Source organism: Vibrio sp. 10N.261.52.C2, from assembly GCF_041471425.1.
Taxonomy (GTDB): domain Bacteria; phylum Pseudomonadota; class Gammaproteobacteria; order Enterobacterales; family Vibrionaceae; genus Vibrio; species Vibrio crassostreae_C.
Genome location: NZ_JBFROH010000005.1, coordinates 1 through 56,713 on the forward strand (window position 1 = coordinate 1; position 56,713 = coordinate 56,713).

The window sequence follows — 56,713 nt, forward strand, 5'->3', positions numbered from 1 at the left end:
TTTACTTTAATTGGTATAAAGACTCGATAGATTATGGTTTATAAGTATCGTTGAAGTTATTTGGGGATAAACAACAGATATAAAAAAGCCGATGCTTGGCATCGGCTTAGTTTGAGTTGTTTTGACTTAAGCTGGCTGAACTAGAGCGAGCGCTTTACGAGAAACCTCATGAGCTGCTTTCGTCAAGTTTTGCTTCTCTAGTGCGTCGGATAGGTATCCGTAATCTGAAACATTTGAGCGAAGTGCTAGGGCTTTTTCGAAGTGGCTTTGTGCTTCCGCCCACTTCTGCTCTCTTAAGTAGAACTGAGCCAGCGCGCTGTGTGCTTCGGCATTACCACTGTCTTTACTAATTGCACGTTCTAGCATGACCACTACTGGGTGGTGATCGGATAAGTTCAGCTCTGGAAGCAACATGTAGAGTTCATTTGACCCACTCTTTGCAATGTTCTCTTTGATCACAGTGAAGGCTTCTGAGTCAGCTTTGCGAGCGATAAGTTGCTTCACAAAGCAGGATACAAGGTGCGAACTTTGTTTCTGTTTTCTTGAAAGCTTGTTCCAATGGCTGATTAAACCTTCGCTACCTTGCTGTTGTGCCACATCATGAAGTAGCCCACATTGTGCTTTCTGTTCTAATTCACGTTGCTCATCAGCTGTTAGAAGTTTGTTCTTAACTAATTTAGGAGTTAACTCTAGCAATGGCTGCCATAACTTCAGTTGCAAGTAAGTGGCTTTTAACAGGCCAAGTACAGCAGTGTTATTAGGGTATGTGCCTTTTAGGGTCGAAAGTGTATCGAATGCAGCTTCGTAGTTTGACTCGCTGATTTGCTGTTTAGCTTTAGTTAGCTCAACCGCTAGTAGAGAGTCGTCCTGTTGGCTAGCAAGCTCGATGTACTTATCTCGCTCACTTGTATTACCTTGTTCGTGTGCCGCTTGAGAAGCGACTAAATAACAAAGTAGAGGCATGTCGTGATGGTTAGCCCAACGTGTTACCTTCTTCTCAGCGCCTTTCCAGTCACCTTCAAGCAGCTTGATGATGCCTTCATTGGTATAACGACGAGAGCGTTTCAATTTACGAACACTGAACCAATTCCAAGTTGTCGAGCTCGCGTACATAAGCTTTTTAAATAGGTACTCTAAGCCGAATAGAGCCGCTAGAAGAGCGATGACGAAGATAACCAGTGTTGTCACGCTCATCTCAATGGTCTTATTCGCAATTGAGATCAGAACGTAGCCTTGTTGACCAGAGAACTGAGTACCAACAATTAACCCAGCACCTAGAACGAGAAAAAGAAAAATCCAACGAATCATTATTTTTCCTCCGTGGTCATAACGGTGACTTCACGACGTAGGCGCTCACGTATCACATCTGACAACTCATTTTGAGACTCAAGCTTTACAGGGTATTTCACAGAGATGTTCTGTTCACTTAGCTGTTTAATCGCTTTCTCAAATTCAATCACTGAGTTGTTATCTTGATTTAGATAAGCTTTCGACCACTCGCTAGCGGTATTAAGAGCTGCGCTATAGAGTTCACCTTGTTCTTTGTAGACGGCGCGAATCGCGGTTTCTAATTTACCTTTGATGTTTTCACGCAGGTAGAAGTGCTGTTCTGGTGATAGTAGAGGGATAACTTCGCCATCACGACTGCGGAATGTGATGAAGTTTTCTGAGAAGTCTTTCATCGACGTCATCAGGTTGTTCTGCCAATCATTAATATCTTGCGATACCGCTTTTTTCTCAACAACCGCAGCTTCCGGAAGAATCGCATTGGCAAGCGGCAGTGTATCGACTTGCTGTTGCAAGCTTGTGATACGCAGAACTAAGCCGTCACGGTCGATCAGAGGAATAGTGCGAAGCTTGGTAATGTCATTGGTCATTGATTGACGCAGTGACACTAAGCTCGGGTCATTCAGTGCTGCGATACGTTGATCGGCGCTTTCCATTAACTTGGTTGCGCTAACGGCATCATGCTCAAGGAACAGTTTACGTCCTGCTAGTTTCACAAGGTAATCGGCTTCGGCAAGTAACCAGTCATTCGGGCGGCGACCTTTCACGTCAGCCACTGCTAACTGCAGGCTTTGAATGCTCTTCTGCTGTTGAGATTGCACGACCTGAGTTTTCTCCACCGCGTGTGAGGCTTCTTGGATAGTCTCTTGCTTGATGGTTTGTAGGTCTTTATTTACCGCAGATTGGGTATTTTGAAGTTGTGCTTGAAGAGCGGCTATTTGAGCCGAGTATTCAGCGCTCTTTTGCTGCATTTGAAATGCGATACCGCCACTGAAGATAATTGAAATAGCGATCGCAATAGCGCCTAGTTTGACACCGCGCTTACCTTGCTTTTCTGCTTTCTCTATTTGCTCTTTATGCTCAGCTTGAGGCTGCTCATTTTTAGCGGTATTTGAAGCAGAGGCATCAAGCTTCTGTTCAGGTTGTTTTGTCTCTGTAGAGTCAGCTTTTTCGTTTTCAACAACTACTGGCTGAGTATCTTGTTTCTTTTCAGGTTCAATATGCTCATTATTTTTTTTGCTTGTCATGCTTATTTCCTGTTTCTAGCTAGGGCCGGAGAGCAGCCAGTAATATTTGGTTCGTAGCACTGTGAGTATTGGTCACATTCGAGAAGCCGAGTTGTTGTGCTCGTTCTACAATGCGCTGGCTTGGGACAAATAGATGTCTTGTTGAAAGCCAAGCCAAATACTCATCAGGGGTAATTGAGCAGAGATACTCCAATTGTTCCTGACTAGTGATGACAACTTTGGACGTTTTTTTGTTTATCCATGTTTGATAGGTATTGTGGTCGCTAATAGGAATATATTCTCTACGGTAGGTCTCACAATAAGAGACTTGTGCACCTCGATTGAGTAGAGAATCCCTAATGAGCTCACGCCCACCATTGCCACGTAGTATCAAAATGGACTTATTTTCTACGCCATTAAGTTCAGTAAGTTTAAGAAGATGTTCACTATCACTAACTTGAGGATAGTTTACTTTTTGTTTACAGACTTTGCTTAAAACGTGCGCAGTTTTTTGACCAACGCCAAGATAAAGCGGCGAAGTAGGCCAAATGGATGAGGTTTTTGAAAGGATGCTTTGGGCAGCCGACACGGCGTGGTGACTGACTGCAATAATGATATCGCTGTTATTAAGCTGGGTGCTTAAATCCGCAGAGTTGGGATTATCCACGATACGAATCAGCGGATGATGGATTGCTTGAACCCCTTCATCCGCTAGTTGTTGGCAAAGCGATTGTCCCTCTGAACCGGGACGAGTCACCAACACTGTCATGATTATTCTTGGTCAACGTAGAGCTTGGTTAAGATTTCTCTCGCGCCATCATCCAGCAATTGATTTGCCAGAGTCACGCCAAGTGCTTCTGCATCTTTGCGAGGGCCAGAGATCTCACCACGAACCATCTTAGAACCGTCCGGTTCACCAACTAATGCACGTAGCCAGATGTTTTCGCCATCTAATAATGAGTAGCTGCCGATAGGAACCTGACAGCCACCTTCTAGGGTAAGGTTCATTGCACGTTCGCACAGTACACGATCAGCCGTGTCTTTATGATTCAGTGGTTCAAGGAGTTTAATCAGACGCTCGTCATCAAGGCGACACTCAATACCAACAGCGCCTTGGCCAACAGCAGGGAGAGACTGCTCTGGTTCGATGAAGCTACGAATACGCTCTTCTAGCTCTAGACGTTTAAGACCTGCAGCAGCCAGTACGATCGCATCGTATTGACCATCATCGAGTTTACCTAGACGAGTACCAACGTTGCCGCGCAGCTCTTTGATGATCAGATCTGGGCGGTATTCTAACAGTTGGCATTGGCGACGCAGACTGCACGTACCCACGACAGCACCTTGTGGGAGTTCGTCGATGTTGTTGTAAGTGTTTGATACGAAAGCGTCACGCGGATCTTCTCGCTCACAAATTGTTACCAGACCTAGACCTTCAGGGAAGTCGACAGGTACATCTTTCATTGAGTGAACCGCTAGGTCAGCACGACCTTCTAGCATGGCTACTTCAAGTTCTTTAACGAACAGTCCTTTACCACCCACTTTAGCAAGCGGAGTGTCTAGGATGATGTCACCTTTGGTCACCATAGTTACTAGCTCAACCTCTAAACCAGGGTGAGCAGCTTGCAGTGCATCCCTTACAAAGTATGCCTGCCAAAGGGCAAGAGGGCTTTTTCTGGTCGCGATACGGATTGGTGCTGAATTTGTCATGGTGTTTCCGATATAGGTTCTGTAATAGCCTAATCCTACCATTATGAGGCGAGAATTCTTACTGTTTGATCATTCCATACTTTGATAGCTGAGAGATTTTCATGAGTTCACCAAAATAGTGTGATTAGTATCTCATTTGAAACATGGGCTATTATTAGAAATAGTCAATAAAGAGGACACTACGGCGCCGTGAGTTTAACTTTCTGTCATCAAGGAATTGACCAGTATGACGGGTTCCTTTGCTTTACCATTAAGGGTAAAAGTGTTAAATTGATCACGTTTTGTTGCTCCTTTCGTTCAGTAACTAAACAGAACTGCACTTAACCTCAAACCAAGGACTTACCTTGCAGGCTTACACTCAAACTTTGATTCAACGATTAGACAATCTAAATCAGCAGCGCATTGATCGTGCGTTGGCGTTGATGAATGTGCAAGGCCAGCGAGTATTCAACCTTATTCCCGCACTGCTTCACTTCAATCACCCGATGATGCCTGGTTATTATGACCAACAAGTTCCTTTTGGAATTCGTAGCTTCACGCTTAATGAATTCCAAAAGCAATTTGTCTCTGATACCGAATTAACGCTGGGTGGCAAACTCACCGAGACGGATGAACCAGCAATCCTTGGCTTGTACACCATGGGTAGTACTTCTTCTATTGGTCAAAGCACTTCAAGTGATCTTGATATCTGGGTGTGTGTTTCCCCGGATATGGATGGCGCCTCTCGCGATAGCCTAACCAACAAGTGTCTCTTGATTACCGATTGGGCTGAAACCTTGGGAGTAGAAGCGAACTTCTTCTTGATGGATGAACAGCGTTTCCGTTCGAACCATTCAGAAGAGATGACCGGCGATAACTGTGGTTCTTCACAGCACTTATTATTGCTTGATGAGTTTTATCGCTCTGCGGTTCGTTTGGCTGGTCAGCGTTTGTTGTGGCAAATCATTCCGCCAGAAATGGAAGAGTGTTACGACGAGTATGTTCAAGGTTTGTGTCAGGATGGCTATCTTGATTGCTCGCAGTGGATCGATTTCGGCAAGCTGAATCGCATTCCCGCTGAAGAGTACTTTGGTTCAAACCTGTGGCAGCTCTATAAGAGTATCGACTCACCGTATAAATCGGTTTTGAAGGCGATCCTGTTAGAAGCCTATTCATGGGAATACCCAAACACCCAACTGCTGAGTATTGATACCAAGCGTCGCTTCTTCGCGGATGAACCGGATCTGTATGGCATGGATAGTTACTATCTGATGCTTGAGAAGGTAACGCGCTACCTAGAGCGTATTAACGACCATACTCGATTGGACTTGGTGAGGCGCTGTTTTTATCTTAAGACCCACGAGAAGTTGTCACGAGATGCGGGCATTGGCTCCGTTGCGTGGCGTCGTGAAGCCTTAACCGAGATGACTAAATCTTGGAATTGGGGACATGAAACCATTGCTGAGCTCGATAACCGCCGTAACTGGAAGGTTGAGCAGGTTAAAGTAGTGCACCATGCACTGCTTGATGCCTTGATGCTGAGCTATCGTAATCTGATTCAATTTGCGCGTCGTAACGACATCACTTCGGCAATCAGTCCACAAGATATCAGCATCTTGGCACGTAAGCTTTACGCTGCGTTTGAGGTATTGCCAGGTAAAGTGACACTGCTGAACCCACAAATCTCTCCGGATCTGCATGAACCCGACTTGAGCTTCATCGAAGTTCGTCAGGGTCAGTCGAATAAAGCAGGTTGGTACTTGTATAAGCAGCCACTGGTTGCACACCGCATTCTTGGTCAGCCTTCTCTAGAGCACCATGAGTACTTGAGTAAGTTGGTAGCATGGTCGTTTTTTAATGGCTTGATTACCGAGTCGACACGTTTGCACTCTGTGGTACGTGACGCTCACATCGATATCGATAAGTTCTATCAAATGGTGAGCGACCTGCGTAATACGTTTTCTTTGCGTAAGCGTCGCCCAAGTATGCAAGCACTGGCGAGCCCGTGTGAGATAAGCCAGCTAGCGATGTTCATCAACTTTGAAAATGACCCGACGTCTGAATTAAGTGGTCGTGCATTAAAAGTGGACCTCAAGAACGCCGATATCTTCAGCTTTGGTGAGGAAGGTAAGAGCTTAGTCGGCAGTGTCGACTTAGTTTATCGTAACTCTTGGCATGAAGTACGTACGCTGCATTTCCAAGGTGATACGGCAATGCTGGATGCGCTGAAGACGGTGCTTGGCAAAATGCACCAAGATGCTTTACCGCCAGAATCGGTTGATGTGTTCTGTTACAGCAAAAACCTGCGTGGTGTGATGCGTAACATGGTGTATCAACTGCTTGCTGAGTGTATCGATTTACGATTGAAACCGATTGAACCCGAGAAGCGCCGCCGCTTTAAGGCTATTCGTTTAGCTAATAAGATGTTTGGTCTGTTCTTCGAACGTCGTGGTGTGTCGGTACAGATGTTGGAAAACTCGGTCGATTTCTACCGTAGCATCTCAACCAATAAGTTAAAGGGCTCACCTTTACTGATGCTCGATAAAGAGCAAGAGTATCAGCTACCAGAAGTGGTGGATGGTTTTGCGAGTGAGGGCTTGATTCAGTTCTTTTTCGAAGATACCGACAAAGGCTTCAATATTTATGTATTGGACGAGTCGAACCAAGTTGAGGTCTACCACCAGTACAGCGGTGAAAAAGATGAGATGATCGCGAGCGTGAATTCTTTCTACACATCGGTAAAAGATGAGTCGAAGATGTCGTCTAAGTTGATTAACTTTAACCTACCTCAGTACTACCAAATCGTTCATCCTGAAGAAGGCAATTCTTACGTTGTGCCTTATCGTAACGATGCAACTTTAGCTTCTCGGAGCTCAAAGATAGTTAACATCTAGTCTTACTAAGCCCGATTGATTTTAAAAAAAGGAGTGATTGATTCACTCCTTTTTAGTTTTTGCTTACAAATGATTAGACCCAATCGATCGCTTCACCTGCGTGCTTCACGCATTCTTCTTTAACCATCTCAAACAGCTCCATGCCCGTCTTTGAACATGTCCACTTGTCGTCAACTAGCTTGAAGTGAAAGCCACCAGATTTAGACGCTAACCAGATTTCTTTCATTGGTTCTTGGCGGTTAATGATGATTTGGCTGCGGTTCTCAAACTCCAGCGTCATCACGTTACCAGTCACTTCGTAATCAATATCTGCCTCTGATTCATCGATAGCTTCTTCGATGTTTTGCATCTGTATATCGACCAGCTGATGAAATTCAGTCTCGTTCATCCTTTCTATCCTATTGCTTTTCCTGAGTGTGGTGCGATTATAGGGGGCATTGAGTTAATAATCACGATATGCAAAATGAAAAAATTAATTGCTGCTCTATTTATGATGTCCGTTATTGGACTTTCTGGTTGTGGTCAAACGGGTCCTTTGTACGATCCTGATGAAGTTCAGCAAACCGAACAATCACAATAAGTGAAAACACGCAGAAATCGTTATTTATAAGGGATAAGAACTTTGGATTACTTCAACTATCAGGAAGATGGCCAGCTTTGGGCTGAGGACGTCGCACTTTCACAACTAGCAGAGCAATATGGTACACCGCTGTATGTATATTCTCGTGCAACATTAGAACGCCACTGGAATGCGTTTGATTCATCGGTTGGTGAGCATCCGCACTTGGTGTGTTATGCCGTTAAAGCTAACTCAAACCTTGGCGTGTTGAATACTTTGGCTCGTTTGGGCTCTGGCTTCGATATCGTTTCTGGCGGTGAGCTAGAGCGTGTGGTTGCTGCCGGTGGCGATCCAGCAAAAGTTGTATTCTCTGGTGTCGGTAAAACAGCCGCTGAAATGAAGCGTGCGCTTGAGTTGAACATTAAGTGTTTCAACGTAGAGTCTGAACCAGAACTAGAGCGACTGAATAAAGTAGCTGGTGAGCTTGGTGTTAAAGCGCCGATTTCACTGCGTATCAACCCAGACGTTGATGCGAACACTCACCCTTATATCTCTACTGGTCTGCGTGATAACAAGTTTGGTATCGCTTTCGACCGTGCTCCTGCTGTCTATGAGTTTGCAAAAACACTCGATAACTTGTCTATCCATGGTATTGATTGCCACATTGGTTCTCAGTTAACAGATATCGAACCTTTCATCGATGCAACCGATCGCCTGCTTGCGCTGATCGACCAGCTACGTGCTAACGGTATCAACATCAAACACCTTGATGTCGGTGGCGGTTTGGGTGTGGTTTATCGTGATGAATTACCACCACAGCCTTCTGACTACGCGAAAGCCTTATTGGCTCGCCTAGACAATCATTCTGATCTAGAGCTGATTTTCGAGCCTGGAAGAGCGATTGCTGCTAACGCTGGTGTATTATTAACGAAAGTCGAGTTCCTCAAGCCAACAGAGCACAAGAACTTTGCCATCATCGATGCAGCAATGAACGATCTAATGCGCCCAGCACTTTACCAAGCTTGGCAGGATATTGTTCCTGTGAGCCCTCGTCAGGGTGAAACTGTGACTTACGATTTGGTTGGCCCAATCTGTGAGACAGGCGATTTCCTAGGAAAAGATCGTGACCTTGTTCTTGAAGAAGGTGATCTGCTAGCGGTTCGTTCAGCGGGTGCTTATGGCTTCGCGATGTCATCTAACTACAACACTCGTTCGCGTGCGGCTGAAGTGATGGTGGATGGCGATAAAACTCACTTGGTTCGTCAGCGTGAAGAGCTTACGAGTCTGTGGGAACTTGAAAACATTCTTCCGGAGTAATTTTAAGCGTTATGCACTTCCACTTTTCTAAAATGCATGGTTTGGGCAATGATTTCATGGTCGTGGACTGCATTACTCAAAATATTTTCTTTTCTCCAGATTTGATCCGTCGCTTGGCGGATCGTCACACTGGCGTGGGCTTTGATCAGCTACTTGTGGTTGAGGCTCCCTATGATCCAGAAACTGATTTCCATTACCGCATATTCAATGCGGATGGCAGTGAAGTGGAGCAGTGTGGCAATGGTGCACGTTGTTTTGCACGATTCGTTCGCATGAAAGGCTTAACGAATAAGTACAGCATCAACGTGAGTACCAAGAAAGGTAAAATGGTTCTCAAGATTGAAGAGAATGACCTGATCACGGTGAACATGGGCATTCCTGAGTTCGAACCCGGCAAGATTCCATTCAAGGCCAAGCAGCCAGAGAAGACGTATATCCTAAGAACGGATGTACACACCTTATTCTGTGGTGCGGTAAGCATGGGTAACCCACATGTGGTTACCGTGGTTGATGACGTCGACACGGCTGATGTGGACACCTTAGGCCCACTACTTGAATCACATGAACGTTTCCCTGAGCGTGTTAATGCTGGCTTTATGCAGGTCGTTAACCGTGAAGAAGTTCGTCTACGTGTTTACGAACGCGGCGCGGGTGAAACTCAGGCATGTGGTAGCGGAGCGTGTGGCGCAGTTGCAGTGGGTATCACTCAAGGCTTACTGGCTGAGAATGTGAAGGTTCGTCTACCAGGCGGTGACTTACACATTAGCTGGCAAGGCCCGGGTAAACCTCTGTTTATGACCGGCCCTGCAACGCATGTGTTTGATGGTCAACTTTCTTGCTAATAACGACCCAAAACAAATATATTCATAAAAATAAAGGATAGGTTTTGTCTTACGTTGAAGCCGACGCACTCACCGCAGAAGTGGTCGCGGAATATTTACGTGATAACCCAGATTTTTTCCAAGACCGAAAAGATTTGGTTGATCGCCTTGCTATCAATAACGTTGAGCAGGGCGCTGTTTCTCTGGTTGAGGTTCAGCTTAAACGCCAACGTCATCGAATCGAAGAGCTTGAAGAAGAGATCACTGGCTTGATGTCGTTGGCAGCAAATAACGATAAAACCTTCTATGAGTTTATGGATCTGCAAGCGCAAGTGCTGAAATGCAGTGACTTCATGCAGGTGATAAAAGCCGTTGAACAAAAAGCGTTAGATCTTGGGCTTAAGGCTCATGTTCGTATTCTTTCGCAATCTGGCTTTTATCAGTTGAGTGCTGAGGGTTACTCTAAGTTTTCGCTTAACCATTTCAATGGCAAAGATGCTTATCTTGGACGCTTGAGAAAAGCCGACAGACACGATTTGTTTGGTGATTATCCAGTTCCAGAGCTAGGCTCTTATGTAGTACTACCGCTTGCTAAGCAGTCTCCATTGGGTTTGCTCGCCTTTTCTAGTGAAGATGGCGGACATTTCCAACCCCATATGGATACGCTCTTTTTACGCCATTTAGCACTTGTTGTCGCTCATTTGGCGGACACCTTACCTTGGCAGATAAATAATGAGCCTAGAGCCCAAAATACCTCTTCCTAACAGCCTTCAAAAGCCACTTTCTCGCTTCTATGAATATCTCCGAAGCGAGAAGGGACTCAGCCTACACACCCAACGTAATTACAAACAACAACTTGAAACCATGGCCGGTCATTTAGTCACTCTAGGGCTAAAGGATTGGGGTCAAGTCGATGCGGCGTGGGTCAGACAACTGGCCAGTAAAGGCATGCGTGAGGGAATGAAAGCGAGCAGCATTGCAACGCGCTTATCGTCACTGCGCAGCTTCTTTGATTTCCTTGTGTTGCGTGGCGAAATGACCGCCAATCCAGCCAAAGGTGTCTCTGCACCTCGCAAACAACGCCCTTTGCCTAAAAACCTCGATGTTGATGAAGTGGGTCAACTGCTTGATGTGAATGAGGACGATCCATTGTCGATTCGTGATCGAGCGATGATGGAGGTGATGTATGGTGCTGGATTACGACTGGCAGAACTGGTCGGCATCAATCTGAAAGATGTGTTGGGTCGACAAGGCGAAATCCGAGTGATTGGTAAAGGCGACAAAGAACGTAAAGCGCCTTTTTCTGGTTTAGCTAAAGAGTGGGTCGATAAATGGCTCAAAGTTCGTGGTGAATTGGCTTCACCGGGTGAAACCGCGCTGTTTGTCTCTAAGCTCGGGACTCGTATCTCTCACCGCAGCGTGCAAAAGCGCATGGAAGAGTGGGGCAAGAAGCAATCTGTCGCGAGCCACATCAGCCCGCATAAACTGCGTCACTCCTTTGCAACGCATGTGCTGGAATCGAGCCAAAATCTTCGTGCTGTGCAAGAGTTGCTTGGCCATGAAAACATCTCGACGACCCAAGTGTATACCCACTTAGATTTCCAACACTTAGCACAAGCTTATGATCAGGCTCACCCGAGAGCTCGTAAGAAGAATAAAGATTAGATTAAAGGGTTTACTATGCGAATTTATCGAGGGTTAAAGCCCATCAAAGCCATGACCTTTGACTTGGATGACACCCTGTATGACAACTGGCCTGTGATCATGAAGGTTGAGAAAGAGATGGCACAGTGGCTTTATCAAAAGCACCCAGTGTCGGCTTCTTTATCGCTTGAAGAGTGGCAGGGCATTAAGCAGCAAGTCGCATCTGAAAACCCAGCTTTGAAACATGATGTCACCGTGTGGCGTGAAACTCAGATTAAGAGTGGTTTGCTGCAATTGGGTTACTCTCTGCAGCAAGCAGAGCAAGCGGCTCGAGAGGGCATTGAGCATGCCTTGTGGTTGCGTAATCAAGTCGATGTCCCTCAAGAAACGCATCGAGTGATGACTGAACTTAGCCAACGTATTCCTCTGGTTGCGATTACCAATGGCAATGTCGATCCACACAAAATTGGCTTAGGGCTGTACTTTCAATTAATCCTTAAAGCCGGCCCTGATGGCAGAGCAAAACCCTATCCAGATATGTTTGAAAAAGCTCAGCAACACCTAGGTTGTGACGCTGAGAATATTCTTCATGTTGGCGATCACCTCAAAACGGATGTCTATGGAGCCAAGCAAAATGGCTTCCAAGCGTGCTGGTTTAATGACACTGGTTCCAATTTATACCGCTCCCCGAAGGCGAGTGTGCTCCCTGATGTTGAAATAGACCAACTTAGCGATCTTATGCGACTAATTTAATGGCTCGGTAAGCTTATTGTGTCGCATTTATGCTATTGAATTGTTACATTAGTCGCCTATAAAAGCCTGATTAGGCTAGGATAATTGGCGACTACTTTTTATCGATTCATTTCAGTCATAGCAGTGGTTGCGGGTTGTTACTTCACTCGATTTTGAACAAGGGTTGGCATGCAAACATTTACATTTCTCGCAAATACTGAGGCGTTATTTAGAGCTCAATTTGATCAGCGAGAATGGTGTGACAGCAAACAGTACCTTATTCAAATTTTCTCAGCTCAATCTTCAGATCTAGCTCGTCAAATCGCGGGTGTTGCCCTCAATCGTTTAAATAATGCGACGCTAATTGGCCAGAGTGCTCGTCATGTTATCTGTGATAATTGCCTTGAAAGTGCATGCACCTTAGTCATCATCAGTGAGTTCAACGAAACCCATCTAACCTCTGCGGTCCAGCCTTTTTCCGGCAATCCAAATCAAGACAGCCAAGACTTAGCTTTTCAGCTGCGCCTTACAGAAGAAACCAAAACGGTCATCAGCTTGTGCGATCAGGTTGAAGGGCGTGATTATCCTATTTATAGCGCTTTTGAAAATTTGCCTTACGCCTTGCCGATAGCTGGTGGACTGTGCCATGAGAATGAATTTGGCCGTTGGGTTATGTATAACGAGCAAACCTACCAGCACGCCTGTGTTGCTGTGGCTCTGACTAACCCAAGATTGAAGGTTTGGTCGGACGCGTACTCTGAGTGGAACCCGATTGGGATGAAGCTACGAGTCACACACGCAATCGGAAATCGCTTATACGCATTGAACGACAAGCCGGCTATTGAAGTATTCAAACATTACCTTGCGGATGGCAAAGACCTTCCTTTTAGTCAACTGATGAGCTTTCCACTTTATCGAGAACTTGGCAGAAAGAAGGGTATCTCGACGCCGCTACGTATTAATGATGATGGCAGTATTGAGTTTGATAGCCCTTGGCATGTCGGTGAAGAGGCGCAGTTTTGTTATAACCACCCATCGCTCACTGCAGAAAAGGTGCACCACGGTGCCGAGATGCTAGCCATGCATCAGCCTGAATCGGTGATCATTTATAACTGCGTATCTCGACTTGAATTTATCGACAGTAAACTTGAGCTCAAGCCATTTGAAGGGATAGTGAATACATGTGGTGCCTACTGCATGGGGGAGCTATACCGTAATGAAGACCGCCAAGAGATACTGCACCACAGCTTGACTTATATCGCTATGCGCGAGTCTGACGAGATTAAAGAGTTTCATTGCGAAGACTTTCAGTGTGGCTCAACCGTGTCGCCATTGCTTAACCTAGTCAGAAATGCAGTCGCTGATCTCGACAGTATGAATACTCAGATGGAAAAGAAACTCCATCAACAAGCGCGTCGCTTAACCGAAAGCTATCGCATTGACTCGCGTACTGGTTTGCCGAACCGTATCGTACTGAAAGAGCGCCTCAATACGATTCTGTTCAGTGAACATCTGCTGACCTTAAAGCTAACCAACTTCCATCAGGTTAACGAGAAGTATGGTTATCAAGTGGGGGATCAGCTGCTACTCGATCTGTCTAATCACTTTATCGAGCGATTACAGCTTCGTGTGGTTAAAGAGCCTCGCGTGAAGGTAGAGCTATTCAGTATTGGTGTTGGAGAGTGGGCGATTATCTTCAATGCTAGTGTTGGTAGTACGAAAATAAAAGAAGGTTTCGTTGAGTTCGCCGATGACATCGAACACATAAATTTTGAGCCATATGGTTTGGCTGATATTGATTACCTGTCAGTTTCTCTGTGTGGCGGCTTTGCTAGTCGTTGTGACTTCTTAACCGACAGTGGTGACCAGATCTTATTGAAAGCGATCGAAGCTCGACGCTATGGAGTACGTAACAATACCCACATCACCAATGCTAAAGACATTCAGGTGAGTGAAGAAGATCGCAAAGAGCAACTAGGCTGGCTGAGCTGTGTAAGTCGTGCGATTTTAGATCAGAACATCATCACTTATTCCCAGCCAATTGTGGAGTCGGTTACGCACGAAATGATTGGCCAAGAGTGCTTGGTCAGAATCATGGAGTCAGACGGTACCATTGTGCCACCAGGTAAGTTCTTACCTATCATTGCCGACACGCACCTTTACACTCGCCTCAGCCGACACATGATTAAGAACACCATAGGTTATATGGCGGATAAGCAAAGCCCATTTTCTATCAACCTATCCCCGCAAGATTTGTTGAGCGACAAGACGCTTGAGGTGCTCGAGACCGCCATCAGTGCTATGAACGATCCCACTCGACTTGGCCTAGAGGTTCTCGAGTCTGAGCAGATTAAAGATTATGGTCGCATGATTGAGGTGTGTGATCACTTCCGTGCTCTCGGGGCGAGAATCATTGTTGATGACTTTGGCTCTGGTTACTCCAACATCGAGGAAATCATTAAGCTTGAGCCACAGATCATTAAGCTCGACGGTAGCTTGATTCGTAATATCGACAAAGATCAAAAACAAAGAAACATAGCCTCTCAGTTGATTCGTTTGTGCCAAGTGTTCAATGCCAAAACGGTCGCTGAATTTGTCCATAACCAACAGGTTTGTGAGATAGCAGAGCAAATGGGTGTCGATTATCTGCAGGGTTACTACTTCGGTGAGCCTAAGCGACTGTTTTAGCAGTTAAAGCTTCCCGCATTGTGTAACGACTGGCTATAAAAGTACTGCGCCGCCATTAATGACTGCTTTTTGGCGGAATGAATGATGTCTAACTAAGGTCACATTATTCATAACGCGATCGCAAGTATTCCGTGCAAGCCTTATCTATAATAAGCACAATAATAAATCATTAACGTAACGATTAATGTGAATATGCAGTCGACTTCTCTCCTGATACAAGACATTGAGCAAACCCAACGTGAATTGGAAAAGATAGATTTTCATCAACATGAAAGCCTACTGATTCAGGTGTTTTCGTCTTTCGAGAAAGGTTCTGTTTTGGCTGCCTGCCAAGTGATTCAATCGACTTTTCCCAATGCCAAATTGATTGGTTGCAGTGCTAACCACTACATTAGTCAAGGTGTCATCCTGCACCAAGGTCTTTATCTGATTGTTACCCGCTTTGACGCGATGTCTTACTCTTGTGGTGTTGTCGAATATAGCGAACAACCATTGCTCGATAGCCACGCTATGTGGCAACAGCTTGAGTGCAATGATAATACTCAAAGCATCATCTGTTTCGCAGACCGCTTGCAGATAAATAACCGAGATCTATTTTCAGCGTTTGAGCAGTCGATGTATTCATTACCGATCTGTGGCGGTGCATCGACCATCACAGATAATGGGCGATGGGTGATGTTAGACGGCATTTGCTATGAAAATGCCTATGTGATGTTGGCGCTGCACAGTGTTGAGCTCTCCATCGCTAAGGGTTACTACACTGAATGGAATCCGATTGGTCGAACTTTTCGAGTGACAGGTGCTCAAGAGAACCGGTTGTTGGAACTGGATGGGATGCCTGTTCGCGAACTCTACAATCGTTACCTCGCTGATGGCCTCGAAGTGCCTTTTGAGCAACTGCATAACTTTCCCTTGATGGTCGGTGACCCGAAAGAGCAAAACATTCACTTACCGCTCAAGGTAACGGAAAGTGGAGAGATAGAATTCAGCGGCCTGTTCCAAGTGGGCGATGAGGTCCGGTTTTGTTATGACCATCCATCACTGACCTTAGAGCAGATACGACTGGGCGTGCAGCAGATCGCCTCTCATAGGCCAGAACAGTTCTTCATTTACAACTGCACCTCTCGCATCGACTTTATCGATGGCAACCAAGAGGTAGAGGTTTTCCAAAAATTGGCCGACAGCTATGGCGTTTACTGCATGGGAGAACTTTATCAAGAGAATAGCCAACAGCGAATCTTGCACCATAGCCTCACTTACCTTGCGCTTAAAGAGGGTGAGGGTAAGGGTAAGGCAGTATTGCCATTAGAGACACAACCCGCTACCAATATATCCCCTCTGTTTTCATTGATCCGAAATGCACTGCTTGATGTCGATGATATGAATAACAGTATGGCGAGTAAGATTCAGCAGCAAGCCACTGCATTGACGGCAAGCTACCGAATTGATCTCCGTACTGGTTTACCCAATCGCAGTGTGTTGCGTGAGAAGCTGTCGAAAATGAGCAGTGACAGCCACTTGTTAGCTTTGAAGGTCACGACCTTTGGTCAGATCAATGAGAAGTATGGCTATCGAGTGGGTGACAAGCTTTTACATGATTTGAGTGAGTACTTTCAAAAGGCGCTGTGGCAGTTCTTTGATGAGGGTTGTCAGCTCTACAGTATCGGTATTGGTGAGTGGGCGGTGGTGTTTGATAGCTGGGCGAGCCAAGAACATATTCATCAGCGATTCTCGGAATTTGCCGATCAAACCGAGCATGTGAATTTTGAGCCTACCGGTTTACCCGATATTGATTACTTGTCGGTGTCTATCTGTGCGGGTATCGCCAGCCGTCGAGATTTCCCGACTACCTCTATTGATGACTTATTGTTGAAGGCGATTGATGCGAGGCGCAGCGCTGTCAGCCAGAACAAGCACCTAGTGAGCGCCAAGGCACTCATTCAATTGGAGAAGCATCGCCAAGAGCAACTTGGTTGGCTGTCGTGCGTGAGTCGCGCGGTGCTTAATCAGAATATTGTGGCGTGCTCTCAGCCCATAGTTTCAGCACACAGTCATCAGGTAGAGAGCTACGAGTGTTTGGTTCGAATTGAAGAGGACGGTCAGTTAATTGCACCGGGTAAGTTCTTGCCAATCATTGAAGGAACCCATCTCTATACACGCCTCAGTCGTCAGATGATAACGCGCACCTTCGATTTTATGAGTCAGCGAACCGATTCGTTCTCAATTAATTTAGCGCCACAAGATTTCAGCAATGAGAAAACCATTCTTCACCTTGAACAAGCGATCAAGAAAATCAGTCACCCACAGCGTATTGGCTTGGAGGTGTTAGAAACGGAACAAATTCAGGATTACGGTCGCTTGATTGAGGTGTGTAATCACTTCCGCGATCTTGGTGTGAATATTATTGTTGATGACTTTGGTTCGGGCTATTCGAACATTGATGAGATATTGAAGCTAGAACCACAGGTGATCAAGCTTGATGGCAGTTTGATTCGCAATATTGATAAAGATAAAAAGCAGCGCAAGATCGCTCAGCAGTTGGTGAGCTTATGCCAGATTCTGAATGCTAAGACGGTGGCGGAGTTCGTTCATAATGAGCAGGTGTGCCGTATTGCTGAAGACATGGGGGTCGATTACTTGCAAGGGTATTACTTTGGTCAACCTCAGCGTTTGTTTTGATGGAGCGAGCGTTTCACGTGAAACACTGGTTGGCTCAATAACGAAAATACGATGTAAAAAGGGTGAGCTTATGGCTCACCCTTTTTGTTTTTAGTGTCTGTCTCGTCCCGAAATGTGTTTTTACCTTCCCGCGCGCCTGCTTGGTCTATTTGAGGGCGTGGCCACACTTGTCGGCGTGGAACACTTTTAGATAATGCTGGTAGTAGTCATCAATGAGCTTGGCAGATTCACTTTCACCTAAAGATTTGAGTAACTCAATACCCACTTCACAAGTACACAAGTGGCCACTGTCTTGGTTGCGGCGCAAGGTGTATGAAGATTCGCTGGTAATATCGAGGTGAACTTGCGGAACGGCTTGTAACCACGAGCTCTTGTTAAGCATCTTCTTCGCTTCTTGCCATGTGCCATCCAAGATGATGAATAGTGGCTTACGGCTCTGGGCTTGGGTCATTACAGCTTGCTGGCACTCGACACTTTGATCACTTGGGAATAAAAGAAACGGTTGTCGTGTTTTATCGTCAAGCAGTGCGATGAGCTCCGCTGGTGGTGTTTTCCTTTGCCATACAATGGACTGACACTGATCAAGGGATTGCTGAAGCAGCTTCCCTGTATTGGTATCGCGTGACAGTTCATTCTCATGAGTGAGCAGTACAAGATCGATTTGGCTTGCGACACTAGGTATCAGGTGACAAATACATTGGTGAGTGAAGCTACAACCATGGCAAGCTTGTTGGTTACTCATGTTTACAACTTAACTCCACTTTGTGCGGGTGAGATACCATCAGCAAACAAAACCACGTCGCTGATATCAGCATCATCTGCAACTGGAGCGACACTTGGGTTTAGCGGGTAGCTGACACCAGAGTATGAAAGTGTGTGTTTCGCCGGTGTTGCACCGCCGCCACTGACATTGAAGATCAGATCCTGCCAGCCGTGGTTTTGCGATTTACCTAAGCGTATGTCGCCCTTAACCAGTGTCACTCGGCTATTGAAGCGCCAGTTATCTTGATGGTTTTCGAAAATTAGCAGTGTACAGCCACCAGAACCACACCAATCGAGTTGGGCGAACAGCTCTTCTTTACCGTCGCCGTTGAGGTCGTAGGTTAACCAGCGGTATTTAGTGTCGTCAGGTGAGCTGTTGTTGATCTTAAAGTATTCGCGGATCGCTTGGTCGACTTTTGGATCAAGTTGATCGCTGGAGTTCACCTGCTTTGCGGTTAGATCAACGTTAGTGGTGGTGTTTACTTGTGCTTGCGCACTCTTAGCTTCGAATAGCACCAGACCGCCATTGGCAATCGGATACACCACGTTGCCCACTTTCTCTTTTTCAGCGATTAGCTTGCCATTATCGAGTGTGAAGATGCGCTCGGAGATCAAATATTGTTGCTGGTGGCGAGTCATAACCACTTGTACCTGATTTTGGTTCAGTTGCTGCCAGAAGCCTTGTTCAACAATAGAAGGGTCTCCATTGCTGTATGAATAAGTCGTGATAGCACTGTGGTCATTGTTGAGTTCAAGGTTGATAGAGAACCCTGAGTTTTGCGTTGAGCTAGCGAAGTAGAGTCCGCTCCAGTCCAGCGTTGGATCTTGGTTAGAGACCGTCGCACAGCCATTGTAGTTACTGTCATTGAGGTTAAGCTTGGCATGCCATCCATAGATAGAATCGCTCATGCCGTCGCTACAGCTCTCTTTCGTAAGGTTGAGTTTGCCTTGTGCAGCTTTACCTTCTAATTGGTAGTCACGGCTGCTCGATGTGGTGCGGCTTGATTCAATATCGAGGGTCTGTGGCTGTTCGCCCATCTTGGTGTATTTCAGCTGGTCTTTATCGAAGGTTGCTGACCAGAAGGGTTCATTACCAAATACTCGTGTTGAGCGCAGCGGTTGGACGCAGCGATCTGGGTTCTCTGCGGTTAGGATGTTCACTTGGTCAACCACGAAACGCGCTGTGAAATCTGCGTTATAACCCGTTTGGCTCGGCACGGTTAGGTGACCAATCAGCTCGCCATATAAGGCTTGGTAAGGTCTCGTTGAGAGCCCTTGTGCTTCTAACGCTAACTCTGGAGATAAGTCTAACCAGTATTGTTGTTGGCTACCGCAAGGAGTGAAGGTTCGGCTTTCATGGCCAACCACCACCTGACCACGCATGATGAAGGTTTGCGGTTGAATGCTCAGTGGCTCATCCAAGTTTGCTGGGGGCTGTTCAGGTTGTTGCGGCGTATCAGGTGCCGTAACACAGCCTTGCAGAGCGAACGCGACTAGCCATGTCACTGGGTTTTTCATTACCTTCATGTTATATCTTCCTCGGAGCAACCGTTAATTGGATTTATTATGGCATATTGGTTATTTAAAACAGAACCCGACACCTTCTCTATTCAGACTCTTAGAGTACAAAAAACCTCTTGTTGGGAGGGTGTACGCAACTATCAGGCTCGAAACATGATGCGTGATGACGTCAAGCTTGGCGATCTGGTGATGATATACCACTCATCATGTAAAAAAGTTGGCGTAGCGGGGATCGCTAAAGTAACCAGAGAAGCCTACCCAGACCACTTTCAGTTCGACCCTGAGAGTGATTACTACGATCCTAAGTCTTCACCCGATAACCCACGCTGGATCATGGTGGATGTCGAGTTTGTGCGAGTGACTGAGCGCTTGATTCCTTTGGTTACGCTTAAAGCCATGCCTGAACTCTCCGAAATGCCCTTGGTGAAACGCGGTAATCGCTTATCGATCATGCCGGTTACCGAACAAGAGTGGCAGGCAATCTTAAGCAAAGAAGTGTTAGGTTCTCGATAGCGTTAGAGAGAGCTTTTTACGTAAGGTTCAAAAAAGGCAGCCAGTTGGCTGCCTTTTTATTTATTCAGATCTGTTCAACGAGCGAGATTAGAGCAGATGCTTTTCTAGGTAGTGAGCAACGGCATCGTCTGCGTTACTGCCAATCACTTCATTGTCAGGTAGTGCTTTCATCACTTTCTCATGTGATGTACCCATGATTAGACCTTTACCCGCCATAGCCAGCATTTCAGCGTCGTTCATGCCATCACCAAAGGCAACACAGTTATCCAGAGTCAGGTTTAGTGATTTTGCAACAGCGTCTAGAGCGTGGCCTTTAGAGACTTCAGCTGCCATCACTTCCAGACACCAAGGTGTAGAGAAGGCGATGTTCAGTTTGTCGCCAAAAGCATCTCTTAGCTTTTGTTCAAACGTGACGAGATATTCGTGGTCTTGTTCTGGATGTGTGAAGAAGACTTTCGCGATGCCTTCGCTTGGTGCGTTTTCAGCTTCAAAGCGCTTGTAGCTAAAGCCAGACTCACTGTGGAATTTAGCCAACATTTCATCTTCACGGTCTAGTAACCAATCTTCATTCTGGTACATGTGAATAAAGAGGTTTGGATCTTGGCGCACAATATCAATAACCGGTTGAACGAGCTCTTGAGGTACGTTTTGGCTATACATTAGCTGATCATTCTGGTCGTGTACGCGAGCACCGTTTGATGTGATCATGTAGGCCGGAATCCCTGCGATTTGACGAATCCCAGCTACATCGACGTGATGGCGACCCGTTGCGAAGATGAAGGTATAACCTTGGTCGTGTAATTTCTTAAGCGTTAGCTTGGTAAAGTCGCTTAGCTGATGGTTGGGAGCCAAAAGCGTACCATCTAAATCAGAAGCAACAATTTTCACGGAATCTTTTAGTGCAGGAATACTCATTTAACCCTCATTGCAAAATGCTTAACCAATATTGACGCTAGCCAGCGCTAGAATCGTTTTAACTACAATATCTCTAGGTAGAAATTGTATGCCAAATTCATGCAAGAAAAGAGGGCAAAGCTCACTTACTTCTCTTCCTCTTTAGCGCTTATTTTCTTGGTAGGTTGCTTAGCCTATTAGCTCTAGGCGAAAAACTGATTGATCGCATCCAGTGTTTGATTGCGATATTCATCCTGCTCAAACAACACCTCATGCCTAGAACCCTCAATCAACTTAAACTGACAATCAGAGTTGGTTTTCTTCAGCTTAGAGATGAACTTTACTTGAGCACTGTTACTGACAATCTTTTCATCCCCAGCTTGAATCAATAGCAGAGGGATCTTGATTTGACGAGTTTGTTGAATTGCTTGCTTGGCGGCCATTAACCCTTGCCACACCCAACGCGTGCTTGGTCCACCCACCTGCAAAGATGGAGACTCGTCATATAAGCGACGGAACCACTGATAGCGAACCTTACTGTGGCTCAGTAAGTTGTTTTCAAAAGGCTTCGAATAATATGCTTGCTGGCCCGGCGCGTAAGTTGGCTTGGCATAAAAAGCGGTAAGCACTTGTCCAACGATCATCGCGATAGGTTTCAGGTACCACTCGGTATTGATACCAAACATCGGAGCGCACAGAGTCACCTTATCAAACGGGTGGTCTGGATGGGTTTGTAGGTAGCGAGTGGCTATGGTGCTGCCCATTGAGTGTGCGAGCAGGTAGCGATTGGAATACTTACTGAGATCAAAACTGGCAATGACGTCAGACATGTCAGATGCATAATCATCAAACTCATGAATGTGACCAATGTCAGAGTCTGTTACCATACGTTCAGACTGGCCTTGACCTTGGTGGTCAAATGAATAAACGTCATAGCCTTGTTGATAAAAATCATAAAAGATTTCTTGGTATTTTTGGCAGCATTCGATACGGCCATTTGAAATCACAATAGCTTTGCTGTGCTTTTCTGAGGTGAGGCTGCACCAGTACAGTTTCTTTTTACCAGACGATGTTAAAAACCCCTCTTTTCTTTGTTGCCAAAGAGCGTTGATCGGGTGTTTAATCGCATGATCGAACTGAGGTTCTTGAGTGTAAGGGAAGGTGGCTTCGCTGTGGTTTTCCATGGGAAATTACCTGAACTGATGCGTGTGAGAGCTTTATTGCTACTAATGTTGTTAGATTAAAGAACTAGTAAGGAAATGCAAATGGATACTCATGTTTGGCTTGCTTATGTTGTCACAGCGATTTTGTTTAGCTTGGCTCCGGGCTCGGGTACCGTTAACTCAATCAGTAATGGGCTTAGCTATGGCACTAAAAAGTCACTCGCATCAATTGTTGGCTTACAGCTTGGTCTTGCGTTTCACATTATGCTGGTGGGCGCGGGTATCGGTGCACTCGTTGCTAAGTCTGCGTTGGCGTTCACCATCATTAAGTGGGTCGGCGTGGTGTACTTACTTTGGTTAGGTATTCAAAAGTGGCGTGATAGCTCGAGCCTAGTAGCATCTGAAGAAAGCTCTACTCTGTCGAGTGGCAAACTGCTGAGAAACGCTGTGCTTATCAACCTAACTAACCCGAAATCAATCGTGTTTTTGGTGGCTTTGTTTCCTCAGTTTATTGACCCTACACAACCTCAAGCACCTCAGTTATTAGTGCTAGGTGTGACGACAGTATTCATTGATAGCGTTGTTATGTTGGGTTACACCTCATTAGCGTCACAAATGGGACGTTTTATTCGCTCTGATCGCATAATGGGTAAGATAAATAAAATATTTGGTGGTATGTTCATGGGCTGCGGTGCTTTGCTAGCTGCCGCGAAAGCTTAGATTAAGCGACTGAGTTATAGTTAAACCAATCAGAGTTATCAAGAAATGACCGCTACATACGTTGCTCGACAACCTATCTTAAATCGCAAGAGGAATACACTCGGCTATGAGTTGTTATTTCGCGATGGAGAAAAGAATGCGTACCCAGCGCATATTGAGTCTAATCGAGCAACGTATCGTCTGATTGTTGAGAACTTCTTGTCTGTTGGTCTTAACCCTTCTATTCCATCTTCACGCTGCTTTATCAACTTCCCTTATCAAAGTTTGATTCGTCGACTGCCCTTAAGTTTGCCGAAAGATAAGGTGGTGGTAGAGATTCTGGAAACCTGTAAACCAACAGATGAATTGTTGGAAGCGGTTAAAGACCTTTACCAAGCGGGTTACATGATTGCCCTAGATGATTTTACTTCGACCCCAGAATGGGAACGTTTCCTTAAATACACGCATATCGTAAAGCTCGATATTATGCAGATGGGTTTGGATGAAGCGTGTGATTTGGTTAGGGCGCATCAAGGGAAAAAGTTTAGCTTTTTGGCGGAGCGCGTTGAGACCGAACAAGAATTCCAGCAAGCCAAAGAGGCTGGCTTTAAGTTTTTCCAAGGTTACTTTTTCAATAAACCGGAAATCATCAAGAGTAAATACATTAGCCCTGAGCAAGTGATTGCTATGGAGCTGTTTCAAGAAGTGTGTAAGCCCGATGTGGACTTTCAACGGGTGGAGAGCATTGTCGCGAAAGATGTGGCGCTCTCATATAAGCTGCTGCGTTTTGTGAATACTATGTCGCCGCGCCTTGAAGTTACCATCTCTTCTTTTCGTCAGGCTTTGGTATATCTAGGTCAAGAGAAACTGAAAATGTTTGTCTCGTTGGCGGTGGCGTCTTATGTCTCTGATAAGAAGCCAAAAGAGCTATATGGCTTATCGCTTCAGCGAGCTCAGTTCTGCCAACGTATGTCTCGTTATCAGGCATTTGAAGGGTACAGAGAACAGGCCTTTATGATTGGCTTATTCTCCTTGTTGGATGCTCTGTTGGACTTGTCGTTAGATAACTTAGTCGAGCAGTTGCCGCTGTGTAAAAGTATCAAGGTTGCTCTATTACGTAGAGAAGGGCCATATGGTACCTTGCTCGCACTTGAAGAGAGCTTTGAGCATGCCGATTGGCAACAGATTGATGAGCACTGCGCCGATTTAGGATTAAGCGTGGATCAGGTTAAAACGGAGCTTACTGAAGCGCGCCGTTGGAGCCATACCGTGACCAACAAGCTCTGATATTTCTTCGTTAAACTTTTATGACAATTGAAACGCACGCCTTGACGTGCGTTTTTTTACAACTAATATATGCGCATATCCATATATGAGTATGTAGTTATGCTTCCTCACCAATTTTTTAAATTACTGTCCGATGAAACGCGAGTGCGTTGCTTAATGTTGATAGTTCGCAATGAGTGCTTATCGGTTGGTGAGTTGACTCAGGCATTGCAAGAAAGTCAGCCAAAGGTTTCACGCCATCTTGCGCAGCTGCGTTCAAACGGTGTTTTGATTGATGTTCGCCAGGGGCAGTGGGTGTTTTACCGCCTGTCACAAGATTTACCAGGTTGGATGCTAAAGTTAATTGACGACCTTATTGCATCGAACTGTTTGAAAACTGAATACCAGCAAGATATTGAGCGCTTAGAGTCGATGAACTCACGCCCAGTATGTTGCGTTTAAATACATTAAAACTTAATGCCGAAATAGTTGTAGTTGCAGCTAGGCGACAAGTGAACTTATCCCTATGAGCATAGTGGCTCTATGTAATTAGGGCGGCCGGCGCTCCGGTAAGTGAACGTAGTCAACAACGCTGCGGCTTCAAATATGAAGGCAATTAACTGAGAGAACAGAAAATGACATTCAAAGTAGGTATTAATGGTTTTGGTCGTATCGGCCGTCTAGCACTTCGCGCAGCATTCGATTGGGATGAGCTAGAATTTGTTCAAATTAACGATGTTGCTGGCGACACAACAACACTGGCCCACCTTCTAGAATTTGATTCAGTTCAAGGTCGCTTTCACCACGAAGTAACTGCAGAAGGCGATGAGATGATCATTAATGGCCAGCGCATCAAGACCACACAAGAGCGCGACATCGATGCGATCGATTGGTCTGGCTGCGATGTGGTTATCGAAGCGACCGGCGTTCACCGTAAGACTTCTTTCCTAAACAAATACCTAGAGCAAGGCGTGAAGCGCGTTGTGGTATCGGCGCCAGTGAAAGAAGAAGGCATTGCAAACATCGTGGTTGGTGTGAACGACAATATCTTCGACCCTGCGGTACACAAAATCGTAACGGCAGCGTCTTGTACAACGAACTGTATCGCTCCTGTGGTTAAGGTAATCAACGAGAAGCTTGGTATCGAGAACGCAGCGTTCACCACTATTCACGATCTAACTAACACGCAAACTATTCTTGATGCGCCCCATAAAGACTTACGCCGTGCACGTGCATGTGGCATGAGCCTTATCCCAACAACAACGGGTAGCGCTAAGGCGATTGTTGAGATCTTCCCAGAGCTTGAAAACCGCATCAACGGCCACGCAGTTCGCGTACCTCTAGCGAATGCTTCTCTGACTGACATCATCTTCGAAGTGAAGCAAGACACCACGGTAGAAGAAGTTAACGCGATGCTGAAAGAAGCGTCTCAGAATGAACTAAAAGGCATTCTTGGCTTTGAAGAGCGTCCACTGGTTTCTATCGATTACAAAGGCGACCAACGCTCAACAATCGTGGATGCACTATCAACGATGTTGGTCGGTAAGCGCATGGTTAAGATTTACGCTTGGTACGACAACGAGATGGGTTACGCGACACGTACCGCTGAGCTAGTTCGTACCGTTGGCCTTGCTTAATTAAGAATCTGGAGAAGATATAATGATACATCCAACATGGCAACTAGACCTAGAGCAAGGTGCGCTAGTGCTTACTCCGTGCCCAGGCACAAAAGAAGCAACGCTTGATGCATCACTGGCTCAGCTAAAAGAGCAAGGCGTTGAAGCTATCGTGACAGCACTTGATGACCATGAGCTTGCAAGCAAAGACGTGGCGGCACTTGGTGAAAAAACACGTGCGTTAGGTATGCAATGGTTCCAGATCGAAATTGAAGACGACTGTGCACCGGGTGCTGGTTTTGCTGCGAAGTGGCAAGCAGCTAGCCCTGAGCTACATAACATCGTCGATAACGGCGGCAAGGTTGCAATGCATTGTATGGGCGGCTCTGGTCGCACTGGTTTGTTCGCAGCTCACCTACTGTTAGAAAAAGGCTGGGATTTGAGCAAGGTAGTTCAAGAGGTGCAGGCACTGCGTCCAGGTGCCTTCACTAAACCTATCCAGGTTGAATACATTAATGGCGTAGCGAATAGCTAATAGTCATCAGTGTTAGACAGGGAGCTTTTGGTCTCTGGAGTGTTGAACTTATCATGATCCAAAAGCTCTTTTTGTTTAGATTGCAGAGATAGCGTTATGTTTTCAAATCTAAGTAAGAGCGTTCGCCAATATATGTTGGTGACTTTCAACTACTGGAACTTCACCATTACTGATGGTGCACTTCGCATGCTGGTGGTTCTGTATTTTTACGACCTTGGCTACAGTTCACTAGAAATCGCCTCACTGTTCCTTTTCTATGAATTCTTTGGTGTGGTGACCAACCTAATCGGTGGCTGGTTAGGGGCGCGTCTTGGCCTCAACAAGACCATGAACATCGGGTTAGGGATGCAAGTCGTCGCCTTGGGTATGCTCGCGGTGCCAACGGCAATGCTGACCATTCCTTGGGTCATGGCGGCGCAAGCCTTGTCTGGTATCGCTAAAGACCTCAATAAGATGAGTGCCAAGAGTTCGATTAAGACTCTGGTTCCTGATGAACAACAAGGCGCGCTTTATAAGTGGATTGCGATTCTGACCGGATCTAAGAATGCGCTTAAAGGGGCAGGCTTCTTTATTGGTGGTTTGCTGCTTTCAACGATTGGCTTCCAATACGCTGTGCTTGCGATGGCAGCCGTGCTGACATTGGTGTTTATCGGCAGCTTGGTGAGCTTAGAAGCGGACATGGGCAAAGCGAAAACCAAGCCTAAGTTCAAACAGATCTTCTCTAAGTCTGAATCCATCAACATCCTATCCGCAGCACGTATGTTCCTGTTTGGCGCTCGTGATGTGTGGTTTGTGATTGCTTTGCCGATTTACCTAGGCAGCGTGTTTGGGTGGGATCACTCATGGGTGGGTGGCTTTTTAGCGGCTTGGACCATCGCATACGGCTTTGTGCAGGGCATTGCACCCAAGATTACTGGTAAAGCACAAGGCAAGGTGCCTGATGGACATGCAGCGCTATTATGGGCGGGGGCGTTGGCTATCGTGACTGCAGGTATTGCCTATGCGGTGCAAATTGGCTGGCAACCCGAGTTCGTTATTATCGGTGGCTTGATGGTGTTTGGTGCCATCTTTGCGGTGAATTCATCCCTGCACTCATACCTTATTGTGAGTTATGCGAAAGGTGATGGCGTTTCTCTTGATGTCGGTTTCTACTACATGGCAAACGCGATGGGCCGTTTGATTGGCACGATATTGTCGGGCTTGGTATTCCAAATGGCCGGTTTGTCTGCGTGTCTGTGGGTTTCCTTCGCATTCTTGGCGATAACGACGGTGATCTCTCTGCGTTTACCGAAAGTGCCGCAAATTTCAGCGGCATAAGCTTCAGCCACATGAGCCTCATTTGTGAGAGCTCAAGTCGCAGAAGCTAGAGTCGTATGAGCTAAATTCGCGATAAGCCTCTCCTTTAACACTAAGCTGACTTGGTATTTATTCCAGTCAGCTTTTTTATTGCTATAGTAGAATGATTGAATATTAATCAGGCATTTACATGAAGCAGCGAATTCTCTTTTTTGATTTAGCACGATGTGTTGCGGCCATAGCAGTTATCGCGATTCATGTTTTGGCTCCTTATCGCAATGAATTGGGCACTATTCCTTTCGGTGAGTGGCTGACCGCCATTACGGTGAACGGTTTCAGTCGTTGGGCGGTGCCGGTGTTCATCTTGATTACTGGTGCACTGATGCTCAGTGATCAGCGCCCGTTTGACGCCAAATACTACCTCAAGCGTCGTCTGGGCAAGGTACTGATCCCTTTCATTGTCTGGTCGCTTTTCTATACCTATCTGTCGGGTTGGTCGGCAATGGGCTTTGATGCCGACGTCAGTTGGGATGTGCTACTCAATAGCTACCATCATTACACCTATTACCACCTTGGTTTCTTCTATTACTTCATCCCGCTCTACTTTGTGATTCCGTTCTTGCAGATCATGGTCAGAAAGTTCGGTGATAGATCTGTCTATGCCTTTACGGTGGTCTGGTTGTTCACTACGTTATTGTTCTTATTGAAAATCGATGGCCCTTGGAGTCATGAGTTGTGGTTGTACACCGGTTACTTACCATTGGGTTACTTGCTGTATAAGATTGTGCCACTTAACAAGATGACCGTTGGCGTGAGTGTGTTACTGGGTGGGCTAGCGTTACTAACCGCGGTTTACATGGTGGTTGAGGCAAGCTTGGTAGCAGAAGAGTACACAGTAGGGCGTTGGTTATCTTACAAGACGCTGAATACCGTATTAGCGGCGAGCATGGTGTTCATGGTGTGTCGTTACTATGGTGAAGGGTTGTCTGAGAAGAGTAATCAAGTGGTTGGCTTTATCAGTAAGCACAGCTTAGGTATTTATCTGCTGCACCCAATTTTCTTATGGCCAATGAAAGAATTCGGTTGGTACCAAGGACACCCTGCTTGGGTTATTCCATTATGGATCGTGATCAGCGGAGCTGGCGCGTTATGGATGAGTTGGTTGGTGTCTAAGTCAGAGAAGACACGTTGGCTCTTGCCTTAGCGATACGCTAAGGCATTTCGATATTGGTTTGTTGCTGATTATCGATGAGGAAGGGATGAAGCGCTAAGGTTAGCGCTTCAACGCAAAGTGTAAGAATTTATCGCCTTGGTAGGTTAAAGTCCCTTTGTCACCAGGGTTAAGAGCGTGGAAGTAGTGAATGCCGACTTGGAATTCACGTTTCGGACCAACTACACCGCGTTGAACATAAATCCAATACTCTTGGTCTTCTTGACCTGGTTCTGCATCAGGAAGGTCGATGGATTGTTTATCTAATACCGTGACGTTCACTTTCTTTTCTGGTGCGTTCTCGCCTTGCATGTGTTTTCGATAAAAAACAAGAAATACCCAGGCCGCAAGACCTGCGAGTGCAAAGATGGCAAAAAAGAGTGAGTTAGGCATATAACCTCCATGTAGTCGTGATGGTTATTCTAGTCTTTCGGGCAATAGGGATATGTGTTTAAAGCCGCTATTCGTGAACTGCTGTAAGCAAAGCTGATTATTTTTCGGCTGATATCACATTTAATGGCCAGTTTGGGATAAAGCATTGTTATTTATTGTCTCTTTCTCACGTAAATAGCGATGATTTTGTATAAGAATAAGGAAATGCTCGACTAGAATTATAGTGTGGAGTGGGAGGCCAAGATGACCGACATTGAAAAAGTGGTGACAAGAACTCGCAATATAGAAAAATTATTGAGACTTCAATATCACGCTGAAGGCGAAGGATTGCACGAGCTTGTGACAAGCTGTGAAGAAAGGCTACCGCACGATATGGTAAGTAAGCTGCGTTATATCGCAACGTGTCGTAACAAGGTAGTCAATGAGCATGACGCTCAGTTGGAAGACCAACATAAGTTCATCATGATGTGTAACGACTGTGAGAAGGAGCTGACTCCACGTAGTGGTCGTTTTATCTGGCGAGTTGCGATCTTACTGATGATGGCAATGACTTTAGCTGCCGCAGGTTTCTATTATGCGAACTGGGATGTGCTAACACTGCATCTGTTTTCGAAGTGAAAAAATTGAACAAAAAAAGGGACGCTCATGGCGTCCCTTTTTTTATCTGTAACTTGCTTAGTACATCATCGGTAGTGTCATTAGACCTACAACTACCGCGATCATTACAAGTCCTTGTCTTTGCGAAGATGAAATCATAACACTACTCCTAAATTTGGTTGTCTCTCGCTATGTTTTAAAGAATAGCACTACTTATGGCCTTAGATCAAGAATTACTTTCGAAAGCTTTAAAAGTAGTAGAAAACTATGAGTTTTTGGCTTGTTTGGCAGTGTTTAACTGTGTTTTATGGTGTGTTCTTAATTTGTTCGTTGTGATTTATGTTTGTTCTAATTTGATTTAACTTGTTGTTTTGTAATGGTTGTTTTGTGTAATTTATATTGTTAAAGGTTGTTAAACTGTATTAATAGAGGTTGGTGGTGGCTAGGTTGGTTTTGGTTGATTTTTTAAGTTTTCGGCTTGGTTTTTGTGGCGGTTTTTACCTGGGGCTTGAAATAACCTGACAAAACTGGGCTTCAAAAAAGAAAACTGGCTACTTTACAAGTCTAGGCTTGGTTGGCGTTTTTATTTTCCTATTAATCTTAATTTTACTTGTTTAAGTTATTGTTATTATTCGATTTAAATGTATTTATTTTAATTTTTTAAGTGTGGTATTTGCCGGGATTAGGCCGGTTTTGGTGGGGCCGATAGGTTAGAATTGGCCAAAATTCAAGTATGGCGACTCTAATGCCAGTTTGAATGGGTTTTATGATGATTCGTTCTAGTTTTAAACGAATGGCCATTGTCATGGTGGTAATTGTTACGACTTCAATCTAAAGAGACTCTTTTTAGTGGAAGCGTAATCAAGATCCAATTTTGAGGGGCTGAGGCTTTACATCAACACTCGTGTGCCTAGACTGGCGACGATTTAAAGCAATAGGGCAAATGGTATGTGGAGTTGGTTGGCGGTTTCCTTGTCTGGTATCGGAGCAATAGCAGGAACGAAACATGGACATCTCGGTCAGGCCTTATCGTATAAGGTTTTTACCTATGTATTATTAGCGACCATTGCTTTAACTCAATCTGTCGTTGCTGATTTTACCTATTGGGTCGTTGCTGGGTTGGCGGTCTCTGCGATCGCAGATGTCTTGCATACTGTTACTCAAAAACGTCCACTGCATTTTGTTTGCTTCTTGTTAGCTCAGCTCTGTTACAGCAAAGCATTTTGGTTACAGCTATCAGGAGAAATGGTCTGGTGGTTGTTCGCGCTGCTGTTGGCGGCTTGTGTCGTTGCTTTCTTCTTGCTTCTGCCTCGTTTAGACAAACTCGTCTTTCCTGTGGTTATCATGGGTATCGTGCTTATTCAGCTTGCATGGGCTTCTGGTGAGCTCTGGTTGCTTGATCCTCAACTGTCGCATGCGGTGGGTTTTGCGGGTTGTGTCGTGTTGCTGCTTTCAGCATTGGCGTACGCGCTAAATTTTTATCGTAGCCCAATTAAGGGTGCCTACTTTTGGGTGACGGGCAGCTACTTTCTGGCGCACGCTCTCATTGTTGCTTCCCTTACAATTTAGGGTAGAGCTCGCTTAACTCTGAGCTACATCAAGGCAGCTCAGATGAAAGAAGGTACTCTACGTCTACTTCATTAAACATGAGATAGAGTTATGACTACCGAAATTCATGCACACAACGTTTTAAACCTACTGAGTGAAAAACCACTGACTCGTGAAGAGTTGACGCAAGAACTCGCTCAAACTTATGGCGCAGAAGCGCGTTTTCATACGTGTAAGCTGAACGGTCTGGATTTAGATGGATTGCTGAAGTTTTTCCTGAAAATGGAAAAGGTCGTGGTTATTGATGACAAGCTTTGCACTAATCGCGAACGTGTGTGTAACCACTGATTCCCAGATATTTGGTTTTTAGAGCCTTTTGGCTTTTATAGATAAGAAGGGTGGATGCGACGTTTCGGCTTCACTCTTTAAATTATCTTTTTACTTTTCTCCTCTCTACCTTTCTATTTGCTCTCGCAAAATTCCCTTCTAATTACATAAGTTAATCCTTTTATTACTGCGTTCGAAAATCAATGTTGAGGCTGCTATACTCCGCGCACTTACGCTTTTCGAGACAAACTTATGGAAATTTTATCTGCAGCAACCATGCTGTTTCTTATTATGGACCCGCTTGGCAATCTACCAATCGTGCTCTCTATCCTTAAGCATATTGATCCGAAGCGTCGCCGTATTGTTCTTGTTCGTGAACTGATGTTTGCGCTGGTTATCCTGCTGTTGTTCTTGTTTGCTGGTCAAAGCATCATGAACTTCCTGCACGTGCAGCCTGAAACCTTGAGTATTTCTGGCGGTATTATTCTATTCATCATCGCGATTAAGATGATTTTCCCAAGTGCGGGTAGTATTACTGGCCTCGCGGCGGGTGAAGAACCGTTTATTGTGCCGATGGCGATCCCAATGATTGCTGGCCCTTCAGTGATTGCGGCATTGATTCTGTTGTCGACACAGCACCCTGACAACATGTTAGAGCTTTCAGGCGCAGTGATGCTGGCTTGGGGCGCTACCTTCTTTATTTTGATGTTTAATGGCTTCTTCCTGCGAGTGCTAGGTGAGAGAGGTCTTAAAGCCATCGAACGTTTGATGGGCTTGTTGTTGGTTATGCTGTCGACGCAAATGTTCCTCGATGGTGTGAAAGGCTACATGGGCTAACATCAATATCATTGCTGAATAAAAAAACGCCGCTCAAATGAGCGGCGTTTTTGTCTCTACTGTTTCTGTCATGATGTTTTCTGTAGCTAAGCGTTTTATATCTGGGCTTAAGCTCGATTACATCATGTGTTTGCGTCGGATATCGAGTAAGGCAAAGACTCCGAAAATCAATATTGACCATTTCTCCCAACGTGACATCTCGATCTTATCGCCGAATGCACCGATGAAAATCAGCATCTGCAGGCCGTGCATGAAGAACAAGAATGCGGTCATGATATAAAGCGCAATCGCAGCATTACCCGGAAACGGGTAGAAAATATTTACGATTAAGATAAACCAAACAAAGGCGATGGCTGCTTTTGCTAGTGGAAGCAAGAACTTCATTCAATAACTCCTATTCTTCAGTGATTCGATTGAACAGTCGGTAGCTTGACTGTCCGGTGGTCTTGTCGCGATGCAATTCCCAGTTCTCTGGCATAGCTTCGAGTTTCAGTTCTTTCTCTGTCTCGACGTAAATGATGGCATTGTCTGCAAGCCAACCGTTACTCTCAAGCAGTTGTACTGTTTCTGCCAGTAAGCCTTTGCGAAATGGTGGATCAAGGAAAACCATATCGTAAGGAGTGCCTGGTTTCTTAAGGAAAGAGATAGCATCAGTATTCACGACATTAATGTTGTCTGCCTTGAGCTCTTTCGCGTTATCAGAAAGCTGTTTAGCCGCCTTTTGATTCATTTCGAGCAGTGTCACCATTTTGGCTTGGCGAGAAGCTGCTTCAAAACCTAGACCGCCAGAACCGGCAAATACATCCAAGCAAGTTGAATGTGGGATATCTTGAGCCACCCAGTTAAAGAGTGTTTCTTTTACTCGGTCAATGGTTGGGCGTAATCCTTCTAAATCATGAACAGGCAGCTTTCTACCTCTCCATGAGCCACTAATAATTCGAACAAAGCCTCCGGATGGCTTTTTTTGTGATGTGTTTTGCTGGCGACGTCTTACCATAGATTTTTTGACCGCTAATAAAGTGATACTATACCGAGCCCAATTTAAGTGGGTTCGTGTATTAAATAAATTTGCAATGACAAAGTGTATCAAGCTAAAAGCAAACTTATCACTGCTTTGTCATTTTTCTTTACTATTCGTTTGTACAAGCTTGTATTGTATAACAATAGCAAAGAGTCGACGTGTATTAAGTCAATACAGCTAATTAGTAGATCTAGGAAACTCCTCTGATGACGGAAAAAAAGAAGCGCGGATTATTATCGTGGCTTGGTTTTGGTGAAGAAGAACAAAGCCCAAAAACTCAGAATGAAGCGAACGTAGAAAGCGTTGAAGATCAAACTGAAGTTGAATCACAAGTTGAGGCTGAACAGGTCGCGCCTGAAGCTGAACAAGTTAAGCCAACTGAATCTGAGCAAGCGCTTGAAGAAGCTCAACAAGAGCAGCAACCTGTCGCAGCAGAAGCAGAACAGGAAGAAGTGGCAGTTCCTCAAGCTAAGGTTGAAGAAGTACAAGAGAAGCCGACAGAAAGCTTCTTTGCTCGTCTTAAGCGCAGCCTAAGCCGCACTAAAGCAAACATCGGTGCTGGTTTCTTTGGTCTGTTCAAAGGCAAGCAAATCGATGAAGACCTGTTTGAAGAGCTAGAAGAGCAACTTCTGATTGCTGACGTGGGTATGAATACCACGGTTAAGATCATTGAAAACCTGACAGAAAAAGCATCTCGCAATGACCTAAAAGACGGTGAAGCGCTTTATGGTCTGCTCAAAGAAGAGATGGCAGACATCTTAAGCCAAGTGGAACAGCCACTGGTTGTTGATACCACTAAAACACCTTACGTTATCTTAATGGTGGGTGTGAACGGTGTAGGTAAGACAACTACGATCGGTAAGCTGGCGAAACAATTCCAAAATGAAGGCAAGAAAGTGATGCTAGCAGCGGGTGATACCTTCCGTGCTGCAGCCGTTGAACAGCTTCAGGTTTGGGGTCAGCGTAACGATGTGCCAGTTATCGCTCAACACACTGGTGCGGACAGTGCGTCTGTTATCTACGATGCGATTGAAGCAGCGAAGGCTCGTGGTGTTGATGTTGTGATTGCTGATACAGCCGGTCGTTTGCAGAACAAGAGCAACCTGATGGAAGAGCTACGCAAGATCGTTCGTGTAATGAAGAAGATTGATGACTCTGCGCCACACGAAATCATGCTAACGCTCGATGCAGGTACAGGTCAGAACGCTATCAGCCAAGCGAAGTTGTTCAGTGAAGTGGCTCCAGTTACGGGTATTACACTGACTAAGCTAGATGGTACGGCGAAAGGTGGTGTAATTTTCTCAATTGCTGACCAGTTCCAGATTCCAATCCGCTACATTGGTGTGGGTGAAGGTATTGATGACCTGCGTCCATTTGAATCTAAAGACTTCATTGAAGCACTATTTAGCCGCGAAGAGTAACGCGAGTAGCAAAGTGGTTTATCCTTAATCTGCTACCGTTTTTAAATTTGATATTAGTGATCGTAAGAGGAATTTTCGGTGATCAAATTTCAGCAAGTGAGTAAAGCCTACCGAGGTGGAAGACAAGCGCTCCAAAAAGTGGACTTTCACCTGAAACGTGGAGAGATGGCTTTTTTGGGTGGGCACTCTGGGGCTGGTAAAAGTACCTTGCTGAAGTTGATCTGCGCGATAGAGCGTCCAACTGATGGACGTGTCTGGTTCAACGATCACGATATCACTCGTATCCCAGCCAAAGACATTCCTTTCTTACGCCGTAATATTGGGATTGTTTTTCAAGACCATCGCCTGCTGATGGACCGTTCGATTTTCGATAACGTCGCTCTGCCTATGCGTATTGAATCTATTTCTGAAAACGAAATAAAACGCCGAGTCAGTGCTGCGTTGGATAAAACCGGTTTATTAGATAAAGCCCGTTGTTTGCCAAGCCAACTTTCTGGTGGTGAACAACAACGCGTGGGTATTGCTCGCGCCGTGGTTAACCGTCCAACTCTGCTTTTAGCCGATGAGCCTACCGGTAATCTAGACCCTGAATTATCTAACCGTGTGTTGCGATTATTTGAAGAATTCAACCGCGCAGGTGTGACGATCATCCTAGCGACGCATGATATCGGGTTAGTGAACACTCGCCCTCAGTACCGCCATCTTGAATTAAACCAAGGATTTTTGAGTGAGGTTGAAGACTATGGCCGCGAATAAGCGCATCAAAAAACCTCAATCTAATCGAGCAGCAAACCGCGCTTCAAGCGACGGCTTCTTTGTTGTTCACTGGAAACAAGCCAAGTCATCGTTCTCGCAAATGTGGCAGCGCCCGTTAGGCAACTTACTGACCCTTGCGGTGATCTCTATGGCGTTGGCGATGCCAGCTTGTTTGTACCTATTAGGTAAAAATGTAGGGGAAGTGGCGCAAGATGTCACTAGCCCGTCACAAATAAGTGCTTATGTAGAGGATGGTATTCCTGAGCCACGAGTAATGGTGCTTAAGGATGAAATCGAAAGTTGGGATCAAGTTGAGCTCGTGGAGTACATTTCTCCACAGCAAGGGCTTGCAGACCTCAGCCAGTATTCTGGTTTTGAAGACGCCCTAACCATTCTCGACGATTATTCACTGCCAGGTGTGCTGGTGATTACGCCAAGCGTGCACAGCGATACCTTAATTAAAGAGCTGGCAGGCACAGTTAAACAACAAGAATTAGTGACCGATGTTCGCCTAGACGAAGATTGGTTAGCGCGATTAGATGCGATCAAAGCATTAGCGGCTGTCATCGTGATTACCTTAACGGTATTGATGTTGGGCGCGGTATTTCTGATTATCGGCAATACACTACGATTTAATGTGTTGGCACATAAAGAAGAGATTCAAACCATGAAGCTGATTGGTGCGACCGACAGCTACATTCTTCGACCATACCTTTATGCTGGGATGTGGTTTGGCGTTTTAGGTTCGATTAGCGCTTGGGTAATGACGGCATTGATTACCGTATTGCTGAACAGCGCAGTGGATGACTTGGCTCAGCTATACGACAGCCACTTCCGTTTAATTGGCCTGAGTTGGGATGAATCTTTACTGCTTTTGATCGTCGGAACCCTGCTTGGTAGTGTGGCTGCGAAGCTTTCTGCACAGCGTCACCTAAAAGAAATTGAACCAGTTTAGGTGAATAGAGTCATATTTAGACGAAAAATAGGCACTTCTTAACCAGTTTTTGCCTTGTATAGACGAATTGATTATGCATAATTACTTCCCCCTCCTTGAAACCTGTTCATTTTAGGTTCAAGATTGTCGGGTTTTAATAGATGTATTACTCCAGATCAGAGATTGATGAGGAACCGAATGGCAAACCAAGCGTATCAAATGGCTTTAGTCACACAAGATAGTTTAGATAGCTATATCCGCTCAGCGAACAGCTACCCTATGCTGACTCCTGAAGAGGAACGTGGACTTGCAGAGCGATTACATTACAAAGGTGAGATCGACGCTGCGAAAGGCTTGATCCTTTCCCACCTAAGATTCGTGGTGCACGTTGCAAGAGGCTACTCTGGCTACGGGCTACCAATGGCTGATCTCGTCCAAGAAGGTAACATTGGCTTGATGAAGGCTGTTAAGCGCTTCAATCCAGAAGTTGGTGTTCGTCTCGTCTCGTTTGCTGTTCACTGGATCAAAGCTGAAATCCATGAATACGTTCTACGTAACTGGCGTATCGTTAAAATTGCGACCACTAAGGCACAGCGTAAACTGTTCTTTAACCTTCGTAAGTCTAAAAAGCGTTTAGGTTGGTTCAATAACGGTGAAGTTGAGACGGTTGCTCGTGAACTGGGTGTTGAGCCTTCAGAAGTTCGTGAGATGGAATCTCGCTTAGCGGCACAAGATGCGACGTTTGAAGCGCCTATGGACGATGACGATGGCGGTTCTGCTTACACTGCTCCAGTTTACTACCTAGAAGACAAAGCGTCAGACGTTGCTGAGACGGTTGAAGCGGCTAACTGGGAGTCACACACCAATAATCGCCTAGGGCTAGCACTAGCAAGCTTAGACGAGCGTAGCCAACACATTGTTCGCTCACGTTGGTTAGACGACAACAAGGCAACACTGCAAGACTTAGCGGATACCTACAGTATCTCTGCTGAGCGTGTTCGCCAGTTAGAAAAGAATGCGATGAAGAAATTGAAACAAGCCGTTGGTGATTTCTAATAGCATTTAGTTTCTATTAGCTTCTACCTTCTAATAGTAGAGCTAACAAATAGCTGAATTTTGAAAAGGCCGAGATCGAGAGATCTCGGCCTTTTTGTTTTGGATCGATTTCTCAACTTTTGCGATCGAAATTTGCAAAATGATTTTGTGGATAACTCTGTGAGAAATTTATTCGCCAGCTGTCTAAAAGCAGGGTGTAGTAAGGCTTTGACGGGGTTTTTCGAATGGGGATATGTTTCAGTTAACCCACAGTTAGATCAGGATCATTACTACATGTTGTGGATCTATTTTTGAAAAGGCACTTTATTCACGCAATTCACAGATTTATCCACAAATGGTGTAAAAGTGATCGCTGGTGGATAACCTTATTAAGTGGATGTGAATGTTAGCCTTGGGATAGGTTACAATGGCAGCAAAGTAAATCAGTATAAAAAGAGAAAGTCATGGACCAGTTTAAACATATCGATGTTAAAGGCGCTCAAGCCCTCATTGAACAAGGCGAAGCTCGACTTGTCGATATACGTGACCCGCAATCTTTTGCGGTTGCCCACCCCAAAACAGCCTACCACCTGACTAATGATACGATGGTGTCGTTCATGGATGAGGTTGAGTTCGAACAACCTATCTTAGTGATGTGCTACCACGGCATCAGTAGCCAAGGTGCAGCACAATATTTAGTGAACCAAGGCTTTGAAGAGGTATATAGTATTGATGGTGGTTTCGAAGCTTGGCATCGTGCTGAACTTCCAGTGATCACAGGTTAATGACTTTCGTCACCTGAACCGCCTCAAGCATCCCTCATAGAATGAATAGGAAGTAACAATGATTAGATTGATGGTGTTAGACAATCCACGTCTTGCTCAAGCATTTATTGATTATATGGCCTCTCGTCAGATCCCTATTCAGATGTCTCCAGAGGGAGAAGGGCGTTTTGCTCTTTGGCTTCTTGATGGCCAATTTCAGGTTGAAACCGAAGCTGAGCTGAATCGTTTTCTGGCTGAACCGAATCATAAGCGCTATCAAGCGGCGTCTTGGGACATGGCAGAGACCAGAAAGAGCAACTTCCATTATCACACGCCAAGTTTCATGGGCATGATCAAAGCCAAAGCCGGCCCTGTGACACTGAGCCTGATGTTGGTGTGTGTGGTGATTTTTGCGCTGCAACAGATCGGTTTTGGCCAAGCTATTTTCAATGCCCTGCATTTCCCTGCAGTGGATGGACAGCAATGGCAATTGTGGCGTTGGCTGAGTCATGCCGTTCTGCATTTCTCTGTTATGCACATCGCATTTAATATTTTGTGGTGGTGGCAGTTAGGTGGAGACATTGAGAAGAAGCTAGGCAGCTTCAAGCTACTTCAGATCTTTGCTGTCTCTTCTGCGCTTTCAGGTGCTGGGCAGTATTGGGTTGAAGGGGCGAATTTCGGTGGTTTGTCTGGTGTTGTGTATGCCTTGGTTGGTTACTTATGGGTAGTTGGTGCGAAGGCGCCACAGCTTGGTTTAGGCATCCCAAGACAGATTGTCGGCTTTATGTTGGTGTGGTTGGTGCTTGGGTACATGCAGCCATTTATGGCTATCGCCAATACGGCGCATTTAGCTGGCCTAGCCGCTGGTGTGATTATTGGCTTTATCGATGCGATGAAAGCACCAAGCTCGGCAAGAAGCTAATTCATATCTTCTAATGAGTAGCCAAACGATAGAGACAAAAAAAGCGGCCAGATGAGCCGCTTTTTTATTGGGATTCGTTTTACATCATTACTGATAAAGGTATTTGGTAAACAGTAAATCAGCAATCAGGGTTTTACCTGTCTCTGGAAGCAAAATCTTGTTGAGGTGCTCAACTAAGGATTTTCTTAAGTCTTCACGGCCAGATAGAGATTTAATGGTTTCTTCGTTTTGTTTGCCAAGCAATTCAATCACCGCATCACGAATCAGTGGCTGGTGATGCTCAATTGCGGCCAAGTCGTTACTATTTGCCACCATGATGTCGAGGCGAACCTGAATGTAGCCCAGTTTTTTACCTTTAGTGTAAAAATTGGTGGTCAGGTCTGGCTCTAGCGTGAAGTAGGCGAGTTTAGCTGCCGACTCCTCTTCAGCGAAACTTGATGCTGAAAAGAGTAGGGAAATCGCAAGAAATATTTGGGCTACATAACGTTTGTGCATATTTGTGACTTTTCTTTAGTTTATTCGCGATATTCGAAACGCATTTGTCTTGTTACAATGAGCGGTCTAAATCTAAATACGTTTACAATTCGAAGAACGCTTTAATTTTGTTCGAAAGTTGAAGCTTTATTGTACGTGTAAAGTCACCTATTGAATACTAGTATGAATCAGCCAATATCGCTGTATCTTAATTCGTTAATGAATGTAGATTGGCAAAGCACAGAAACATTTGATTTTCCTAATAAAATCACCAGAGAGTGGCTTTTGGAGCAAGGTTCTCTTTCCCGCAAGTTGGGCAAGAGCTGTCAGCACCTGTCTGTTGAGTTGCTTCATAATCAAGTTGTAGAACGCTCAATGCTACAACAGGACGAGGAACTTCTTTTATCATCGTTTGATTGCTTACTGCGTAAAGTAATTTTGAAGGGTGATGATGAGCCGTGGGTGTTAGGGCGAACCTTGATTCCTCGAGTCACATTAGAAGATCATCAGCACTCTGACCTTTCTCAACAAGGTAATGTCCCACTTGGTTTAACCGTGTTCAGCGCTGAGAACGTGGAGCGAGATGCTCTGCAAGTTGGTTGGGTTATCGCAGGCGATGAGCGACTGCTCGCGCGTCGTTCTCGATTATGGATGAACCATAAACCGATGCTTGTGGCAGAACTGTTTTTGCCAACATCACCCATTTACTCTAAGGAGAGTGTGTAAATGTTTGCCACCAAAGCGAAGGCGTATTGGCAATTAACGCGAATGAATCGCCCGATTGGTACCCTGTTACTCCTTTGGCCGACCTTATGGTCGCTGATTATCGCCGCGAAAGGCATGCCTGATTTTGATGTCTTGGTTGTTTTTGTACTCGGCGTGGTATTGATGCGTTCAGCTGGCTGTGTGATCAATGATTTTGCTGACCGTAAAGTGGATGGTCATGTAAAACGCACCAAGCAGCGTCCATTACCTTCCGGTTTGGTTTCCAGTAAGGAAGCTATTCTGCTCTTTTTAGTGCTAGCCATGGTTTCGTTCTTACTGGTGCTAACCATGAATTCGCTGACGATTAAGCTTTCTGTTATCGGTGTTGGCTTAGCTTTCATTTATCCTTTTATGAAGCGTTTTACGCACCTTCCACAGTTGTTTCTTGGCTTAGCGTTTAGTTGGGCAATTCCAATGGCTTGGGCGGCGCAAACTAATGAGCTACCAAGTATTGTTTGGTTTATCTTCGTTATTAATGCGCTGTGGACGATTGCCTACGACACACAATATGCAATGGTTGACCGAGATGACGATTTAAAAATTGGCATCAAATCGACGGCTATTCTATTTGGTCGTTTCGATAAGCTTATCGTTGGCTTCTTACAGCTAGTGACACTGGCGATGTTAATAGCGTTAGGCATGCATTACCAATTAGGAGATACCTTTTATTGGGCACTGCTGGTTGCAGGGGGCTTGTTTGTGTATCAACAACATCTGATGCGCCACCGTGATCGAGACTTATGTTTCCAAGCTTTCCTAAACAACAATTATGTTGGAATGGCAGTGACAGCAGGCTTATTCATTACCTTCTGGTAAGCACGAGTTTTTGCTAAACGAACGCTCAATAAAAAGGCACCCAATGGGTGCCTTTTTTGATAGTGTTCAGTCTAGTGATTAAAGCAATTGTTAATCAAGCGATTACTCTGCTTGGTGGATACTCTCTTGAATCGTCAGACGGACCTCTGGGTAAAGCATTGAGTAAAGAAGCTTAGCGAATTGCTGAGTCTTTTCTAAATCGCAGTTACCATCGTTATCCAAATATTGCTGCTGTTTCAAGGTTGCGAACATCGACGCAAACACGCCTTTATCGAAGAACTCTGGTGCATTAATGCCTTGTAGACGCCCCAGTCGTTGTGCGATGTCTTGGCTCTTCTGCTCAAGATCAGATTTATCCAGATCAGGGTTTTCTGCCAATAGGTTCAAAGCAATAGAGTAGCGCTGTAGCGTTTCTGAAATCGTACGGCCTAACAGCATCAGTGCTTGGCTGTTTGACTGGTTGATGGTGACTTGGTTGTCCGACACCACAAGCATACCTTGGCCAACAAGCTCTTCAATGATGTTCGCCACCACGCTTTCAAGCTGATCTTCGTCGTAGCTTAAGAACAACTCTTTCTTCAAGAACGGGTAGATAGCAGCAACGTTCTCTTGAATCGTGTCAATGGTTAGGCCGTGCTGACGAATGGTCATCTGAGCAATTAATGATGGTAGAGCAAACAAATGAATGATGTTATTACGGTAGTAAGTCATCAGAATTGACTGGTGACGGTCTAGCGAAATGATGTCGCCCATTGAGTCTGATTCAATTAGGAACTTGTTCAGCGATTCAGCGTGTTTTACCAGATCTTCAGCACTGTCTTTTGGTACCGTAAATGTATCAGAGTAAGGTACGTTCTTAAGCAGAGACAGATAACAGTTGATCTGGGAAACCAAAGAATCACGAGACAATGCACGCTGTCTTGAAGCCAGTAACGCCGTTGCACAAAGTGTTAGTGCGTTGGTCGCTGCCGCATCGTTAATGTGTGTCATCATTTTGGTTGCCAGGTCATTGACCACTGGATTCATCCATTGTGGCTTGCTGGTTCCCATTGGATCGATATCTTTAGTCCACTCTGGAGCGTGCTCGTTCAGATATTGGTTAAGCTGAATCGGCTCACCAAAGTTGACGTAGCCTTTACCAAAATTGCGCAGTTTACGGAGCGTACGAATCACTAGGCTCGCATTTTCTTTTTCTTTGCGCTTACCACGAAGTTCTTTTGCGTAGGTCGCCACTTCCATTACGTGCTCATAGCCGATGTACACAGGTACTAACGTCACTGGACGGTTCATGCCACGCAGCATAGCCTGAATAGTCATCGCCAACATGCCGGTTTTAGCTTGCAGCAGGCGACCCGTACGAGAGCGACCACCTTCACTGAAATACTCGACCGAGTAACCTTTGGCGAACAATTCCGCTAGATATTCACGGAAAATAGTTGAGTACAGCTTGTTGCCTTTGAAGCTACGACGAATAAAGAACGCACCACCATGACGGAAAATAGGACCGGCAGGGAAGAAATTCAGATTGATACCCGCAGCGATATGCGGCGGCACCATGCCTTCGTGGTAAAGCACGTAAGAAAGCAGTAAGTAATCCATGTGACTACGATGACAAGGCACATAAACAATCTCGTGACCATCTTGAGCCAGCTTACGAACTGTTGAAGCGTTGCTGATATGCAGGCCTTGGTACAACTTATTCCACAACCAACCAAGAATCTTCTCACCGCGTTTGATTAGCGAGTAAGAGAAGTTCGCAGCAATCTCGTCCATGATGTCTTGAGCTTCTTTGCTCGCTTTCTCGATCGAGATGTTCTTTGCTTGTGCTTCATCTTCAATCGCTTTCTTGATCGCTTCAGATTTTAGTAGGCGGTCAAACAGAGCTTGGCGACTTGGCAGGTTAGGACCTGATGCTGCCAGTTTTTGGCGAGAAAAGTGAATACGTGCCACGCGCGCCAGTTTGTGTGCGATGGTGTTGTCTGTGCCGTGTGAGTTAGCCATGTAACGCAGAGAAACCACAGGACTAAAGCGAACCAAGCAGTCACGACCTGCCAGTAATACTGCTTTTGATTTCTCTAAGCCGTTCATTGCTTGTAGGTAAGGTTTCTGGTTATTCTCTTTACCAGGCTTACGCCCCCACAATACAGTGGCAGGGATAACTTGAACGTCGAGCTCAGAGTCTTCAGCATGCAGTGAAAGCAGCTCAGAGAAGACTTCAATTGATGAGCTTGGTACATAATCATCGTCTTGCAGTAGAGTTTTGCGAGAAGAGATAAAAACGTAGCGTTGCAGTGATTTGCCATTGATTTCAAGCTTGCTCAACGGATCAGGTAACCCTAATTCAAGTGCATGTTTTTGCAATGTAAGAATGTCTACACTTGAGCGAAACGGTAAGGCGTATACAATCGGTTTGCTCAAATCAATGTTCAAATCCTCAACAGGGTTTGAAGGAATTGATGTGCCCTTTACCAATACGGATAAAGGTAGCTTCATTAATGAACGTGAAAAAGATTGTCCAGAAGACATATAGGTTCACTGCCTCAATAGTTATTTCAATGTGCTCAAGCGTATCTCTATTTCTATGATGAAAAGGATAAATCCTGTGAGTGAAATAGGGATAAGCCTAGGCGTAAATTTAATCGATGCAAGAATACCAGAAACTGGTCTAACCTTTTAATGGAAATAGTCATATTGCCGTTAAGTTTGTGGAAAATCATTCATCGACTGATTGAGTATAGGGTTAAAAATGACCAAAAAATCAAACACCGGATTCAAACGTATCGTGAAAGCGGCGGGCTTTTCATGGCAAGGCATCACGAGCTCGTTTAAAAACGAGGCGGCATTTCGACAAGAAGTATTCATGGCCGCAGTGCTTATTCCGTTGGCGTTTTACTTAGATGTAAGCCAAGTTGAGAGAATCTTGATGATTTCAGCCGTCGTGTTGGTGATGGTTGTCGAGTTGATCAATACCGCGATTGAAGCGGTCGTTGACCGAATCGGTAGTGAACATCATGAGCTTTCTGGGATGGCTAAAGATGTCGGTTCGGCAGCAGTTTTCATCTGTTTGGCACTCGCAGGTTATGTGTGGCTAGAGGTCCTGTTTTTGTAATTTGCTAAAAATGAACTAAAAACAACCAATTGCTTTGCTTTTGTTCAGTTACTGGATATACTCACAGTCAACTGTATAAAAAGACAGGTGAATCATGAAGCCGTTAACGCCCCGCCAGCAACAAGTTTTTGACCTTATCAAAAGTAAGATCGAAGATTTCGGTATGCCACCGACACGTGCAGAAATCGCGCGCGAACTTGGCTTCCGTTCTGCTAATGCTGCAGAAGAACATTTAAAAGCCCTTGCTCGTAAAGAAGCGATTGAGATTATCCCGGGTGCGTCTCGTGGTATTCGTATTTTGCTTGAAGATGCAGCGAATGAAGAGCAAGGTTTACCACTAATCGGTCAGGTTGCCGCTGGTGAGCCTATTTTGGCTCAAGAGCATGTAGAAATGCATTATCAAGTTGATCCAGGCATGTTTAAACCACAAGCTGACTTCTTACTTCGTGTAAATGGCGAAAGTATGAAAGACATCGGCATTATGGACGGTGATCTATTAGCTGTTCATAAAACACAAGATGTCCGCGATGGTCAGGTTGTCGTGGCTCGTGTCGATGATGATGTAACGGTAAAACGCCTAGAACGTAAAGGTTCAACGGTGCTGTTACACGCTGAAAATGAAGAGTTTTCTCCAATCCATGTCGATCTAGAATCTCAACACTTGTCTATTGAAGGGCTGGCTGTTGGTATTATCCGCAACACTGACTGGATGTAATCAGTACAAATAGCTTATTGATATTTATTCTCAACAACTTGTTATTGTAATTGATATTCATTATCATCTTCTTTGTCGAGATACAAGGAAGATGATGATGCCAAATCCAACCAAACCTCAAATGAAGCCGCTTATTCCTAAGCCGCGCTCTTCTGTTCAAAAGGCTCCTTTTGATCAAGGGTCTGCACATCAGGAATTCCAAGTTCCGACGGATCTCGTTCAACATCTTTGGTTTCGCAGCCGCGAAAGCCTTGCCGATGACGGCTTAGTCTATGACCCTATCGCAGCTCAAGCCTGCAAGCGCTGCCAATTAGCACCAGAATGTCTTACTGGTGAACTCGATCAACAACAACTTCTCTACGCAACATTGACTCAGCTTTGTGACTCTCAAGTTCAACAGTTTTTATCTCATAACCCAGATGCTTGGATTATTAACGTGGGAGCAGGGCTCGATACCCGTTTCTACCGTTTAGATAATGGCCGCTGTCATTGGGTTGAGTTAGATGTAACCGAGAATCTGCTTTGGCGACAACGCTTGTTCCACAAAAATGAACGCTATCGCTTAGAGTGTGGCTCTGTCGATGACCTAACTTGGTTGGATGAACTTAATATTCCAGAACAAGCCTCGGTGATGGTGGTGTGTGAACATGCTTTGCTGGATTGTAATGAACAACAGACCGCGAACTTCATTCAGTCTTTGAGCCGCTACTTTACTCATGCACATGCGTGTTTAGTCTTAGCTGGAGATAAAAGCTCAAGTACGTTGGGACAAAAGCTTGGTTCAGGAAAGTATGCTCATGGGTTGTCTTCACCAATAGACAGCGTTCTTAATTGGCTGCCATGGGCACAATGGGTAAAAGCGTTTTCTCCCCTAGACCAACAATGCAATCGTTGGAAATTGTGGCAGCGGCTTCTTTGTAAGATCTCTCAGGTCAAAAAGCGTTTAACGCCGCAGTTAGTGCTCGTTAAGTGGTAACCCTAGTGGTTCTGTATTTCGAGTAACTGAGTACATAGCCGGTATAAGTAAAATTCCACAACATAGTGAAAGCCCACCCACTAGGTTAAACTATCGCCTCTAATCTAAGAGGTGATCGTGAAGCTATTTAATCCCCAAACTATTTTTCAAACGCTATCCAATCAGGCGATGCACAAAAAAGTGCTGCTGCTCGCGATCCCGATGGTTCTCTCTAATATTACTGTTCCACTGCTGGGCTTAGTCGATGCGGCGGTTATCGGTCACCTCGAGCACTCTTGGTATTTAGGTGGTGTGGCGCTGGGCGGCACAATGATCAGCGTGACCTTTTGGTTGCTTGGTTTCCTGCGCATGTCGACAACAGGGCTAGCCGCACAATCTTATGGTGCGAATGATGGCAAGCAACTTGGTTTAGTCTTTGTGCAAGGCGTGACCATGGCTTTAGGGTTTGCTGGTGTCTTTTTGCTTTTACACAGTCTAGTCGCCGATTTAGTTTTCTCATTGAGTAGCGCCAGTGATCAAGTTAAGCACTATGGTCAGCAATATTTCTCAATCCGCGCTTGGAGTGCGCCTGCTGCGCTAACTAACTTTGTGATTCTAGGTTGGTTACTCGGGACTCAAAATGCCAAAGCGCCCATGTGGATGGTGATCATCACCAATATCACCAATATCGTTTTGGATATTGTTTTTGTTATCGGCTTAGGATGGCAAGTGGAAGGTGCAGCATTGGCATCTGTAATGGCTGATTATGCCGGTCTAACATTTGGCTTGATTTTTGTTTACCGAATCTGGGCGAAGAAGCAGTTACCATCGCCATGGGATCTGCTTAAGAAAACCAGCCAAGGTTTGAGTCGTTTCGTGAAATTGAATCGCGATATCTTTCTTCGTTCATTGTATCTACAAGCGACTTTCACTTTCATGACTTTCCAAGGTGCAAGCTTTGGCGATGATGTTGTTGCGGCCAATGCAGTGTTGATGAGTTTCTTGATGATCATCTCTTATGGGATGGATGGCTTTGCCTACGCAATGGAAGCGATGGTCGGTAAGGCGATAGGCGCGAAAGACAAAGATGAACTGAACCAGTCATTGATTGGTACTTTCTTCTGGAGCTTTAATATTTGTTTGGTACTGACCATAGCGTTCGCACTCGCTGGCTCGAGTTTGATTAATATGATCACTACCATTCCTGACGTGAAGAACCAAGCCGAGGTGTATTTACCGTGGTTAGTCGCAATGCCATTGGTGTCTATGTGGTGCTTCTTGTTGGATGGTATTTTTGTTGGAGCAACCAAGGGCAAGGATATGCGCAATAGTATGTTTGTTGCGACCTGTAGTTTCTTCGCGATTTTCTATTTAGCATCAGGTTTAGAGAACCATGCACTGTGGTTAGCGATGCTGAGCTTTATGGCAATGCGCGGAATTGGTCTTGGTGTGTTGTTTGTTTCTCAGTGGAAGAAAGGGGAGTTTCTCGCTTAGCTCTGAGGGCTCTGTTTGTGGAGAGTAAATGAGGCTGTACAGGTAAAGGGGTATTTAGAACATCATGATCTAATTACTATCAATGCCTTAATATTCAGTGTTTTAAATAAAAACAGCAAGCGCGTGGCTTGCTGTTTATGTATTTGGCCTATGGGTGGTCAAATACTCCTATTGGTTCTTTATCTAGAATAAACGGTTAAGCCCGTTGAGTGCTGCAACACGATAAGCTTCCGCCATCGTTGGATAGTTAAAGGTTGTATTCACAAAGTACTCGATGGTATTTGCTTCACCTTTCTGTTCCATGATCGCTTGTCCGATATGGATGATTTCAGCGGCACGCTCACCAAACACGTGGATACCTAAAATCTCTTTGGTTTCGCGATGGAACAGAATCTTCAAGCTACCAATGTCTTTACCCGCAATTTGAGCACGAGCTAGGTGTTTGAATGAAGAACGTCCTACTTCATACGGTACTTTAGCTGCGGTAAGTTCTTGCTCGGTTTTACCAACAGAACTGATCTCCGGGATGGTGTAGATGCCGGTTGGAATGTCTTCGATAAGGTGGCGTTCAGCTTCACCTTTCACAATTGCTTGAGCCACAAATCGACCTTGGTCATAAGCCGCGCTTGCTAGGCTAGGGTAGCCAATCACATCACCGACAGCGTAAACATGGTCAACATTGGTTTGGTAATTGGTATTTACTGAGACTTGCCCACGCGAGTCCGCTTCTAAGCCAACAGCACCAAGGTTCAGTTTATCGGTATTACCCGTTCGGCCATTGGCATACAGTAGGCAATCAGCGCGCATCTTTTTACCTGACTCTAGGTGAATGATCACGCCATCATCAGTGCCTTCAATTTTCTCAAAGGTTTCATCGTTGCGAATCACGACACCGCTGTTCCAGAAGTGATAAGAAAGTGCATCTGAGGTTTCATTGTCTAGGAATGACAACAGACGGTCACGAGTATTGATAAGATCGGTTTTTACACCCAAACCGCGGAAAATCGACGCGTATTCACAACCAATAACGCCAGCACCATAGATGATGATGTGTTGCGGGTCGTGTTTAAGAGAAAGAATCGAGTCACTGTCGTAGATACGTTCATGCAGGAAGTCGACGTTATCTGGTTGGTAAGGGCGAGAGCCTGTCGCGATAACAAATTTGTCTGCACTGTAATGTTCTTCAGTGCCATCGCTTTGCATTACCGAGACAGTGTTGGTATCGATAAAACGTGCAGTACCAAAGACCAACGTGCACTGGTTGCGGTCGTAGAAGCCTTGGCGTAATCGAGTCTGCTTGTCGATAACCGATTTGGCATGCCCCAAAATGTTAGAAAACGTTGAGTGTATGCTTTTGTTGTTCTGACAAAACAGCGGATTACTGTTGAATTCGATAATACGACTTACGGCATGACGCAGTGCTTTTGAAGGAATTGTTCCCCAGTGAGTACAACCACCACCAACGCTGCTCTCTTTCTCAATGATTGCAACGTTCAACCCGGCTTTGGTTAATCCCATCGCTGCCCCTTCTCCTCCGGGGCCACTACCAATTACGATTACATCAAAGTGGTTGGAGTGCGGCATAGATATCTTCCTTGTTATATTTGATTAACATTGCTTTAGCGAGATTTTAACCGATTCTGTTCTCGGGTACATGAAAAGGGCATCAGAGAGTCGGTGGGATCACGCAGTGTTATCGAAAAAATAATATTTGGTATGTCGTATGTCTCCAAATGACAGCGTGGATATTGAAATTTTTTCTTCGAACGTATTTACTTCGGTACGTGAACAAAGAGGTATGTTTAGTGTCTTATATAACCAGAGTGCCTTATATAAATAAGTGATTCGCGTTATATTGAATAGAGTATTAGACATGCCTGTTTAGGCTGTAAAAGAAGAAATTGATAAAGTATGAAACCAATGGGCATTCGCGCACAGCAAAAAGAAAAAACTCGTCGCAGCTTAATCGATGCAGCATTTAGCCAACTCAGCGCCGATCGTAGTTTTTCCAATCTAAGCTTGAGAGAAGTCGCTCGTGAGGCTGGAATAGCACCGACTTCCTTTTATCGTCACTTCAAAGACATGGATGAGCTTGGCTTAACCATGGTTGATGAAGGTGGCTTACTGCTGCGCCAGTTAATGCGTCAAGCTAGGCAACGCATAGTAAAAGAAGGCAGTGTGATTCGTACATCGGTTGAAACCTTTATGGAATTCATTGAAAGCAGCCCTAACGTATTCAGACTGTTATTGCGAGAGCGCTCAGGAACTTCATTTGAGTTTCGTGCAGCGGTAGCTCGTGAGATACAGCACTTCTCTGCTGAGTTAACCGAATATTTGATAACGACTGGCATGACACGAGACGAAGCTTTTACTCAAGCTGAAGCCTCCGTTATCTTGGTCTTCAACTCAGGGGCAGAAGCATTAGATTTAGATCGACGTCAGCGAGATGAACTGGCTGAACGCTTGATCATGCAATTGCGAATGATGGCCAAAGGGGCTTTTTGGTATCGTAAAGAACGTGAACGTAACCGATTAAAAGGCGGGATTGAATAATGTCGAATGAAAATAATACTGTAAACCGTGGTTCAGAAAGAAAGACACTCGTACTTGCTGTTATTGCCGGTGTGTGTGGTGATGCTCTGTTATCTTGGGTAACAATGAGCGAAGTGGGCTTCTCTATTTTCCCACTGATTGCTTTAGTCTTGGCTGTACAAGCACTTTACCAAGAGTACCTAACTAACCCAGTATCTGAAGATATTCCACTAGTAGGTTTGGCTTGTTTCTTTGTAGGTGCATTTGGCCACTCGGCTTTTGTGAAGGCACAACACCCTGATGCTGGCTCAAACTTCTTTGCGATTATTGTCGCGATGTTGCTTCTTGCATGGGTAGGTAAGAAACTCGGCTTTATCGGCAAAACTGCTTAAGCTGATTTAGAAATTAAAAAAACGAGCCAATGGGCTCGTTTTTTTGTATCTGCTGTTTGGCTTAGACCTGAAAGCGATACTTACGCTTTACGCTCTAGGAATACGCCAGCTTCCATGTGGTGCGTGTAAGGGAACTGGTCAAACAGAGCAAAACGAGTGATGTCGTGCGTTTCGCTTAGGATGTCTAGGTTCTCTTTCAATGTTTCAGGGTTACAAGAGATGTACATGATACGCTCGTAGCCTTGAACCATCTTACAAGTATCAACATCCATACCTGAACGCGGTGGATCAACAAAGATAGTGTTGCAGTTGTAGCTCTTAAGATCGATGTTCGCTTGCTGTAGACGACGGAACTCACGCTTGCCTTCCATTGCTACAGTAAAATCTTCTGCAGACATACGGATGATCTGAACATTTTCAATGTTGTTCGCAGCGATGTTGTATTGCGCAGATTCTACTGACGGTTTCGCCAGTTCAGTTGCCAGTACACGCTCGAAGTTTTGTGCTAGCGCTAATGAGAAGTTACCGTTACCACAGTAAAGCTCAAGTAAGTCGCCTTTGCTGTCTTGAGTACAATCGACAGCCCATTCCAACATTTTCTCTGCCACTTTGCCGTTGGGTTGAGTAAAGCTGTTCTCTACTTGTTGGTAGATGTAGCTATCACCATTCACATCTAGCTTTTCAATTACGTAGTCGCGGTCCAGTACGATTTTCATCTTACGCGCACGGCCAATCAGGTTTAGGTTAAAACCTTCATCGTTTAATTGCTGCTTAAGTGCTTTAGCATCTTGAATCCACTGTTCACCTAATTGACGGTGGTAAAGCAATGACACCAAAATTTCGCCGCTTAACGTAGAAAGGAAGTCTACTTGGAATAGCTTGTGGCGCAGAGAGTGGTTGTCCTTCATTGCATCTGTTAATAGAGGCATTAGGTCATTGATAAGACGGCTAGCTGCAGGGAACTGGTCTACGCGGTATTTTTCTTTAGTCTCTTGATTGAACATGACGTAATACATATCGTCACCTTCATGCCACACGCGGAACTCAGCACGCATGCGGTAGTGTTGTTCTGGAGATTCATACACTTCCAGTTCAGGCACATCATATTCTGAGAACATTTCTGTAAGACGCTCTGTCTTTTCTGCCAGTTGTTCTTGGTAGCGTTGCGGGTTTACATCTAAATTCGCCATTGTTATGCCTTTTGCTGTCGTGCTTTTAAATCAAGAGCGCAGATTTTATTCAATCACAGGCGCTTGTCCAGTGTTGAGAGCCATTCAATGTAAATCGACCATGAAAACTATAGCTTATAACTATCTTAGACTAGACAAATGATTCATAGGTCAATACTATCTTCGGCAAGCTGGTGTCATTTAGATGTATAGATGGCTGAAGAGGGAATCTGGTGTAAATCCAGAACTGACGCGCAGCGGTAAAAGAGAACGAGTATTCATAAGACACTGCAAATAGCTTTTTGTGGGAAGTCGAATATTAGGTAACCATAAGGGTTGTGCTCTTGAGTCCGAATACCTGCCAGCGGCCAAGTCATAAGATGTGGTTTGGTAGGACTTTACGCGATTTAGGATCACAACATGAACAAATCCCTTTTAGCGGTTGCTGTAGCATCGCTGCTTTCACCTATCTCCAATTTACACGCCCAACAAGCATCTGCCGACGAAACCATGGTGGTTACGGCTAACCGTTTTGAGCAAAGCACGGAAAGTGTTGTCGCTCAAGTTGAAGTAGTAACACGCCAAGATATCGATCGAATTCAAGCTAAGTCTCTAACAGATGTGTTTAGACGATTGACGGGTATTCAGGTTTCACAAAATGGAGGCCGAGGACAGCAAGCTTCGATCTTTGTTCGTGGTGCTAACTCTGATCAAGTGCTTGTTCTCATTGATGGTATTCGTTTTGCGCGAGCTGCAAAGGGTGGTGTCGATTTTAGCCAGTTACCAATTACATTCGTTGACCGAGTGGAATACGTTCGAGGAGCTCGTGCCGCTATGTATGGCTCAGAAGCTATCGGCGGTGTTATCAACATTATTACTGTTGCAAACTCTGACAATGAAAAAACGGCAGTTAGTGCAGGTTTAGGAAGCTTAGATTACCAAGAGCTGAGCTTTGTTAGTGGTACTAAGGTCGGTGAAAATGGTCACTTGAACGTATCTGTTGGTTACGATTCCGATGAGGGATACAACGTTCATCCATTACCAGGTGTTAATGATGGTGATCGCCATGGTTTTGAATCACGCAATGCTCTAATTGGTTATGTTCATAATTTTGATCAGCAATGGAGTGGCTTCGCGAATTTCCGTATGTTTGAAACCATTTCTCAGTACGATGGTTCATTTGGTACAGACCATTCTTACAAAGAAGCTGAAGTTCAAAATTCGACCTTTGCTACTGGTGTTAAATATAGTGGCAGTGAACTTAAGTCTGATTTCTTAGTTAACTATCAGAATCAAGATAACTGGAACTACGAACAGTCTTTAGGCAAGAACTCAGCGTCAGCAACATCTGATGAGCTTGAACAGCTAAATGTTCAATGGGTGAATTCATACAAACTAACGTCGTCACTGACTCTTAGTGGTGGTGTAGATTGGCGTGATGAGGCTTATATTGTTAAGCCTTCGAATACTGAATACGACAGAACGAATGTTGCGTACTTCGCTGCATTAAACGCAGATGCGGATAAAGTGTTCGGAGAACTGAGTCTTCGTGTTGATGACAATGAGCAGTTTGGTACAGAAACTACTTACAACACAGGGTTAGGCTATCGTTATGCTGAGTGGCTTGTTGTAAAAGCAGCTTATGGCACATCTTTCAAAGCACCTAACTTGTATCAACTATATAGCTACTACGGTAATGCACAGTTAGAAGCTGAAAAGGCAGATTCATTTGAACTGACTTTTGGTGGCTTAATCAAGGATGTTGATTGGTCGATTACTGGCTATGACACGAACGTCGAAGACTTAATTGATTACAACTACGCGACAAGTAAGTACTACAATACCGATGGCGAAAGCCAATTACGTGGTGTGGAAATGGTCGTTGGATTTGATACTAGCTTTATTAACCACCAAGTGAGCGCTAATTTCCAAGACCCAGAAGATCAATCTGGTGAGCAACTGATACGCCGAGCTAAGAAGATTTACAAGTATAATGCAGTGGCTAGTTTCGATGATGTTGATGTTTCATTAGGTTTCCAATATGTAGGTGAGAGACCGGACTTCTCTGAAGATCTCGCAGCGTATAGCTTGTTTGATGTTTCAGTGAACTACTATGCGAATGAAAACCTTACTTTAAATGGTCGAGTGGATAACTTAACTGACGAAGAGTACGAGACTGCTGGTGGATACCCATCACCAGAGCGTACATATTACGTGAATGCTACTTACCAATTCTAATTATCACCTAAACCGCCTTCGGGCGGTTTTTTCTTATTGGGTATATCAATGAAAAAGAAAGTCGTCATAAGTTGGTCGTCAGGCAAAGACTCTACATTAACCCTAGAACGTCTACTTGAAAGCACCGAGTATGAAGTTGTTGCTCTCTATACTACGTATGTTGGTGATGAGGTTCCTTTCCAAGTCACGTCAATCGAGGTTGTCGGAATGCAGGCAACATTGTTCGGCTTGCCATTAATAACGATTGAGCTGCCGGAAGTCTTCCCAAGTAACGAGATCTATCAAAGTACGATTGTTACGGCGCTTAAAGGATCGGGTTTATCTATTGATGCCGTGGCATTCGGCGATATGTTTTGCAATGGTATTGCTGACTACCGAAGAAGTTATATAGAACCTGCGGGCTGGGAGTGTGTATTTCCTCTACTGGGAGAGAGTAGCCAAACTCTGGCTCAAGAAATCATAAATAGAGGAATCGAAACCTTTCTCGTCACAGTTGATAGCGATGCATTAGACATGAGCTATTGCGGGAAAGAATACACGCCTGAACTAATAGACAGTTTGCCAAGTCACGTCGACCCATGTGGAGAAGATGGTGAGTTCCATACCTTAGTCACGTCAGCGCCATGCTTTAAAGGTAAGCTTAAGATAGAGCTAGAAAATGTAGAGCAGGGTGAGCGCTTTGGGCATCAACGCTACCGAGCTTGCATTATGTAGAGTGATGATTGGCGAAAACTAGGTGAAGGGGTATCATTGCTGTGGAACTTATTACAGGTAATGGTTGTGTCAGAAAGCATACAAAAAAACATATTGGTCTTTGATTCTGGAGTTGGCGGTCTGTCTGTATATAAAGAGATAAGCCAGTTACTACCCAATCACAACTATATCTATGTATTCGATAACGAGGCTTACCCTTATGGTGAGCTCGATCAGCAAGTCCTCATTCAGCGAGTCCAAAGTATCGTCGCCAGTTTTGTGGCGAGTCACGCTATTGATATCGTGGTGATAGCTTGTAATACGGCCAGTACGATAGTCCTGCCGACACTTCGCGCTAATAACCTTATCCCTATTGTCGGCGTAGTCCCGGCAATCAAACCTGCTTCGTTACTGGCTAATAAAGCGGTTGGCCTTATTGCGACTCCCGCGACGATTACTCGTGAATACACACACGAGCTCATCAAAAACTTCTCGAGTAATAAAAGAGTAGAGCTGTTGGGTTCTACTCGGCTGGTGGATATGGCCGAAGATAAACTCAGAGGCGAGGAGATTAGCCTTGAAGAGTTACAGCAAATCCTTCAGCCGATGATCAACACAATTGATGTGGCTGTATTAGGATGTACTCATTTCCCATTGATCAAATCAGAGATTCAACAAGTACTAGGTGAAAGTGTAGTGCTGATAGATTCTGGTAAAGCGATAGCTAAGCGGGTTCAAGATTTGTTGGGTTTGGAAAGCGTTAATAAAGAAGGGGGAGTACGTGAAGTTTTTTGTAGTGCACTTCCTAAAAAAGAAAGTGCACTAAATAGTATGTTAAAGCAGTTAGGGTTTAGCTCAGTTCAGATTCGTCCGCTTCAGGATGTTTAGGATCATTTGCAACACGTACTTTTAAAGTGCGTTGCATGTAATCTTTATCGTTAAGTGCAGAGATTGCATGATTCACATCATTACTTGCCATAACAACAAATCCAAAGCCTCTTCTTTTACCAGTACGTTTGTCTTTCATTAAACGTACTGCAAATACTTCACCATGCTCTGAGAATAATTCACGTACATGTGATTCGTTCGCTTTGTATGGAAGGTTACCCACATAAAGTGTTTTGGTTGAAGCCTTAGGTTCTGAATCTGATTTTGAGTCGGTGCTTGAAAAGTTAACAACAAAAGCGGAAGCCAAGACACCAAGGATAAAGGTAATTGCAGGCGATATATCTACCTGAGAGAAAACAATGCCGCCTAATACAGCCAGTGCGACAATTAACAACATCGATTTTTTTGAGTTCATATCGGAATACTACATATTAATAAACGAAATAGACGCATCTACCATTAACAAAATAGACACATGAATCTTACGTTCATGGCTTCCATTTTTCCAATGTATTGCTGTGATACGTCTCAAATGTTTAGTTTTTATTCGAAAAATGCGGATCTGGTGGCTTTTTAGGCGAACAAAACTTTTATTTCAAAAAGCCCTTGTGCTCCATCTCAATCTCTCTATAATGCCGCCTCACCGACACGGAGTGAGACGAAAGTCACACAGCGAAATCGGTAGAGAAAAAGAGTTTGAAAATAACCCTTGACTCTCAAAGTGGTGCAGGTATAGTACGCACCCCTAGCGAATGAGATGTGAATCACAAAACGCTAGCGCTCTTTAACAATTTAAACCTATCAATCTGTGTGGGCACTCGTTGATGAATATCAAAACGTTTTATCGTTAGATAAAACAGATTCTTCGGAATCAAAATTGATTTCAATGAACTGAGTGACCAATACG

At 44.9% G+C, this 56,713-nt stretch carries 55 protein-coding genes and 1 riboswitch; of the genes, 38 read left to right on the forward strand and 17 right to left on the reverse strand.

Annotated features, from left to right (window positions below; all coding sequences use genetic code 11):
- Positions 1 to 126 precede the first annotated feature (126 nt).
- The 4 genes from AB4307_RS00935 to hemC are packed head-to-tail and all read right to left on the reverse strand — an operon-like array spanning position 127 to position 4,223.
- Positions 127 to 1,308, reverse strand: a complete 1,182-nt coding sequence (locus tag AB4307_RS00935; RefSeq protein WP_017061005.1) for a heme biosynthesis protein HemY — start codon at positions 1,306 to 1,308, stop codon at positions 127 to 129.
- Entirely contained in the window at positions 1,308 to 2,534 is a 1,227-nt protein-coding gene (locus tag AB4307_RS00940; RefSeq protein ID WP_017061006.1) for a uroporphyrinogen-III C-methyltransferase, read from the reverse strand. Before AB4307_RS00940 ends, AB4307_RS00935 begins: the two co-directional genes overlap by 1 nt.
- Before the next feature lie 19 nt (positions 2,535 to 2,553).
- Positions 2,554 to 3,282 carry a uroporphyrinogen-III synthase gene (locus AB4307_RS00945; protein ID WP_136977265.1) on the reverse strand — a complete coding sequence of 243 codons (729 nt, stop codon included), beginning with the start codon at positions 3,280 to 3,282 and terminating at the stop codon, positions 2,554 to 2,556.
- A gap of 2 nt (positions 3,283 to 3,284) precedes the next feature.
- A complete protein-coding gene (hemC, locus tag AB4307_RS00950; RefSeq protein WP_017061008.1) occupies positions 3,285 to 4,223 on the reverse strand; it encodes a hydroxymethylbilane synthase in 939 nt (312 codons plus the stop codon).
- Positions 4,224 to 4,567: 344 nt separating this feature from the next.
- Between hemC and AB4307_RS00955 the strand changes: the two genes are divergently transcribed.
- Complete coding sequence (locus tag AB4307_RS00955; RefSeq protein ID WP_136977261.1) at positions 4,568 to 7,096, forward strand: class I adenylate cyclase; 2,529 nt, start codon at positions 4,568 to 4,570, stop codon at positions 7,094 to 7,096.
- A gap of 73 nt (positions 7,097 to 7,169) precedes the next feature.
- Here AB4307_RS00955 and cyaY read toward each other — a convergent pair whose 3' ends face one another.
- Positions 7,170 to 7,484: an iron donor protein CyaY gene (gene cyaY / locus AB4307_RS00960; RefSeq protein WP_017061010.1), complete on the reverse strand. Its 315-nt coding sequence runs from the start codon at positions 7,482 to 7,484 to the stop codon at positions 7,170 to 7,172.
- A gap of 75 nt (positions 7,485 to 7,559) precedes the next feature.
- On the opposite strand from cyaY, the gene lptM reads away from it, so the two are divergent.
- From lptM to AB4307_RS01000, 8 genes are all read left to right on the forward strand, one after another.
- A complete protein-coding gene (gene lptM / locus AB4307_RS22020) occupies positions 7,560 to 7,676 on the forward strand; it encodes an LPS translocon maturation chaperone LptM (protein ID WP_017063757.1) in 117 nt (38 codons plus the stop codon).
- Positions 7,677 to 7,718: 42 nt separating this feature from the next.
- On the forward strand, positions 7,719 to 8,972 hold the full coding sequence (gene lysA / locus AB4307_RS00970) for a diaminopimelate decarboxylase (RefSeq protein WP_017066756.1): 1,254 nt from the start codon (positions 7,719 to 7,721) through the stop codon (positions 8,970 to 8,972).
- Positions 8,973 to 8,983: 11 nt separating this feature from the next.
- The gene (gene dapF, locus AB4307_RS00975; protein ID WP_017061013.1) at positions 8,984 to 9,814 is read left to right on the forward strand and encodes a diaminopimelate epimerase; all 831 of its coding nucleotides are present in this window, start codon (positions 8,984 to 8,986) and stop codon (positions 9,812 to 9,814) included.
- A gap of 44 nt (positions 9,815 to 9,858) precedes the next feature.
- Complete coding sequence (locus AB4307_RS00980; protein ID WP_017061014.1) at positions 9,859 to 10,557, forward strand: DUF484 family protein; 699 nt, start codon at positions 9,859 to 9,861, stop codon at positions 10,555 to 10,557.
- A complete protein-coding gene (xerC, locus tag AB4307_RS00985) occupies positions 10,526 to 11,458 on the forward strand; it encodes a tyrosine recombinase XerC (RefSeq protein ID WP_017061015.1) in 933 nt (310 codons plus the stop codon). The genes AB4307_RS00980 and xerC overlap by 32 nt, the downstream gene beginning before the upstream one ends.
- Positions 11,459 to 11,473: 15 nt before the next feature.
- Positions 11,474 to 12,190 (forward strand): 5-amino-6-(5-phospho-D-ribitylamino)uracil phosphatase YigB, encoded by a 717-nt coding sequence (gene yigB / locus AB4307_RS00990; protein WP_017068593.1) that lies wholly within the window; start codon positions 11,474 to 11,476, stop codon positions 12,188 to 12,190.
- 168 nt (positions 12,191 to 12,358) lie between these two features.
- A complete protein-coding gene (locus AB4307_RS00995) occupies positions 12,359 to 14,857 on the forward strand; it encodes a bifunctional diguanylate cyclase/phosphodiesterase (protein ID WP_017061017.1) in 2,499 nt (832 codons plus the stop codon).
- A gap of 192 nt (positions 14,858 to 15,049) precedes the next feature.
- Positions 15,050 to 17,536 carry a bifunctional diguanylate cyclase/phosphodiesterase gene (locus AB4307_RS01000; RefSeq protein ID WP_372130816.1) on the forward strand — a complete coding sequence of 829 codons (2,487 nt, stop codon included), beginning with the start codon at positions 15,050 to 15,052 and terminating at the stop codon, positions 17,534 to 17,536.
- Between the two features lie 145 nt (positions 17,537 to 17,681).
- Here the strand turns inward: AB4307_RS01000 and AB4307_RS01005 are convergent, their stop codons facing one another.
- A complete protein-coding gene (locus AB4307_RS01005; RefSeq protein ID WP_372128523.1) occupies positions 17,682 to 18,278 on the reverse strand; it encodes a tRNA-uridine aminocarboxypropyltransferase in 597 nt (198 codons plus the stop codon).
- Positions 18,279 to 18,280: 2 nt separating this feature from the next.
- Positions 18,281 to 19,825, reverse strand: coding sequence for a COG3650 family protein (locus tag AB4307_RS01010; RefSeq protein ID WP_017061020.1), 1,545 nt, complete (start codon positions 19,823 to 19,825; stop codon positions 18,281 to 18,283).
- A gap of 39 nt (positions 19,826 to 19,864) precedes the next feature.
- Here AB4307_RS01010 and AB4307_RS01015 point away from each other — a divergent pair, with 39 nt between their 5' ends.
- Positions 19,865 to 20,332 carry an EVE domain-containing protein gene (locus tag AB4307_RS01015; protein WP_017061021.1) on the forward strand — a complete coding sequence of 156 codons (468 nt, stop codon included), beginning with the start codon at positions 19,865 to 19,867 and terminating at the stop codon, positions 20,330 to 20,332.
- Positions 20,333 to 20,419: 87 nt separating this feature from the next.
- Here the strand turns inward: AB4307_RS01015 and AB4307_RS01020 are convergent, their stop codons facing one another.
- Positions 20,420 to 21,247 (reverse strand): Cof-type HAD-IIB family hydrolase, encoded by an 828-nt coding sequence (locus AB4307_RS01020; RefSeq protein WP_017061022.1) that lies wholly within the window; start codon positions 21,245 to 21,247, stop codon positions 20,420 to 20,422.
- A gap of 182 nt (positions 21,248 to 21,429) precedes the next feature.
- Positions 21,430 to 22,410 carry an alpha/beta fold hydrolase gene (locus AB4307_RS01025; protein WP_017063762.1) on the reverse strand — a complete coding sequence of 327 codons (981 nt, stop codon included), beginning with the start codon at positions 22,408 to 22,410 and terminating at the stop codon, positions 21,430 to 21,432.
- Between the two features lie 81 nt (positions 22,411 to 22,491).
- Here AB4307_RS01025 and rhtB point away from each other — a divergent pair, with 81 nt between their 5' ends.
- From rhtB to AB4307_RS01060, 7 genes are all read left to right on the forward strand, one after another.
- Entirely contained in the window at positions 22,492 to 23,109 is a 618-nt protein-coding gene (gene rhtB, locus AB4307_RS01030) for a homoserine/homoserine lactone efflux protein (RefSeq protein WP_017061024.1), read from the forward strand.
- Positions 23,110 to 23,154: 45 nt separating this feature from the next.
- Positions 23,155 to 24,375 carry a cyclic di-GMP phosphodiesterase CdgJ gene (gene cdgJ, locus AB4307_RS01035; RefSeq protein ID WP_017061025.1) on the forward strand — a complete coding sequence of 407 codons (1,221 nt, stop codon included), beginning with the start codon at positions 23,155 to 23,157 and terminating at the stop codon, positions 24,373 to 24,375.
- Between the two features lie 99 nt (positions 24,376 to 24,474).
- Complete coding sequence (locus tag AB4307_RS01040; protein ID WP_017063763.1) at positions 24,475 to 24,816, forward strand: metalloregulator ArsR/SmtB family transcription factor; 342 nt, start codon at positions 24,475 to 24,477, stop codon at positions 24,814 to 24,816.
- 173 nt (positions 24,817 to 24,989) lie between these two features.
- Positions 24,990 to 25,991: an ArsJ-associated glyceraldehyde-3-phosphate dehydrogenase gene (locus AB4307_RS01045; RefSeq protein WP_372130818.1), complete on the forward strand. Its 1,002-nt coding sequence runs from the start codon at positions 24,990 to 24,992 to the stop codon at positions 25,989 to 25,991.
- A 22-nt stretch (positions 25,992 to 26,013) separates the two neighbouring features.
- Positions 26,014 to 26,505, forward strand: coding sequence for a cyclin-dependent kinase inhibitor 3 family protein (locus AB4307_RS01050; RefSeq protein WP_017061028.1), 492 nt, complete (start codon positions 26,014 to 26,016; stop codon positions 26,503 to 26,505).
- 96 nt (positions 26,506 to 26,601) lie between these two features.
- On the forward strand, positions 26,602 to 27,822 hold the full coding sequence (gene arsJ, locus AB4307_RS01055) for an organoarsenical effux MFS transporter ArsJ (RefSeq protein WP_280545178.1): 1,221 nt from the start codon (positions 26,602 to 26,604) through the stop codon (positions 27,820 to 27,822).
- Positions 27,823 to 27,991: 169 nt separating this feature from the next.
- Positions 27,992 to 29,005 carry an acyltransferase gene (locus AB4307_RS01060; protein WP_372130820.1) on the forward strand — a complete coding sequence of 338 codons (1,014 nt, stop codon included), beginning with the start codon at positions 27,992 to 27,994 and terminating at the stop codon, positions 29,003 to 29,005.
- Positions 29,006 to 29,074: 69 nt separating this feature from the next.
- Here the strand turns inward: AB4307_RS01060 and AB4307_RS01065 are convergent, their stop codons facing one another.
- Positions 29,075 to 29,404: a DUF2500 domain-containing protein gene (locus AB4307_RS01065; RefSeq protein ID WP_004740515.1), complete on the reverse strand. Its 330-nt coding sequence runs from the start codon at positions 29,402 to 29,404 to the stop codon at positions 29,075 to 29,077.
- 243 nt (positions 29,405 to 29,647) lie between these two features.
- Here AB4307_RS01065 and AB4307_RS01070 point away from each other — a divergent pair, with 243 nt between their 5' ends.
- The 4 genes from AB4307_RS01070 to AB4307_RS01085 all read left to right on the forward strand — a co-directional run bounded on the left by AB4307_RS01070 (position 29,648) and on the right by AB4307_RS01085 (position 32,713).
- Positions 29,648 to 30,022, forward strand: coding sequence for a hypothetical protein (locus AB4307_RS01070; RefSeq protein ID WP_017633159.1), 375 nt, complete (start codon positions 29,648 to 29,650; stop codon positions 30,020 to 30,022).
- 927 nt (positions 30,023 to 30,949) lie between these two features.
- Positions 30,950 to 31,570 (forward strand): lysoplasmalogenase, encoded by a 621-nt coding sequence (locus AB4307_RS01075; RefSeq protein WP_048613047.1) that lies wholly within the window; start codon positions 30,950 to 30,952, stop codon positions 31,568 to 31,570.
- A gap of 90 nt (positions 31,571 to 31,660) precedes the next feature.
- Positions 31,661 to 31,897, forward strand: coding sequence for a YecH family metal-binding protein (locus tag AB4307_RS01080; RefSeq protein ID WP_017061034.1), 237 nt, complete (start codon positions 31,661 to 31,663; stop codon positions 31,895 to 31,897).
- Positions 31,898 to 32,128: 231 nt separating this feature from the next.
- Complete coding sequence (locus tag AB4307_RS01085; RefSeq protein WP_017063768.1) at positions 32,129 to 32,713, forward strand: YhgN family NAAT transporter; 585 nt, start codon at positions 32,129 to 32,131, stop codon at positions 32,711 to 32,713.
- 117 nt (positions 32,714 to 32,830) lie between these two features.
- On the opposite strand, the gene AB4307_RS01090 is transcribed toward AB4307_RS01085, so the two are convergent.
- The gene (locus AB4307_RS01090) at positions 32,831 to 33,097 is read right to left on the reverse strand and encodes a DUF1145 domain-containing protein (RefSeq protein ID WP_016784000.1); all 267 of its coding nucleotides are present in this window, start codon (positions 33,095 to 33,097) and stop codon (positions 32,831 to 32,833) included.
- Between the two features lie 10 nt (positions 33,098 to 33,107).
- Positions 33,108 to 33,710 (reverse strand): 16S rRNA (guanine(966)-N(2))-methyltransferase RsmD, encoded by a 603-nt coding sequence (gene rsmD / locus AB4307_RS01095; protein ID WP_017061036.1) that lies wholly within the window; start codon positions 33,708 to 33,710, stop codon positions 33,108 to 33,110.
- Between the two features lie 230 nt (positions 33,711 to 33,940).
- Between rsmD and ftsY the strand changes: the two genes are divergently transcribed.
- From ftsY to glpG, 6 genes are all read left to right on the forward strand, one after another.
- Positions 33,941 to 35,155: a signal recognition particle-docking protein FtsY gene (gene ftsY, locus AB4307_RS01100; protein ID WP_372130823.1), complete on the forward strand. Its 1,215-nt coding sequence runs from the start codon at positions 33,941 to 33,943 to the stop codon at positions 35,153 to 35,155.
- 78 nt (positions 35,156 to 35,233) lie between these two features.
- Entirely contained in the window at positions 35,234 to 35,911 is a 678-nt protein-coding gene (ftsE, locus tag AB4307_RS01105; RefSeq protein WP_004736585.1) for a cell division ATP-binding protein FtsE, read from the forward strand.
- Positions 35,898 to 36,866, forward strand: coding sequence for a permease-like cell division protein FtsX (gene ftsX / locus AB4307_RS01110; protein ID WP_017061038.1), 969 nt, complete (start codon positions 35,898 to 35,900; stop codon positions 36,864 to 36,866). The genes ftsE and ftsX overlap by 14 nt, the downstream gene beginning before the upstream one ends.
- A 177-nt stretch (positions 36,867 to 37,043) precedes the next feature.
- Entirely contained in the window at positions 37,044 to 37,901 is an 858-nt protein-coding gene (rpoH, locus tag AB4307_RS01115) for an RNA polymerase sigma factor RpoH (protein ID WP_017055518.1), read from the forward strand.
- A 443-nt stretch (positions 37,902 to 38,344) separates the two neighbouring features.
- On the forward strand, positions 38,345 to 38,665 hold the full coding sequence (gene glpE, locus AB4307_RS01120) for a thiosulfate sulfurtransferase GlpE (RefSeq protein WP_372130825.1): 321 nt from the start codon (positions 38,345 to 38,347) through the stop codon (positions 38,663 to 38,665).
- A gap of 58 nt (positions 38,666 to 38,723) precedes the next feature.
- Positions 38,724 to 39,566 (forward strand): rhomboid family intramembrane serine protease GlpG, encoded by an 843-nt coding sequence (gene glpG / locus AB4307_RS01125; protein WP_061040012.1) that lies wholly within the window; start codon positions 38,724 to 38,726, stop codon positions 39,564 to 39,566.
- 87 nt (positions 39,567 to 39,653) lie between these two features.
- Here glpG and AB4307_RS01130 read toward each other — a convergent pair whose 3' ends face one another.
- Positions 39,654 to 40,061 (reverse strand): flagellar basal body-associated protein FliL, encoded by a 408-nt coding sequence (locus AB4307_RS01130; protein ID WP_372130827.1) that lies wholly within the window; start codon positions 40,059 to 40,061, stop codon positions 39,654 to 39,656.
- 162 nt (positions 40,062 to 40,223) lie between these two features.
- On the opposite strand from AB4307_RS01130, the gene AB4307_RS01135 reads away from it, so the two are divergent.
- Both AB4307_RS01135 and ubiA read left to right on the forward strand, forming a co-directional pair.
- A complete protein-coding gene (locus tag AB4307_RS01135) occupies positions 40,224 to 40,766 on the forward strand; it encodes a chorismate lyase (RefSeq protein WP_004736706.1) in 543 nt (180 codons plus the stop codon).
- On the forward strand, positions 40,767 to 41,621 hold the full coding sequence (gene ubiA / locus AB4307_RS01140; protein WP_372130829.1) for a 4-hydroxybenzoate octaprenyltransferase: 855 nt from the start codon (positions 40,767 to 40,769) through the stop codon (positions 41,619 to 41,621).
- A gap of 102 nt (positions 41,622 to 41,723) precedes the next feature.
- Here ubiA and plsB read toward each other — a convergent pair whose 3' ends face one another.
- Entirely contained in the window at positions 41,724 to 44,147 is a 2,424-nt protein-coding gene (plsB, locus tag AB4307_RS01145; protein WP_280584557.1) for a glycerol-3-phosphate 1-O-acyltransferase PlsB, read from the reverse strand.
- Between the two features lie 220 nt (positions 44,148 to 44,367).
- On the opposite strand from plsB, the gene AB4307_RS01150 reads away from it, so the two are divergent.
- The 4 genes from AB4307_RS01150 (at position 44,368) to dinF (ending at position 47,894) form a co-directional block, all read left to right on the forward strand.
- Positions 44,368 to 44,730, forward strand: a complete 363-nt coding sequence (locus AB4307_RS01150; RefSeq protein WP_372130831.1) for a diacylglycerol kinase — start codon at positions 44,368 to 44,370, stop codon at positions 44,728 to 44,730.
- Positions 44,731 to 44,824: 94 nt separating this feature from the next.
- Positions 44,825 to 45,445 (forward strand): transcriptional repressor LexA, encoded by a 621-nt coding sequence (gene lexA, locus AB4307_RS01155; RefSeq protein ID WP_004736702.1) that lies wholly within the window; start codon positions 44,825 to 44,827, stop codon positions 45,443 to 45,445.
- A gap of 97 nt (positions 45,446 to 45,542) precedes the next feature.
- The gene (locus AB4307_RS01160; RefSeq protein WP_372130833.1) at positions 45,543 to 46,421 is read left to right on the forward strand and encodes a class I SAM-dependent methyltransferase; all 879 of its coding nucleotides are present in this window, start codon (positions 45,543 to 45,545) and stop codon (positions 46,419 to 46,421) included.
- 117 nt (positions 46,422 to 46,538) lie between these two features.
- Positions 46,539 to 47,894 carry an MATE family efflux transporter DinF gene (gene dinF / locus AB4307_RS01165; protein ID WP_372130835.1) on the forward strand — a complete coding sequence of 452 codons (1,356 nt, stop codon included), beginning with the start codon at positions 46,539 to 46,541 and terminating at the stop codon, positions 47,892 to 47,894.
- A gap of 183 nt (positions 47,895 to 48,077) precedes the next feature.
- Here dinF and sthA read toward each other — a convergent pair whose 3' ends face one another.
- Entirely contained in the window at positions 48,078 to 49,478 is a 1,401-nt protein-coding gene (gene sthA, locus AB4307_RS01170; RefSeq protein WP_017061048.1) for a Si-specific NAD(P)(+) transhydrogenase, read from the reverse strand.
- 327 nt (positions 49,479 to 49,805) lie between these two features.
- Here sthA and fabR point away from each other — a divergent pair, with 327 nt between their 5' ends.
- The gene (gene fabR, locus AB4307_RS01175) at positions 49,806 to 50,447 is read left to right on the forward strand and encodes an HTH-type transcriptional repressor FabR (RefSeq protein WP_010438693.1); all 642 of its coding nucleotides are present in this window, start codon (positions 49,806 to 49,808) and stop codon (positions 50,445 to 50,447) included.
- Positions 50,447 to 50,818, forward strand: a complete 372-nt coding sequence (locus tag AB4307_RS01180) for a YijD family membrane protein (RefSeq protein ID WP_017061049.1) — start codon at positions 50,447 to 50,449, stop codon at positions 50,816 to 50,818. The genes fabR and AB4307_RS01180 overlap by 1 nt, the downstream gene beginning before the upstream one ends.
- Positions 50,819 to 50,898: 80 nt before the next feature.
- On the opposite strand, the gene trmA is transcribed toward AB4307_RS01180, so the two are convergent.
- Positions 50,899 to 52,008: a tRNA (uridine(54)-C5)-methyltransferase TrmA gene (trmA, locus tag AB4307_RS01185; RefSeq protein WP_017061050.1), complete on the reverse strand. Its 1,110-nt coding sequence runs from the start codon at positions 52,006 to 52,008 to the stop codon at positions 50,899 to 50,901.
- Between the two features lie 154 nt (positions 52,009 to 52,162).
- Positions 52,163 to 52,367: riboswitch (cobalamin riboswitch) on the forward strand.
- Positions 52,368 to 52,407: 40 nt separating this feature from the next.
- Between trmA and btuB the strand changes: the two genes are divergently transcribed.
- The 3 genes from btuB to murI are packed head-to-tail and all read left to right on the forward strand — an operon-like array spanning position 52,408 to position 55,806.
- A complete protein-coding gene (gene btuB / locus AB4307_RS01190; protein ID WP_017070283.1) occupies positions 52,408 to 54,225 on the forward strand; it encodes a TonB-dependent vitamin B12 receptor in 1,818 nt (605 codons plus the stop codon).
- Positions 54,226 to 54,273: 48 nt separating this feature from the next.
- Entirely contained in the window at positions 54,274 to 54,939 is a 666-nt protein-coding gene (locus tag AB4307_RS01195) for a Dph6-related ATP pyrophosphatase (RefSeq protein WP_017061052.1), read from the forward strand.
- Between the two features lie 60 nt (positions 54,940 to 54,999).
- Entirely contained in the window at positions 55,000 to 55,806 is an 807-nt protein-coding gene (murI, locus tag AB4307_RS01200; protein WP_017061053.1) for a glutamate racemase, read from the forward strand.
- Here murI and AB4307_RS01205 read toward each other — a convergent pair.
- Entirely contained in the window at positions 55,769 to 56,221 is a 453-nt protein-coding gene (locus tag AB4307_RS01205; RefSeq protein WP_017061054.1) for an RNA recognition motif domain-containing protein, read from the reverse strand. The two genes, murI and AB4307_RS01205, sit on opposite strands and share 38 nt — an antisense overlap.
- Between the last annotated feature and the right edge of the window lie 492 nt (positions 56,222 to 56,713).

Bases quoted from the DNA above. Each gene is read 5' to 3' on its own strand.
- AB4307_RS00935 (WP_017061005.1), bottom strand. From the start codon at position 1,308: ATGATTCGTTGGATTTTTCTTTTTCTCGTTCTAGGTGCTGGGTTAATT.
- AB4307_RS00940 (WP_017061006.1), bottom strand. From the start codon at position 2,534: ATGACAAGCAAAAAAAATAATGAGCATATTGAACCTGAAAAGAAACAA.
- AB4307_RS00945 (WP_136977265.1), bottom strand. From the start codon at position 3,282: ATGACAGTGTTGGTGACTCGTCCCGGTTCAGAGGGACAATCGCTTTGC.
- hemC (WP_017061008.1), bottom strand. From the start codon at position 4,223: ATGACAAATTCAGCACCAATCCGTATCGCGACCAGAAAAAGCCCTCTT.
- cyaY (WP_017061010.1), bottom strand. From the start codon at position 7,484: ATGAACGAGACTGAATTTCATCAGCTGGTCGATATACAGATGCAAAAC.
- lptM (WP_017063757.1), top strand. From the start codon at position 7,560: ATGAAAAAATTAATTGCTGCTCTATTTATGATGTCCGTTATTGGACTT.
- dapF (WP_017061013.1), top strand. From the start codon at position 8,984: ATGCACTTCCACTTTTCTAAAATGCATGGTTTGGGCAATGATTTCATG.
- xerC (WP_017061015.1), top strand. From the start codon at position 10,526: ATGAGCCTAGAGCCCAAAATACCTCTTCCTAACAGCCTTCAAAAGCCA.
- yigB (WP_017068593.1), top strand. From the start codon at position 11,474: ATGCGAATTTATCGAGGGTTAAAGCCCATCAAAGCCATGACCTTTGAC.
- AB4307_RS00995 (WP_017061017.1), top strand. From the start codon at position 12,359: ATGCAAACATTTACATTTCTCGCAAATACTGAGGCGTTATTTAGAGCT.
- AB4307_RS01000 (WP_372130816.1), top strand. From the start codon at position 15,050: ATGCAGTCGACTTCTCTCCTGATACAAGACATTGAGCAAACCCAACGT.
- AB4307_RS01005 (WP_372128523.1), bottom strand. From the start codon at position 18,278: ATGAGTAACCAACAAGCTTGCCATGGTTGTAGCTTCACTCACCAATGT.
- AB4307_RS01010 (WP_017061020.1), bottom strand. From the start codon at position 19,825: ATGAAGGTAATGAAAAACCCAGTGACATGGCTAGTCGCGTTCGCTCTG.
- AB4307_RS01015 (WP_017061021.1), top strand. From the start codon at position 19,865: ATGGCATATTGGTTATTTAAAACAGAACCCGACACCTTCTCTATTCAG.
- AB4307_RS01020 (WP_017061022.1), bottom strand. From the start codon at position 21,247: ATGAGTATTCCTGCACTAAAAGATTCCGTGAAAATTGTTGCTTCTGAT.
- AB4307_RS01025 (WP_017063762.1), bottom strand. From the start codon at position 22,410: ATGGAAAACCACAGCGAAGCCACCTTCCCTTACACTCAAGAACCTCAG.
- rhtB (WP_017061024.1), top strand. From the start codon at position 22,492: ATGGATACTCATGTTTGGCTTGCTTATGTTGTCACAGCGATTTTGTTT.
- cdgJ (WP_017061025.1), top strand. From the start codon at position 23,155: ATGACCGCTACATACGTTGCTCGACAACCTATCTTAAATCGCAAGAGG.
- AB4307_RS01040 (WP_017063763.1), top strand. From the start codon at position 24,475: ATGCTTCCTCACCAATTTTTTAAATTACTGTCCGATGAAACGCGAGTG.
- AB4307_RS01045 (WP_372130818.1), top strand. From the start codon at position 24,990: ATGACATTCAAAGTAGGTATTAATGGTTTTGGTCGTATCGGCCGTCTA.
- AB4307_RS01050 (WP_017061028.1), top strand. From the start codon at position 26,014: ATGATACATCCAACATGGCAACTAGACCTAGAGCAAGGTGCGCTAGTG.
- arsJ (WP_280545178.1), top strand. From the start codon at position 26,602: ATGTTTTCAAATCTAAGTAAGAGCGTTCGCCAATATATGTTGGTGACT.
- AB4307_RS01060 (WP_372130820.1), top strand. From the start codon at position 27,992: ATGAAGCAGCGAATTCTCTTTTTTGATTTAGCACGATGTGTTGCGGCC.
- AB4307_RS01065 (WP_004740515.1), bottom strand. From the start codon at position 29,404: ATGCCTAACTCACTCTTTTTTGCCATCTTTGCACTCGCAGGTCTTGCG.
- AB4307_RS01070 (WP_017633159.1), top strand. From the start codon at position 29,648: ATGACCGACATTGAAAAAGTGGTGACAAGAACTCGCAATATAGAAAAA.
- AB4307_RS01075 (WP_048613047.1), top strand. From the start codon at position 30,950: ATGTGGAGTTGGTTGGCGGTTTCCTTGTCTGGTATCGGAGCAATAGCA.
- AB4307_RS01080 (WP_017061034.1), top strand. From the start codon at position 31,661: ATGACTACCGAAATTCATGCACACAACGTTTTAAACCTACTGAGTGAA.
- AB4307_RS01085 (WP_017063768.1), top strand. From the start codon at position 32,129: ATGGAAATTTTATCTGCAGCAACCATGCTGTTTCTTATTATGGACCCG.
- AB4307_RS01090 (WP_016784000.1), bottom strand. From the start codon at position 33,097: ATGAAGTTCTTGCTTCCACTAGCAAAAGCAGCCATCGCCTTTGTTTGG.
- rsmD (WP_017061036.1), bottom strand. From the start codon at position 33,710: ATGGTAAGACGTCGCCAGCAAAACACATCACAAAAAAAGCCATCCGGA.
- ftsY (WP_372130823.1), top strand. From the start codon at position 33,941: ATGACGGAAAAAAAGAAGCGCGGATTATTATCGTGGCTTGGTTTTGGT.
- ftsX (WP_017061038.1), top strand. From the start codon at position 35,898: ATGGCCGCGAATAAGCGCATCAAAAAACCTCAATCTAATCGAGCAGCA.
- rpoH (WP_017055518.1), top strand. From the start codon at position 37,044: ATGGCAAACCAAGCGTATCAAATGGCTTTAGTCACACAAGATAGTTTA.
- glpE (WP_372130825.1), top strand. From the start codon at position 38,345: ATGGACCAGTTTAAACATATCGATGTTAAAGGCGCTCAAGCCCTCATT.
- glpG (WP_061040012.1), top strand. From the start codon at position 38,724: ATGATTAGATTGATGGTGTTAGACAATCCACGTCTTGCTCAAGCATTT.
- AB4307_RS01130 (WP_372130827.1), bottom strand. From the start codon at position 40,061: ATGCACAAACGTTATGTAGCCCAAATATTTCTTGCGATTTCCCTACTC.
- AB4307_RS01135 (WP_004736706.1), top strand. From the start codon at position 40,224: ATGAATCAGCCAATATCGCTGTATCTTAATTCGTTAATGAATGTAGAT.
- ubiA (WP_372130829.1), top strand. From the start codon at position 40,767: ATGTTTGCCACCAAAGCGAAGGCGTATTGGCAATTAACGCGAATGAAT.
- plsB (WP_280584557.1), bottom strand. From the start codon at position 44,147: ATGTCTTCTGGACAATCTTTTTCACGTTCATTAATGAAGCTACCTTTA.
- AB4307_RS01150 (WP_372130831.1), top strand. From the start codon at position 44,368: ATGACCAAAAAATCAAACACCGGATTCAAACGTATCGTGAAAGCGGCG.
- lexA (WP_004736702.1), top strand. From the start codon at position 44,825: ATGAAGCCGTTAACGCCCCGCCAGCAACAAGTTTTTGACCTTATCAAA.
- AB4307_RS01160 (WP_372130833.1), top strand. From the start codon at position 45,543: ATGCCAAATCCAACCAAACCTCAAATGAAGCCGCTTATTCCTAAGCCG.
- sthA (WP_017061048.1), bottom strand. From the start codon at position 49,478: ATGCCGCACTCCAACCACTTTGATGTAATCGTAATTGGTAGTGGCCCC.
- fabR (WP_010438693.1), top strand. From the start codon at position 49,806: ATGAAACCAATGGGCATTCGCGCACAGCAAAAAGAAAAAACTCGTCGC.
- AB4307_RS01180 (WP_017061049.1), top strand. From the start codon at position 50,447: ATGTCGAATGAAAATAATACTGTAAACCGTGGTTCAGAAAGAAAGACA.
- trmA (WP_017061050.1), bottom strand. From the start codon at position 52,008: ATGGCGAATTTAGATGTAAACCCGCAACGCTACCAAGAACAACTGGCA.
- btuB (WP_017070283.1), top strand. From the start codon at position 52,408: ATGAACAAATCCCTTTTAGCGGTTGCTGTAGCATCGCTGCTTTCACCT.
- AB4307_RS01195 (WP_017061052.1), top strand. From the start codon at position 54,274: ATGAAAAAGAAAGTCGTCATAAGTTGGTCGTCAGGCAAAGACTCTACA.
- murI (WP_017061053.1), top strand. From the start codon at position 55,000: ATGGTTGTGTCAGAAAGCATACAAAAAAACATATTGGTCTTTGATTCT.
- AB4307_RS01205 (WP_017061054.1), bottom strand. From the start codon at position 56,221: ATGAACTCAAAAAAATCGATGTTGTTAATTGTCGCACTGGCTGTATTA.